General features: G+C 67.4%; 51 protein-coding genes, 5 tRNA genes and 2 pseudogenes (1 of these 58 cut by a window edge). 39 read left to right on the plus strand and 19 right to left on the minus strand.

Annotated features, from left to right (window positions below; genetic code table 11):
• The first annotated feature begins 178 nt into the window (after nt 1–178).
• The 6 genes from ACYX7E_RS13750 (at nt 179) to ACYX7E_RS13775 (ending at nt 8,920) form a co-directional block, all read left to right on the plus strand.
• Entirely contained in the window at nt 179–766 is a 588-nt protein-coding gene (locus tag ACYX7E_RS13750; protein WP_462081160.1) for an RNA polymerase sigma factor, read from the plus strand.
• On the plus strand, nt 763–1,773 hold the full coding sequence (locus ACYX7E_RS13755; protein WP_462081161.1) for a FecR family protein: 1,011 nt from the start codon (nt 763–765) through the stop codon (nt 1,771–1,773). The genes ACYX7E_RS13750 and ACYX7E_RS13755 overlap by 4 nt, the downstream gene beginning before the upstream one ends.
• Before the next feature lie 336 nt (nt 1,774–2,109).
• On the plus strand, nt 2,110–4,650 hold the full coding sequence (locus ACYX7E_RS13760; protein WP_462081162.1) for a TonB-dependent siderophore receptor: 2,541 nt from the start codon (nt 2,110–2,112) through the stop codon (nt 4,648–4,650).
• Between the two features lies 1 nt (nt 4,651).
• Nucleotides 4,652–6,067, plus strand: a complete 1,416-nt coding sequence (locus ACYX7E_RS13765) for a serine hydrolase domain-containing protein (protein ID WP_462081163.1) — start codon at nt 4,652–4,654, stop codon at nt 6,065–6,067.
• A gap of 113 nt (nt 6,068–6,180) precedes the next feature.
• Nucleotides 6,181–7,338, plus strand: coding sequence for an alpha/beta hydrolase (locus ACYX7E_RS13770; protein WP_462081164.1), 1,158 nt, complete (start codon nt 6,181–6,183; stop codon nt 7,336–7,338).
• On the plus strand, nt 7,328–8,920 hold the full coding sequence (locus tag ACYX7E_RS13775) for an N-acyl-D-amino-acid deacylase family protein (RefSeq protein ID WP_462081165.1): 1,593 nt from the start codon (nt 7,328–7,330) through the stop codon (nt 8,918–8,920). Before ACYX7E_RS13770 ends, ACYX7E_RS13775 begins: the two co-directional genes overlap by 11 nt.
• A gap of 284 nt (nt 8,921–9,204) precedes the next feature.
• Here the strand turns inward: ACYX7E_RS13775 and ACYX7E_RS13780 are convergent, their stop codons facing one another.
• Together ACYX7E_RS13780 and ACYX7E_RS13785 are read right to left on the minus strand one after the other, a co-directional pair.
• Complete coding sequence (locus ACYX7E_RS13780; RefSeq protein ID WP_462081166.1) at nt 9,205–10,122, minus strand: MBL fold metallo-hydrolase; 918 nt, start codon at nt 10,120–10,122, stop codon at nt 9,205–9,207.
• Between the two features lie 254 nt (nt 10,123–10,376).
• Complete coding sequence (locus tag ACYX7E_RS13785; RefSeq protein WP_462081167.1) at nt 10,377–11,090, minus strand: rRNA pseudouridine synthase; 714 nt, start codon at nt 11,088–11,090, stop codon at nt 10,377–10,379.
• A gap of 218 nt (nt 11,091–11,308) precedes the next feature.
• Here ACYX7E_RS13785 and ACYX7E_RS13790 point away from each other — a divergent pair, with 218 nt between their 5' ends.
• The 6 genes from ACYX7E_RS13790 (at nt 11,309) to ACYX7E_RS13815 (ending at nt 17,248) form a co-directional block, all read left to right on the plus strand.
• Nucleotides 11,309–11,875 carry a Pvc16 family protein gene (locus ACYX7E_RS13790; protein ID WP_462081168.1) on the plus strand — a complete coding sequence of 189 codons (567 nt, stop codon included), beginning with the start codon at nt 11,309–11,311 and terminating at the stop codon, nt 11,873–11,875.
• 72 nt (nt 11,876–11,947) lie between these two features.
• The gene (locus ACYX7E_RS13795) at nt 11,948–13,531 is read left to right on the plus strand and encodes a M20/M25/M40 family metallo-hydrolase (protein WP_462081169.1); all 1,584 of its coding nucleotides are present in this window, start codon (nt 11,948–11,950) and stop codon (nt 13,529–13,531) included.
• Entirely contained in the window at nt 13,531–14,223 is a 693-nt protein-coding gene (locus ACYX7E_RS13800) for a GNAT family N-acetyltransferase (RefSeq protein ID WP_462081170.1), read from the plus strand. Before ACYX7E_RS13795 ends, ACYX7E_RS13800 begins: the two co-directional genes overlap by 1 nt.
• On the plus strand, nt 14,220–15,035 hold the full coding sequence (locus ACYX7E_RS13805) for an SAM-dependent methyltransferase (RefSeq protein WP_462081171.1): 816 nt from the start codon (nt 14,220–14,222) through the stop codon (nt 15,033–15,035). Before ACYX7E_RS13800 ends, ACYX7E_RS13805 begins: the two co-directional genes overlap by 4 nt.
• Nucleotides 15,036–15,052: 17 nt before the next feature.
• On the plus strand, nt 15,053–15,367 hold the full coding sequence (locus tag ACYX7E_RS13810; protein WP_462081172.1) for a hypothetical protein: 315 nt from the start codon (nt 15,053–15,055) through the stop codon (nt 15,365–15,367).
• Nucleotides 15,368–15,415: 48 nt separating this feature from the next.
• A complete protein-coding gene (locus ACYX7E_RS13815; RefSeq protein WP_462081173.1) occupies nt 15,416–17,248 on the plus strand; it encodes a diguanylate cyclase domain-containing protein in 1,833 nt (610 codons plus the stop codon).
• Nucleotides 17,249–17,447: 199 nt separating this feature from the next.
• Here the strand turns inward: ACYX7E_RS13815 and ACYX7E_RS13820 are convergent.
• From ACYX7E_RS13820 to ACYX7E_RS13845, 6 genes and pseudogenes are all read right to left on the minus strand, one after another.
• Nucleotides 17,448–17,798 (minus strand): annotated as a pseudogene (locus ACYX7E_RS13820) (glutathione S-transferase C-terminal domain-containing protein); the annotation flags it as partial.
• Nucleotides 17,794–17,988 (minus strand): annotated as a pseudogene (locus tag ACYX7E_RS13825) (glutathione S-transferase N-terminal domain-containing protein); the annotation flags it as partial. The pseudogenes ACYX7E_RS13825 and ACYX7E_RS13820, both read right to left, overlap by 5 nt.
• Before the next feature lie 281 nt (nt 17,989–18,269).
• A complete protein-coding gene (locus ACYX7E_RS13830) occupies nt 18,270–18,437 on the minus strand; it encodes a hypothetical protein (RefSeq protein ID WP_462081174.1) in 168 nt (55 codons plus the stop codon).
• Between the two features lie 184 nt (nt 18,438–18,621).
• A complete protein-coding gene (locus ACYX7E_RS13835) occupies nt 18,622–18,867 on the minus strand; it encodes a hypothetical protein (protein ID WP_462081175.1) in 246 nt (81 codons plus the stop codon).
• 14 nt (nt 18,868–18,881) lie between these two features.
• Nucleotides 18,882–19,217 (minus strand): YkgJ family cysteine cluster protein, encoded by a 336-nt coding sequence (locus ACYX7E_RS13840; RefSeq protein ID WP_462081176.1) that lies wholly within the window; start codon nt 19,215–19,217, stop codon nt 18,882–18,884.
• Nucleotides 19,214–19,912 (minus strand): class I SAM-dependent methyltransferase, encoded by a 699-nt coding sequence (locus ACYX7E_RS13845; RefSeq protein ID WP_462081177.1) that lies wholly within the window; start codon nt 19,910–19,912, stop codon nt 19,214–19,216. The genes ACYX7E_RS13840 and ACYX7E_RS13845 overlap by 4 nt, the downstream gene beginning before the upstream one ends.
• 256 nt (nt 19,913–20,168) lie before the next feature.
• On the opposite strand from ACYX7E_RS13845, the gene ACYX7E_RS13850 reads away from it, so the two are divergent.
• Together ACYX7E_RS13850 and ACYX7E_RS13855 are read left to right on the plus strand one after the other, a co-directional pair.
• Complete coding sequence (locus ACYX7E_RS13850) at nt 20,169–21,023, plus strand: PA4780 family RIO1-like protein kinase (RefSeq protein ID WP_462081178.1); 855 nt, start codon at nt 20,169–20,171, stop codon at nt 21,021–21,023.
• A 257-nt stretch (nt 21,024–21,280) separates the two neighbouring features.
• Entirely contained in the window at nt 21,281–21,829 is a 549-nt protein-coding gene (locus tag ACYX7E_RS13855) for a YaeQ family protein (RefSeq protein WP_462081179.1), read from the plus strand.
• A gap of 173 nt (nt 21,830–22,002) precedes the next feature.
• Here ACYX7E_RS13855 and ACYX7E_RS13860 read toward each other — a convergent pair whose 3' ends face one another.
• A complete protein-coding gene (locus ACYX7E_RS13860) occupies nt 22,003–22,605 on the minus strand; it encodes a nitroreductase family protein (protein WP_462081180.1) in 603 nt (200 codons plus the stop codon).
• A gap of 261 nt (nt 22,606–22,866) precedes the next feature.
• On the opposite strand from ACYX7E_RS13860, the gene ACYX7E_RS13865 reads away from it, so the two are divergent.
• The 23 genes from ACYX7E_RS13865 to ACYX7E_RS13975 all read left to right on the plus strand — a co-directional run bounded on the left by ACYX7E_RS13865 (nt 22,867) and on the right by ACYX7E_RS13975 (nt 44,062).
• Entirely contained in the window at nt 22,867–23,703 is an 837-nt protein-coding gene (locus tag ACYX7E_RS13865; protein WP_462081181.1) for an extensin-like domain-containing protein, read from the plus strand.
• A 308-nt stretch (nt 23,704–24,011) separates the two neighbouring features.
• Complete coding sequence (locus ACYX7E_RS13870; RefSeq protein WP_462081182.1) at nt 24,012–25,697, plus strand: electron transfer flavoprotein-ubiquinone oxidoreductase; 1,686 nt, start codon at nt 24,012–24,014, stop codon at nt 25,695–25,697.
• A 256-nt stretch (nt 25,698–25,953) separates the two neighbouring features.
• Entirely contained in the window at nt 25,954–28,335 is a 2,382-nt protein-coding gene (locus ACYX7E_RS13875; RefSeq protein WP_462081183.1) for a DNA internalization-related competence protein ComEC/Rec2, read from the plus strand.
• Nucleotides 28,336–28,362: 27 nt separating this feature from the next.
• Nucleotides 28,363–29,028 (plus strand): MotA/TolQ/ExbB proton channel family protein, encoded by a 666-nt coding sequence (locus ACYX7E_RS13880; protein WP_462081184.1) that lies wholly within the window; start codon nt 28,363–28,365, stop codon nt 29,026–29,028.
• 4 nt (nt 29,029–29,032) lie between these two features.
• On the plus strand, nt 29,033–29,533 hold the full coding sequence (locus ACYX7E_RS13885) for an ExbD/TolR family protein (protein ID WP_462081185.1): 501 nt from the start codon (nt 29,033–29,035) through the stop codon (nt 29,531–29,533).
• A complete protein-coding gene (gene msbA / locus ACYX7E_RS13890) occupies nt 29,530–31,302 on the plus strand; it encodes a lipid A export permease/ATP-binding protein MsbA (RefSeq protein WP_462081186.1) in 1,773 nt (590 codons plus the stop codon). The genes ACYX7E_RS13885 and msbA overlap by 4 nt, the downstream gene beginning before the upstream one ends.
• Before the next feature lie 22 nt (nt 31,303–31,324).
• Complete coding sequence (gene lpxK, locus ACYX7E_RS13895; protein WP_462081187.1) at nt 31,325–32,347, plus strand: tetraacyldisaccharide 4'-kinase; 1,023 nt, start codon at nt 31,325–31,327, stop codon at nt 32,345–32,347.
• A gap of 115 nt (nt 32,348–32,462) precedes the next feature.
• Nucleotides 32,463–33,266: a 3-deoxy-manno-octulosonate cytidylyltransferase gene (gene kdsB, locus ACYX7E_RS13900; protein WP_462081188.1), complete on the plus strand. Its 804-nt coding sequence runs from the start codon at nt 32,463–32,465 to the stop codon at nt 33,264–33,266.
• Nucleotides 33,267–33,283: 17 nt separating this feature from the next.
• The gene (locus ACYX7E_RS13905) at nt 33,284–33,781 is read left to right on the plus strand and encodes a low molecular weight protein-tyrosine-phosphatase (protein WP_462081321.1); all 498 of its coding nucleotides are present in this window, start codon (nt 33,284–33,286) and stop codon (nt 33,779–33,781) included.
• A gap of 2 nt (nt 33,782–33,783) precedes the next feature.
• Nucleotides 33,784–35,208 (plus strand): thioredoxin-like domain-containing protein, encoded by a 1,425-nt coding sequence (locus ACYX7E_RS13910; RefSeq protein ID WP_462081189.1) that lies wholly within the window; start codon nt 33,784–33,786, stop codon nt 35,206–35,208.
• Nucleotides 35,209–35,246: 38 nt separating this feature from the next.
• Complete coding sequence (gene uvrC, locus ACYX7E_RS13915; protein WP_462081190.1) at nt 35,247–37,145, plus strand: excinuclease ABC subunit UvrC; 1,899 nt, start codon at nt 35,247–35,249, stop codon at nt 37,143–37,145.
• On the plus strand, nt 37,142–37,786 hold the full coding sequence (gene pgsA, locus ACYX7E_RS13920; RefSeq protein WP_462081191.1) for a CDP-diacylglycerol--glycerol-3-phosphate 3-phosphatidyltransferase: 645 nt from the start codon (nt 37,142–37,144) through the stop codon (nt 37,784–37,786). The genes uvrC and pgsA overlap by 4 nt, the downstream gene beginning before the upstream one ends.
• Nucleotides 37,777–37,852 (plus strand) — tRNA-Gly (locus ACYX7E_RS13925). The genes pgsA and ACYX7E_RS13925 overlap by 10 nt, the downstream gene beginning before the upstream one ends.
• A gap of 130 nt (nt 37,853–37,982) precedes the next feature.
• A tRNA-Cys gene (locus ACYX7E_RS13930) sits at nt 37,983–38,056 on the plus strand.
• Nucleotides 38,057–38,073: 17 nt separating this feature from the next.
• Nucleotides 38,074–38,149: transfer RNA gene (locus tag ACYX7E_RS13935), tRNA-Gly, on the plus strand.
• A 626-nt stretch (nt 38,150–38,775) separates the two neighbouring features.
• Nucleotides 38,776–39,084 carry a hypothetical protein gene (locus ACYX7E_RS13940; RefSeq protein ID WP_462081192.1) on the plus strand — a complete coding sequence of 103 codons (309 nt, stop codon included), beginning with the start codon at nt 38,776–38,778 and terminating at the stop codon, nt 39,082–39,084.
• A 152-nt stretch (nt 39,085–39,236) separates the two neighbouring features.
• A complete protein-coding gene (locus ACYX7E_RS13945) occupies nt 39,237–39,491 on the plus strand; it encodes a hypothetical protein (protein WP_462081193.1) in 255 nt (84 codons plus the stop codon).
• A 243-nt stretch (nt 39,492–39,734) separates the two neighbouring features.
• Nucleotides 39,735–39,962: a hypothetical protein gene (locus tag ACYX7E_RS13950; protein WP_462081194.1), complete on the plus strand. Its 228-nt coding sequence runs from the start codon at nt 39,735–39,737 to the stop codon at nt 39,960–39,962.
• A 317-nt stretch (nt 39,963–40,279) separates the two neighbouring features.
• Nucleotides 40,280–40,540 carry a hypothetical protein gene (locus ACYX7E_RS13955; RefSeq protein WP_462081195.1) on the plus strand — a complete coding sequence of 87 codons (261 nt, stop codon included), beginning with the start codon at nt 40,280–40,282 and terminating at the stop codon, nt 40,538–40,540.
• Entirely contained in the window at nt 40,533–41,876 is a 1,344-nt protein-coding gene (locus ACYX7E_RS13960; RefSeq protein WP_462081196.1) for a sensor domain-containing phosphodiesterase, read from the plus strand. The genes ACYX7E_RS13955 and ACYX7E_RS13960 overlap by 8 nt, the downstream gene beginning before the upstream one ends.
• A 61-nt stretch (nt 41,877–41,937) precedes the next feature.
• Nucleotides 41,938–42,936, plus strand: a complete 999-nt coding sequence (locus ACYX7E_RS13965) for an MBL fold metallo-hydrolase (protein WP_462081197.1) — start codon at nt 41,938–41,940, stop codon at nt 42,934–42,936.
• A gap of 12 nt (nt 42,937–42,948) precedes the next feature.
• Nucleotides 42,949–43,665 carry an SDR family oxidoreductase gene (locus tag ACYX7E_RS13970; RefSeq protein WP_462081198.1) on the plus strand — a complete coding sequence of 239 codons (717 nt, stop codon included), beginning with the start codon at nt 42,949–42,951 and terminating at the stop codon, nt 43,663–43,665.
• A gap of 133 nt (nt 43,666–43,798) precedes the next feature.
• Nucleotides 43,799–44,062: a hypothetical protein gene (locus ACYX7E_RS13975; RefSeq protein WP_462081199.1), complete on the plus strand. Its 264-nt coding sequence runs from the start codon at nt 43,799–43,801 to the stop codon at nt 44,060–44,062.
• A 74-nt stretch (nt 44,063–44,136) separates the two neighbouring features.
• On the opposite strand, the gene ACYX7E_RS13980 is transcribed toward ACYX7E_RS13975, so the two are convergent.
• Nucleotides 44,137–44,220 (minus strand) — tRNA-Leu (locus ACYX7E_RS13980).
• A 209-nt stretch (nt 44,221–44,429) separates the two neighbouring features.
• Between ACYX7E_RS13980 and ACYX7E_RS13985 the strand changes: the two genes are divergently transcribed.
• Nucleotides 44,430–46,055 (plus strand): FMN-binding glutamate synthase family protein, encoded by a 1,626-nt coding sequence (locus tag ACYX7E_RS13985; RefSeq protein ID WP_462081200.1) that lies wholly within the window; start codon nt 44,430–44,432, stop codon nt 46,053–46,055.
• A gap of 47 nt (nt 46,056–46,102) precedes the next feature.
• Here ACYX7E_RS13985 and arsC read toward each other — a convergent pair whose 3' ends face one another.
• The 6 genes from arsC to ACYX7E_RS14015 form a co-directional block, all read right to left on the minus strand.
• Nucleotides 46,103–46,459 (minus strand): arsenate reductase (glutaredoxin), encoded by a 357-nt coding sequence (gene arsC, locus ACYX7E_RS13990; protein ID WP_462081201.1) that lies wholly within the window; start codon nt 46,457–46,459, stop codon nt 46,103–46,105.
• Nucleotides 46,456–47,745 carry a dicarboxylate/amino acid:cation symporter gene (locus ACYX7E_RS13995; protein WP_462081202.1) on the minus strand — a complete coding sequence of 430 codons (1,290 nt, stop codon included), beginning with the start codon at nt 47,743–47,745 and terminating at the stop codon, nt 46,456–46,458. Before ACYX7E_RS13995 ends, arsC begins: the two co-directional genes overlap by 4 nt.
• A gap of 146 nt (nt 47,746–47,891) precedes the next feature.
• The gene (locus ACYX7E_RS14000; protein WP_462081203.1) at nt 47,892–48,665 is read right to left on the minus strand and encodes a L,D-transpeptidase family protein; all 774 of its coding nucleotides are present in this window, start codon (nt 48,663–48,665) and stop codon (nt 47,892–47,894) included.
• Between the two features lie 86 nt (nt 48,666–48,751).
• Nucleotides 48,752–49,591, minus strand: a complete 840-nt coding sequence (locus tag ACYX7E_RS14005) for a MurR/RpiR family transcriptional regulator (RefSeq protein WP_462081204.1) — start codon at nt 49,589–49,591, stop codon at nt 48,752–48,754.
• A gap of 14 nt (nt 49,592–49,605) precedes the next feature.
• On the minus strand, nt 49,606–50,703 hold the full coding sequence (locus ACYX7E_RS14010; protein ID WP_462081205.1) for a dipeptide epimerase: 1,098 nt from the start codon (nt 50,701–50,703) through the stop codon (nt 49,606–49,608).
• Nucleotides 50,704–50,745: 42 nt separating this feature from the next.
• Entirely contained in the window at nt 50,746–52,185 is a 1,440-nt protein-coding gene (locus ACYX7E_RS14015) for a C40 family peptidase (protein WP_462081322.1), read from the minus strand.
• 356 nt (nt 52,186–52,541) lie between these two features.
• Here ACYX7E_RS14015 and ACYX7E_RS14020 point away from each other — a divergent pair, with 356 nt between their 5' ends.
• Nucleotides 52,542–55,382, plus strand: a complete 2,841-nt coding sequence (locus tag ACYX7E_RS14020; RefSeq protein WP_462081206.1) for a TonB-dependent receptor plug domain-containing protein — start codon at nt 52,542–52,544, stop codon at nt 55,380–55,382.
• An 85-nt stretch (nt 55,383–55,467) separates the two neighbouring features.
• Here the strand turns inward: ACYX7E_RS14020 and ACYX7E_RS14025 are convergent, their stop codons facing one another.
• The 3 genes from ACYX7E_RS14025 to ACYX7E_RS14035 all read right to left on the minus strand — a co-directional run.
• On the minus strand, nt 55,468–55,701 hold the full coding sequence (locus tag ACYX7E_RS14025) for a hypothetical protein (RefSeq protein ID WP_462081207.1): 234 nt from the start codon (nt 55,699–55,701) through the stop codon (nt 55,468–55,470).
• Between the two features lie 116 nt (nt 55,702–55,817).
• A tRNA-Val gene (locus ACYX7E_RS14030) sits at nt 55,818–55,892 on the minus strand.
• A 181-nt stretch (nt 55,893–56,073) separates the two neighbouring features.
• On the minus strand, nt 56,074–56,608 hold the 3' portion of the coding sequence (locus tag ACYX7E_RS14035) for a hypothetical protein (RefSeq protein WP_462081208.1). 317 nt of this gene lie beyond the right edge of the window; the window shows 535 of its 852 coding nt (coding positions 318–852); the start codon falls outside the window, past its right edge; the stop codon is at nt 56,074–56,076.

The raw sequence follows: 56,608 nt of genomic DNA on the forward strand, positions 1-56,608 counted from the left end.
GGGATATGCGCTCCTGCCGTGTCGTGCTGTCTGATGAACCTGCATTCCTGCCATGCCTGGCCTCGCCAGCGATCCCGCCGCGCGTGCACGCGCGGCAGGGGGCGTGCCATGGATCCCGCGTTGTCCTTGCCGCCGGTTACAGGGACGGCGTAGGGTGCGCGAGCCTGATCGAGATCCCATGGAAAAGCTCCCCGAACATCGCTTTGCGCAGTTCTTTGCCGAGACCCGGCAGGGATTGCTGCGCTATGTGCGGCGTCTGGTGGGGTCGCGGGAGACCGCCGAGGACATCGTCCAGGAAGCCTATGCGCGGACCTATGCGCAGGGCGGTAGCGTGGAAACGCCACGGGCGTTCCTGTTCACCGCCGCGCGCAACCTGGCCTTCAATGCCAATCGCGACCACCGTATCGCCAATGCCGAGCTGCAGGCCGATCTCGATGCCGTCGATGGTCTGCAGGCGCCCGGCGCCTCGCCCGAGGACGGACTGATCGCCGACGAGGCCACGCGGCTGTTGCGGGAGGCGATCGAACGCCTGCCACCGCAATGCCGCGCCGCGTTCGTGCTGAAGGTGTTCCAGGGATGCTCGTACAAGGAGATCGCTGCCCAGCTGGCGATCAGCCCGAAGACCGTGGAGAAGCACATTTCCCGTGGATTGCAGGACACGCATGCCTATATGCGTCGGCGCTACCGTGACATGGACGCAGGCAAGGACGTACGCAAGGACGCGCACACGGACGTGCACATGGATGAGGGCAGGACCAGGACATGAGCGAGATCCATCAATTGCCATCGCTCGAGGACGCCGAGCGCGAAGCCGCGGCGTGGATCGCGCGGCTCAATGCCGACGATGTCAGCGCCGAGGACCGGGCTGGCTTCGAAGCCTGGCGCGCGCGGCATCCGCGGCATGCGCGCGCCTACCAGCAGATGGCGCAGACCTGGCAGCAATGCCTCGATGCCGGTCGCACGGTGCGCGCGGTGTCGTTCGGCAATGCGATGCAGGTCGCGTCGCAGACGCAACCGCCCTGGCAGGCGCGCTGGCGCGGCTTCGCGGCGGCGGCGATGGTGGCCGCGGTGATGATCGCCGGCGTGCTGTGGTCGGTGCATCCCCCGGCGAGCTTCAGGACGGGCGTGGGCGAGCGGGCGAGCATTGCACTGCTCGATGGCTCGACGCTGGAACTCAACAGCGACAGCGCGGTGCGTGTCAGCTATCGCGACGACCGCCGGGTGGTGCGGCTGGATCGTGGCGAAGTCTTCGTCAAGGTCGCGCATGACCGCGAGCGTCCGTTCTGGGTGGTCGCCGACCAGACCTGGGTGCGGGCGGTCGGCACCGCGTTCAGCGTCTACCGGCGCGAACAGGATGTCCGCGTGACCGTCAGCGAGGGCAAGGTCAGCGTGGTCGGCGCGGCGCTGATGGACGTGCCCGCCGATGGCGACCTGCCGCGTTTGCCGGCTTCGCTGCTGGGCGCGGGCCAGCAGATCGATGCCCGTGGCGCCAGCGTGCAGGTGCGTGCGCTGCCGCAGGCGGAGGTCGGGCGCGAACTGTCCTGGCGCCAGGGATTGGTGCATTTCGACAACCAGCCTCTGAGCGAGGTCGTGGCGCAGATGCGGCGCTACACGCCGCTGCAGATCGAGCTGGGCGCGAGCGCGCGCGACATCGCCATTGGCGGTACCTTCCGTGCCGATCCGCAGGGCGCCGAAGCCCTGCTGAGCACACTGCAGGATGGTTTCGGCCTGACGGTCAGTCGCCCGGGTGGCGAGCGCGTGCGCGTCGAGTAGATCGGCACGCGCTGCGCCCAGATGGCGCATGCCTGGCGTTGCCTGACGTGCCTGTGCTGATCCGCCTGGTCTGACGTACCAATGCTGAGGTGCCTGTCGTGACCTACCTGCAGGGATGCGCCCGCGTTGATCTGCGTGCGTGGCGCTGCCTGCATTGATCTTCCTGCGTCAGATTTGCCTGTGGCGATGGACGCGCCCCGGGCATCGTCTCCAACCGACACCAGCGTGACGTCATACCGTCACGATCCGACTGGGGGAAATCCGCCCGTCGCGGTTCGTTGTTGAGGAATGGGCCTGCTGCAGGCCTCCGCAAGACACCAACTCCGGGAATCCTTCATGCTGCGTCAGAACCGCTTCCATCCCCTGCACCAGAGCATCGCGACGGCGTTGCGCGCTGGTCTGTGCGCCACCGCGTTGTGCCTGTCGGTCTCCACCGCCGCGTTGGCGCAGGACACCAGCGGCATCGCATTCGACATCCCGGCGCAGCCGATGTCGGAAGCGCTGCGCACGTTCGCGGAGCAGGCCGGCATGCAGCTGCTGTATCGCCCCGATGCGATCACCGGCCTCAATGCGCGCGCCCTGCAGGGCCAATACGACCGCAGGCAGGCGCTGGAGCAACTGCTGCGCGAGACCGACCTGGAAGTGGTCTACAGCGCTGACAATGTCGCCACGATCCGCGTCAAGGGCGGCAGCGGTGCGCAGGTCGACAGCGGCCTGCCGGCCGGTGGCGTGGCGGCAGGCGCCGACGTCAAGGCGCTGGACACGGTCAAGGTGTTCGCGTCGATGAGCAACCAGGTGGCGATCGGATCGAAGTCCGGGCAGACGCTGCGCGAGACCCCGAAGTCGGTGACGCTGGTGACGCGCGAGCGCCTGGAAGCGCAGAACCTGATCTCGCTGGAAGACGCGATGAAGCAGACCACCGGCGTCACCGTCGCGGGCTACGGTTCCGGTGAATCCTGGTACTTCTCGCGCGGCATCCGCGTGCAGACGGTCCTCAAGGATGGCGGTGCGGCCGGCCTGACCGGTAGCTTCGGCGGTTACCTGACGCCGGACATGTCTGCCTACGAACAACTGGAAGTGCTGCGTGGCGTGGACGGCATGTTCACCGGTGCCGGCGAGCCCGGCGGCGTCATCAACCTGGTGCGCAAGCGCGCCAGGGCCAAGAAGGCCGTGCAGATCAACCTGACCGCCGGTCGCTGGGATTTCTATCGCGGCGAGGTCGACGTCACCGGCCCTTTGAGCAGTGACGGTCGCCTGCGCGGGCGCGCGGTCGCGGCCATGCAGGACAGCGGCTACTTCTACCAGCGCGCAAAATCCGACCGCAAGACGCTGTTCGGAACGCTGGAATACGACCTGACCCCGAGCACGCTGCTGATCACCGGCGCGAGCTACGAGCGCCGCAAGGAAGACGGCTACTCGCCGCAGGGCACGGGTCGCTACACCGATGGCCGTGCGCTCGACCTCCCGCGCCACTGGGCCTACAACCCGGACTGGAGCCACTGGTACTTCACGACCAAGGAAGCCTTCCTGCGCGTCGACCAGCAGTACGGCGAGACCGGCCTGCTGAAGGTGAACCTGACCCGGACCGACCAGGAATCAGTGAGTCGCACGGTGACGCCGTACGGTGAAGTCAATCCGGTCACCGGCGCTGGCATGTTTGCCGGCGGCTGGGCCACCGACAATTTCAACACGCAAACGCTGCTGGATGTGTCCGCCAATGGCCACTTCCCGCTGTTCGGGCGCGAGCATCGCTACACCGTGGGCGCCGACTACGCCAAGATCGACGGCGACGGCAGCAGCCTGTCTAGGCTGGATGGCTACGCATGGGGTATCAACAACGGGCGGCCGATCAATCCCTGGGATTTCGATCCCGCCGACTATCCGGAACCGGCCGCGATCATGACGCGCTACTCGCCCGACAACAGGCAGGCGCAGAGCGGCTTCTACGCCACGGTCGGCTTGACGCTCGCCGAGCCGCTCAAGCTGACCCTGGGCGGTCGCTACGGCAAGTTCCGCCAGCGCACGGCCAACCAGGTCGTGACCCTGGATGTGCAGGGGAACTATGTCTTCGGCGCGCCGGTGGTCACCGCTTACAGCGACAGTGCGTTCATTCCCAGCGCGGCGCTGACCTGGGACTTCGCGAAGGACTGGACCGCTTATGCCAGTTATGCCGAGACCTTCAAGGTCCAGGCCAACCGCCTGCAGGCCCCGTTGCCGGGCACCCCATTGGATCCGGTCACAGGCGCCAGCATGGAAATCGGCATCAAGGGCGAAGTCATGGGCTTTCTCAATGTGTCGGCCGCGGCCTTCCGGCTGGAGCGTTCGGGACAGGCGTCGCGCGACCCCTCATATCCGAACACGCCCGGCGAGATGGGCGCGATCTGTTGCTTCTTCCCGCAGTCGGACATGACCACGCAGGGCGTGGATCTCGAAGTCAGCGGCGAGGTGCTGCCGGGCTGGCAGGTCTTCGGCGGCTATACCTACAGCAGCAGCGAATTCGCGTCCGACGCCGACTGGGTCTACTACATCCACATGACGCCCAAGCACATGCTGAAGCTGTGGAGCACTTGGCAGTTGCCCGGGCGCTGGTCGCGCTGGACCCTGAACGGCGGCGTCGTCACGCAGTCGGAGACCTACATGGTCCCGTTTCCGACCGCCAACTCGACCTTCACCTACGGCTATCGGTTCGGGCAAAGCGGCTACGCACTGTGGAACGCTGCGCTGCAGTACCGCGTCAGCGACACATGGAACGTCGGCGTCTACATCGAGAACCTGACCGATAAGCATTACTACCAGGCCTTCGGCCTGGGCGGGCGCACCGAGACGGTCTATGGCACGCCGCGCAATGTGACGCTGTCGCTGCGGGGGCGGTGGTGACATGAAGAAGATCCTGATGGCATTGGCGCTTGCCTGCACCTGCGCGCCCGTCCTCGCCGACGAGGTCGACGACTTCATGCGCGAGCACCTGGCAGCCACCAACACCCCCGGCGCCGCGGTCGTGATGATCAAGGGCGGCGAGATCGTGCGCGCGCAGGGATTCGGTTACGCCAACCTCGAGCACCGCGTCCCGGTCCACGTCGACACGATCTTCCAGTCCGGTTCGATCGGCAAGATGTTCACGGCCGTTGCGGTGATGCTGATGGTCGAGGATGGCAAGCTGGCGCTGGACACACCGATCCGGACCTACCTGCCCGACGCACCTGCGACCTGGGACAGGATCACGGTGCGACACCTGTTGACGCATACCTCGGGCCTGGGCCGCAATTACTACACCTACGGCAAGGTCACCCCGGGCGAATTCGACCTGCGCCTGGACTACAGCGACGCACAGATGATGCAGTTCTTCTACCGCGCCCGGATCGATTTTCCGGCGGGGCAGAAGCTCAGCTACAGCAACACCGGCTATGCGCTGCTGGGCTATCTGGTCAAGCACGTCGGTGGCGTGGCCTACGGCGATGTGCTGAAGCAGCGCGTGTTCCGGCCACTGAACATGCACACCGCCGGCCAGATCGACGACGCCGGCATCGTGCCCAACCGTGCAGCAGGCTACACGCTCGACAGCGCCGGTCAGCTCCACAACCAGGACTGGGTCGCGCCGACCGCCAATGCCACCGGTGACGGCACGCTGTACCTGACCGTGCTGGACTTCGCGAAATGGGAGATGGCCGTGCGCGAACGCAGGATCCTCAAGCCCGAATCCTGGGCGCAGATCCTGGCGCCGGCGCGGCTCAACAGCGGCAAGACCTATCCCTACGGCTTCGGCTGGTTCCTGGGCAAGCACAACGGGCACGCCGCGCAGTATCACAGCGGCGGTTGGCAGGGCTTCTCGACCTTCTATGTGCGCTATCTCGAAGAGGACACTGCGCTGGTAGCCCTGACCAACAGGACGGCCGGCAGGGCCGACGAGATCGCGGTCAATGTCGCGCGACTGCTCGATCCCCGCCTGGCCGCTCCGGCCGGCGCGCCGATCGCCGAACGCGACCCGGAGGTGACGCGCCTGGTGCAGACGATCCTGGCGCCGGCGAACCTGCCTGCTTCCGTGCAGGGCAGGTTCGAGACACCCGAACTGCACAAGCGGGTCGTCGCCAGCTATGACCCGTTCCGCACAACGATGGGCGCGTTGAAGGAGCTGAAGCTGTTCGGTTACGAAGAGCCCGGCGACGATCGTACCTATCGCTACCGCGCGCGCTTCGAGCGTGGCTTCGGCAACGTCATCGTGACGCTGGCTGCCGATGGTCGGATCAACCGCTTTACCGCGCGGCCTGCCGACAGCTGGGACTCGCCGCTGCCATGAGGCCGGGACCGATGCGCGGGGGCGTCGCTGCCGCGACGTCTCCGCGAGCCGGTCATGGACGAGGCTGGAAGGTGCTCGCGCTGCTGCTGGCGTTGGCGGGCTGGATCTTGCCCATGCTGGCGCAAGCCGCCGCACCGGCGCTGATCGAAGAGACCGTCTGGTCGCCAACGCTGTCGGAGTGGCGCCGGGTCGTGGTCCGGCTGCCCGACAGCTACACCACGTCCCGTCAGCGCTATCCCGTCCTGTACCTGCTCGATGGCGATGCGCACGTCGACCATGCGTCCGGACTGGCGGCCTTCCTGGCCGAGAACCAGTTGATGCCGGAAGTGATCGTGGTGGCGATCCCGAACGGGGTGGGATACGCCAAGCGCGATCGCGACCTGACGCCCGACAGCCGTGTCGCCGCGGAGGCCCGGGTCGGTGGCGGTGCGGACCGCTTCCTTGGCTTCGTCCGCGACGATCTCGCGGCCTGGGTCGAGCAACGCTTCCGGACCGTGGACTTCCGGATCCTGGTCGGTCATTCGTATGGCGGCCTGTTTGCCCTGCATGCGCTGGTGGAACGGCCGGAGGCCTTCGATGCCTATCTCGCGCTGGATCCATCGGTCTGGTACGACCGCAAATCGCTGTTGACGCGCCTGCCGCCGGCGTTGCACGGGCTCGACGGCTCTCGTTTCCGCTATCTGTTCACCGCCGGTACGCCGGTCAACGCCGACCTGAAGCAACTGCAGGCGCTGCTGGACGCCGATCCGCCACGGAAGCTGATGCTGCGTTCGCGCGCTGCGCAGGCGGGCGAAGACCACAACGGCATGGTCCACCTGGCCTTGTATGACGGCCTGAAGCAGCTGTTCGACGGCTGGCACCACGGTCCCGTGGTGGAGCGCGCGCAACGCGAGGGCCGCGACCCGCTGGAGGCCCTGGACGCGCATTACACGGCGCTGCGCGATCGCTATGGCTTCGAGGTCGCGCCGTCGATGAAGGCCTTCATCTGGGCGGCCTACACGCAACTGCCGTTGCCGGGTGAGCGACAGGCGGCGAATCCCGCGCGGGCCGTACAGATCCTGCGCGTCATGCGCGACACCTATCCCGAAGGCTTCCGCAACCTTGCCAACGCGCTCGAAGCCGATGGCCGGCGCGACGAGGCCGCGCAGGTCCTGAAGGACGGCATGGACTACTACGGCGCCCGCTCGAGCGACGCCCAGCAATTCCTGAAGCTCGACGACGAACTCAAGCGGCTGCGTCAGACCACCACCGGAGCATCGAATGAAGACTGAAACCCCCAGTATCGCCAGCAGGCTCGCGGCGACGCTGGCACTGGCCCTGCTGTCCCTGTCTGCGCTGGCGTTCGCAGCGGCACCGCTCGCGTCCCCACCGCTCGCGTCCGCTCCGCCCGCGTCCATCCCGCTTGAATCGACGTTGATCGTCAACGCCAGGGTCGTCGATGGCACCGGTGCCCCGGCGTTGGCGAACGCCGCGGTCCGCATCCAGGGTGAGCGCATCGTCGAGGTCGGCCAGCTCACGCCGCGCAGTGGCGAGCGCACGATCGACGCAGGCGGGCGGGTGCTGGCACCGGGCTTCATCGACACCCACAGCCATCACGATCGCGGCATCGAAACGCAGCGCGACGTGCCGGCGGTCATCACCCAGGGCGTGACCACGATCGTCATCGGACAGGATGGCGGGCACAAGCCGCTGGGTGAATTCTTCGCAGGCCTGGAAGCGGACCCGGTCGCGGTCAACGTCGCGTCCTATGTCGGGCATGGCACCGTGCGCCGCGCGGTAATGGGCGACGACTACCGGCGCGCCGCGACGCCGGCCGAACTCGAACGCATGCGCCTGCTGGTGCGCGAGGGCATGCAGCAGGGCGGCCTGGGCCTGTCCACGGGCCTGGAGTACGACCCCGGCATCTATTCGGCACGCGATGAGGTCGTCGCGCTGGCGCGCGAGGCTGCCAGCGTCGGCGGTCGCTACATCAGCCACATGCGCAGCGAGGATCGCGACCTGTGGCGGGCGCTGGAAGAGACCATCGACATCGGCCGCGTGACCGGCATGCCGGTGCAGGTGTCGCATATGAAGCTGGCGATGACCGACTGGTGGGGGCAGGCCGACCGTTACCTGGGCATGCTCGACAGTGCGCGTGCCGAGGGCATCGACGTCACCGGCGATGTCTACCCGTACGAGTACTGGCACTCCTGGCTGTCGGTGCTGTTCCCCGATCGCGACTTCCAGAACCGCGAGACCACCGAGTTCGTGCTGCGCAGCCTCGCACCGGCCGAAGGCATCATCGTGTCCGGCTACAAACCCGATCCCACGCTGGTCGGCAAGCGCATCCCCGAGATCGCCCGTCTGTGGAACATGGACGATGCCGCGGTGGTCATGAGGCTGCTGACCGAGGCCGACAAGGCCAAGTCGCAGGTCAATGTCGTCGCCACCAGCATGCGCGAGGACGATGTCGCCAAACTGATCGCATGGCCGCACAGCAACATCTGCTCCGACGGCAACCTGGGCGGTGCGCACCCGCGCGGTGCCGGCGCGTTCACGCGCGTGCTGCGCGTCTACATGCGCGAGAAACGGCTGTTGTCGCTGGAGCAGGCCGTGCACAAGATGAGCGGCGCGGCGGCGGCGCATATGGGGCTCGGCGATCGCGGTGTCATCCGCGCCGGTGCCTATGCCGACCTGGTGCTGCTGGACCCCGAGACCGTGGCCGACAAGGCGGTCATCGGCGATTCCACCGCGACCTCGGTCGGCATCGAGCGCGTCTGGGTCAATGGCGCCCTGGTGCTCGATGGCGGCAAGCCCACCGGCGTGTTGGCCGGCAAGCCGCTGCGTCGCGCGACGGTGGCGTCCTCGCGCTGAGGACGGGAAGGGCGACCGGGCGCTGGAGGCGCCCGGCCGCGTACTCGACTGCCTTAAAACCTGTTTACGATCTGTCGCGAGCGCAGTCAGGTGGCGCGTGGCGGAGCGCAGAAAGCGCAGTGCATGTGCCTGTCGACAAACATGTTCATGAGCATTTTTGGCCGCCATCCATGGCGGCCACCCTTCGGGCCAGCGCGATGCGCTGTCAAGAACCGCTCCAGGCGGTTCTTTCGAGCACCGCACGCGCGCCAGATGGCAAGCGCAGCAAGAGCGTGAGCAGGTTTTCAGCGATGCGCGTGGTGCGCGTGCGGATGGTCGCCGCGCAAGGCCAGCGCCTGGTAGGCCAGATGTTCCAGGTCGCTCATGCGCGCTGCCGCTCCGCGAGGCCGGTCCGGACCCTGCTTGCGGTCCAGCACCAGCTCGGCGCCCAGGCCGGCATACAGGTAGCGATCGCCGTAGGCATGCAGCAGCGCGGCGAACGTGGCCTCGCCGGTGCAATGGCCGGGGGCGATGAAGTCGATATCGTAGGGCGCCAGCGCTGCGACGACGCCGGCGATCGTCGCGTCATCGGCATTGACGTAGTGGAAGCCGCCGATGACCAGGTGGATGTCGGGCTCGAGCCTGGCGGCCTCGGCGACGATCAGCGGCAGGCCCGGATGCGAGCAGCCGACGACCACCAACAGACCCTGCGGCGTGCGCACCGCCAGCGACAGTTCCCGAAGCTCGCGGGTGCCGGCGACATCGGAAACCGTCGCGATGGCCCACACGCCGGGCGCGATCTCGGTGGTCTTGGCCAGCGGATTGAAGTGAGCGCCGGGCCACGCGCTGCCGAAGCTCAGCGTCTCCTCGGGCTTGCCATCGTAGTAGCGCATGTGCGCGGGCAGCGAGGCGTCCTTGCGGTAGAAGCTCGAGGGCAGCGACGAGCCATAGATGCCGAAGCCTTCCTGCGGGGCGTGGATCGTGACGCCGGGATTGGCGGCCAGCACGACCGCCAGGCCGGCCATGTGGTCGGCATGGCGATGCGACATGACCACCATGTCGAGGTCGGCCAGGTCGATGCCCTTGGCCTTGACGTTGGCGGCGAAGATCTCGGCATCGTTGCCGGTATCGAACAGGATGCGCTGGCCGTCAACCTCGATCAGGGCGGCGAAGCCCCAGTCCTTCTGCAGCGTATCGTCGTTGCCGAAGGCGTCATAGATCACGGTGATCCGGGGAGCGGGCGCCGCGGTCTCGGCGCTGGCATGGGCCGGCGCGGGGCAGATCAGTCCGGGGCGACCAGCGCGACAAGCAGGGCGCTGGCGGACAACAGGGCACGGAGGCGCATCGACGTGGGTCCTTGCGGGTGGGGAGGTCCAGATTACCCGTCCACGCCTGGCCATGACCGCCGCGTGCCGCCGATCGGACATGACAGGAGGGCAAGACCGCATGCGGGCGCTGCCTGCGCCACGCCAAGGCATCAGAAGCGCGCGTCGCCGGGCAGGTAGCGCCAGTGGCCGGGCAGCATCTTCGCCAGTCCGATCCTGCCGATGCGCAGCCGCCGGATGCCGGTCACGCGCAGGCCGACCTGGGCGCACATCCGCTGCAACTGGCCGGGGCGGACGTCCTTGATCGCGAAACGCAGGCGTCGTTCGCTCTGCCAGCTGACCTTGCAGGGCGGCAGTACGCGGCCCTCGTCCTGCATGCCCCGCGCCAGCTGCGACAGTCCGTAGGGCGGCAGGTCCTCGCCTTCGACCTCGACGACGTACTCCTGTTCGAGCATCGCCGCGTCCTCGGTCAACCGGCGCAGGGCACGGTGGTCCTGGCTCAGCACCAGCAGGCCGCTGCTGTCGGCCTCCAGCGGCAGCGGGATCTCGAGCCGCTGCAGGTGGCGCCTGAGCATGCGCATGCCGCTGGCATCGACGTCGCTGCGTGACGCCGCCGTCAGCAGCGCGATCGCCGCCTCGCTGTCGATGCCCGCCGGCTTGTGCAGCAACAGCGTCGCCGGTTCGGCATCACCGAGCCGGGCCTCGGCGTCCAGCGTGACCTGTTGGGCATCGACCATGTGTTGCGGTTGTTCGACGACGACGCCATCGACCGACACCCAGCCGCCCTCGACGTACTGGCGCGCCTCGGCGCGCGAGCAGCCGATCATCTCGCTGACGTATTTGTCGAGCCGGGTGGACAGGGTCATCATGGCTTGCTTGGGCGTGGGCTGGGGAGTGTACTGGTTGCGTGCCTGCCTTGCGCTGCGAGGGCTGGATACTCAGCCTCATCGACACCGCACCCGCGTCCGGGCGCGGCGTCGATGTGCTCCGCCAACATGTACACCGCGAACAGGTGTGCCGCGAACGTGTGGATCGCGGGCATCCGCCGTACCGCCGTCTTCACTACCGTCTTCCGGGAGTTGCGATGTCGTCAGACGACCTGATTGCCCTTGCCAGCGACGCGCTGCGGGGCCTGCTGCAATCGGTACTGCCGGCGGGCGTGCCGGTCGTGGTCGGTGCGCCCGAGGACACCGGCGCCGGCCTGTGGCTGCACCTGCTGCGGATCACCGAGCCCGCCGAATGGAGGCAAGCGCCCAGTGCCGGTGAGGATCCGGCAGCGCGACGACGCGACCTGCACCTGCGCATGGATTACCTGGTCGCAGGGGCCGCCGATGAAGCGCTGCAGGCGCATGCCTTGCTGGGCGCCGCGCTGCGTGTGATCACCGACCAGCCTGTCCTCGACCGCACCCGCCTGGCGCCGTTGTTGTCGCAACCGCATCGGCTGACCGCAACGCCTGCGAGCGAACTGGTCTTGCGCTGGCGCCTGCTGGACCTGTCGTTGGCCGAGCAGGCCACGCTGTGGATCGCCAGCGCGGCGGCGCAGCGTGCCGGCCTGTTCGTGCAGGGCGATGTTGTCTGGCGTCGACGTCCCGATGCGCAACCCGGATCGCCTGTCCTCGAACGCCACGATCGCATGCCGCTGCAAGGCTGAGCCGGCGCGCTGCGTCGGGCCGGGCATGAACGGCACAGTTATAGTGTCGGACACACTTCATGGAGGATCCCGATGACACGTATCCATTCACTTGCATGCGCGTCCCTTGCATGCGCGCTGCTGATGGCGGTGCTGCCGCTGGCCGTGGCCGGGGCGCAGGCGCAGTCGGTGCGCCCGCGACATGCATTCACCACTGACGAAGCCTTCGACGCGTCGAAGATCCCGGCCTATGCCGGACGGCACGACGACGTCTACCGGCGCATCGACGCCGACCTCGACAGCCATGTCGTGCAGCTGCAGCGCTGGGTGCGCCAGCGTTCGATCAGCGCGCAGGACGACGGCATCGACGCAATGGCGGCCCTGCTGGCCGACGATCTGCGCGGACTCGGCTTCCAGGACGTCCGGCTGGTGGAGACGCCCGGCCATCCGGGCGTGCTGGGGCATTTCGATGCCGGCGCCGACACCACCCTGGTGGTCTACATGATGTACGACGTGCAGCCGATCGAGGACAACTGGCAGGTCGAGGATCCCTTCGCCGGGCAGTTGGTCGACCATGAGCTGGGCAAGGTCCTGATGGCGCGCGGCGCCACCAACCAGAAGGGTCCGCAGCGCGCCTTCCTCAATGCGGTCGACGCGATGCTGAAGACGCACGGCACGTTGCCGGTCAACCTGTATGTCGTCGCCGAGGGCGAGGAAGAGCTGGGATCGCCGAACTTCGGCGCCGTCATCGAACCATGGCGCGAACGCCTGCAGGCCGCCGACGGCGCCTTCTTCCCGATGAACATCCAGAACCCGACCGGCGAGGCGATGCTCAACCTCGGCGTCAAGGGCATCGTCTATTTCGAGCTGGAAGCCAAGGGCGGCGGCTGGGGCGGGCCGGCGAAGTCCGAAGTGCACGGTTCGCTGAAGTCGCTGGTCGATTCGCCGACGCTGCGGCTGGTGCAGGCGATCGCGTCGATGACCAGTGCCGATGGCAACGAGATCCTGATCCCCGGCTACTACGACGCCGTGCGTCCGCCGAGCCTCGAGGAGCAGCGGCTGATCAATGCCGAGGCCCGGCATGCCGACGACGCGGTGCGCCAGCGCGCGTTCGGCGTCTCGCGCTGGATCAATGGCGAGACCGGTCGCGATGCGATCGTGCGCAACCTGTTCGACCCGACGTTCAACGTCGACGGGATCTGGAGCGGCTATACCGGCGAAGGCATCAAGACCATCCTGCCGCACGTGGCGACCGCCAAGATCGACTCCCGCCTGCCGCCGGGGCTCGAGCCCGACGCGGTGTACCGGATGATCCGCACACACCTGGATGCGAAGGGCTTCAGCGATCTCGTCGTGCGGCCGATGTCGGGCTATCCCGCCGCCGCCACCGCCGTCGACACTCCCCTGGTGCAGGCGGCGATCGGAGTGTTCAACAAGTACGGGGCCACCCCGCGGGTCGCCCCGTGGCTGGGCGGCAGCGCGCCATTCCACCATTTCACGCGGACGTTGAAGCTGCCGTTCGTGTTCGGAGGACTTGGACACGGCTCCGGCGCACACGGCCCGGACGAATACATGCTGATCGCGCCGGCCAAAGGCGTTGCCGCGGCAGGGCTGGCGGACGTCGAGAAGTCCTACGTCGACCTGCTGCATGCCTTGGCGCGGACCGCAGGCGAATGATGGGCGCCGATCCCGTCCAGGCCGCGCGTGCCAGCGTGCCGGCGCCTGCCACCATCGACATACCGGCAGCGGGCACTTCCGACCGCGCCGACGCGCTTCCGCCGATCCCGTGGCTACAGACGCGGCGATTGCGTCTGCGTCCGTTGCAGGTCGGCGACCGTGACCTGTACCTGCGCACGTACTGCGATGCCGGCGTCATGCGGCATGTCGGCCCGCCGCTGACGGCGGAGGCTGCGGGAAAGGGGTTCGAACTCGTGCTCCGGCAGCAGTCGGCCACGCCGGCGCGCGCCTGGTACTGGGTCTTGGTGCCGCGCGACAGCGACGAACTCAAGGGCATCGGCCTCATGGCGCTGGTCTTCGATGCCGGGCGACAGACGGCCGAGCTTGGCCTGCTGCTGGCCCCGCATGCGCACGTGCAGGACACGTCGGGGGCGGGCACGCAGAAGCAGGGCACGCAAGGACAGGGCCATGCCAGTGCCGCGATCGCCGCACTGCTGGACTGGCTGGCAGAGGGTAAGGGACCTGGCCGCCTGTGGACCCGGCACCTGCCCGCGAATCCCGCTGCGCGGGGGCTGATGCAGCGCTTGCATTTCCTCCTCGATGGCGAACATGCGGGATATCTGCACTGGTCCATGGATCGTGCGCGATGGGCGGATGTCGGCGGCCTGGTGCGCGAGGTGATCGCCGCATGAGCGCATCGCAGGGCAGCCTGGCCTGCGTCGGCCTGGGCATGATGCTGGGAGCCCACCTGGGGCCGCGCGCGCGCAGCCATATCGAACAGGCCGACGTGGTGTTCGTCGCGGTCTCGGACCCGATCGTTGAACTCTGGGTCCAGCAGATGCACCACGACGTCCGCAGCCTGCAACCGTTCTACCAGGCCGGCAGTTCGCGCCACGACACCTACCGGGCCATGGTCGAGACGATGCTGGTGGAGGTCCGCGCCGGCCGCAACGTCTGCGGCGCCTTCTACGGCCATCCGGGCGTGTTCGCACTGGTGCCGCACCGGGCGATCGCCCAGGCGCGCGAAGAGGGCCATGTCGCCCACATGGAGCCCGGGATCTCGGCCGAGGATTGCCTGTACAGCGACCTCGGCATTGATCCTGGCAGCCATGGCTGCCAGCACTACGAGGCCAGCCAGTTCATGTTCTACCGTCGCCGGATCGATCCATCGGCCCATCTGGTGTTGTGGCAGATCGGAGTTGCCGGGGATCGTTCCACCGGCAGAACAACGACCGGCCCCGGGCATCGGCGACTGCTGCTGGAGCGCCTGCTGGAGGATTATCCGCCAGGACACCCCACGCTGCTCTATGAAGCTGCTACCCTTCCGATCGCGCGACCACGGATCGATGGGATTCCGCTGGAGGGGATTGTCGAGGCGGATCTGAAGACGCAGACGACCTGGGTCCTTCCACCGGCTCGACCCCTGGAACGCGACGAGGCGATGCTCGATCGGATCGCCGCGTTGGACCGCAGTGCGCCGATCGACACGATCAACAAAGCATGACGTCAGGGGATTTTTGCATGTCCAATGCGGTTGCATTTCTGGAAGCCATGGCCAGCCGGCCGCTGTATGCGTGGAACGCGGACGATTACGACGCCGCGGTCGCTGCGCTCGATATCGAGGGCGCGCAACGCCAGGCACTTCTCGATCGCGACGCCGATGGCCTGAGCGCGCTGCTGCGCGTCCGGCCCGCGATGTTCTGCATGATCATGACGCCCGATGGCGGCGAGACCGAAGAGCCGCTGGATGCACCGGATCGTCATGACGACGATGACGATGGCAAGCCATCGCCGGACGACGAGCACGACGGCGACGGACCGGTTCGACCCGACTGAGGCCACCGGTCGCGGTCGCCACAACAAGGAACGTGGCGAGGTAGACGAATGAAGATGCGGTTGCATTCGTTGTTGCGCACCACCCTGATCGTGCTGCTGGCCTGCGCGATGACGCCCGTGTGGGCCAACGACGCGTTCGAAACCCTGCTCGGCGAAGCAGATGCCGTCCGTACCTCGGATGCGCGGCGGTTTGCCGTGCTGCTGGAGCAGTTGGACCGGCAGGTCGAGGGAGCAACCACGCCACAGCGCCAGCGCCTCGCGCTGCTGCGTGCGCATCGCCTGATATCCACCGGTGAATCGGCTGCGGCGATCGCCAAGCTCAAGCCACTGGCGACCGGGGCCGAGGACGTGACGCTGCGCTTCCTCGCCGGCTCCATGCTGGCCAATACCTATGCCATCACCCGCCAGTTCGAGGAGGGCCTGGTTGCGATCGAGGCGATGCTGGCCTTGCAGGCCGACGTCAAGGATCGCGACGTGCTGCATCGCGGCCTGATGGTGGCCGGCCTGACCTACAGCCAGGTCGGTGAGTACGCGACGGCGCGGCACTATGCCGTGCAGGTGCTCGAAGGCGTTCCGCTGCCGCGGACCCAGTGCGCGGCCAACAATCTGCTGCTGGAGGCGGCGCTCGGGCTGAACGAACGTATCGCCGATGAAGATGCGCAGGCGGCGATCCGTCATTGCGATGAATTGAAGGAGCCGATCATGGCCGGGTTTTCGCGGACCTACCTGGCCAAGTCCATGTTCGTGCAGGGCCGCACGCGCGAAGCGATCGAGCTGCTGGAGGGGTATCTGGCCCGCGTTGAAGACACTGGCTATCCGACCCTGATCGGCCAGTACCACGCGATGCTGGCCGAGTACCGGATGAAGCTTGGCGACATCGATCGCGCGGACCGCCATGCGCGGGCGGCGATCTCGATGGCGTCGTCGATCGCCAGCTCGCTGCCGCTGGTCGTCGCCTATCGGACTCTGTACGAGATCGCGATGTCGCGCGGCGACGATGCGGCCGCATTGAATGCGCACCTGCGTTACGCGCAGGCGGACAAGGCGCATTTCAACGACATGAAATCGCGCGAGATGGCCTACCAGGTCGTCCGCCACCAATCGCAGCAGCAGGCCCAGCAGATCCAGTTGCTGAGCCAGAAGAACCAGTTGTTGCAGCTGCAGAAACGCGTGACCGAACAGCGTGCGCAGAGCTGGCTGCTGGTGGCGGTGCTGCTGGTGTTCCTGACCGCGACGATCAGTTACTGGGCCTACAAGACCAAGCGCCTGCAGATGCGGCTCAAGCGCATGGCCGAGATCGATACGCTGACCTGCATCAGCAATCGCCATCACTTCACCCAGAAGTCCGAGAGGGCGCTGGCGCAGTGCCTCAAGGAAGGTCGCGTGGTCGCGCTGCTGATGTTCGACCTCGACCACTTCAAGCAGGTCAACGACCGTTTCGGCCACGCGGCCGGCGACTGGGCGCTGAAGGAGATCGCGGCGGCCTGCATGCCGTTGTCGGGGCCGGAGGACTGCCTCTGCCGTCTCGGTGGCGAAGAGTTCGCGATCCTGCTGCCCGGTTACGACATGCAGATGGCACGCCGTCTGGCGGCCGATGCCCTGGCGCGTTTCAGCCGCATCGACGCGGCCTCTAATGGCTACGACTTCAAGCTGACCGCGAGTTTCGGCGTCACCGACACCAGCATGTCCGGCCATGACCTGACCCGCATGCTGTCGCATGCCGACAAGGCCATGTACCGCGCCAAGCGTGCCGGCCGCAACCGCATCTGCATGTTCGAGGAAGGCAACGCCACGATGCTGCCGTTCTCGATCGAAGCCCCCACCGTCGACCCCGACCTCGACGCCGAAGTCGCCCGCCGCCGCAACCTCGCGTTGTCGTAGGGCGGGTCCAGCCCCGCCAATAGCCAGAAGCGATCCCTAAATCCTGTCGGCCCCCTCGGCCCCATCAATCCCGATCCGGCGCCCCCAGCGGAAACAGCTGCCGGTAGGGTCGCGCTTCGTCGACCGCGCGTGCGAACGACGGGCGTGCCAGCAGGCGTTGCCGGTACGCAAGCACGCGGGCATGTCGCGGGTCGATCCGATGGGTCCAGTCGGCATAGAACAGGAATGGCGCGGCGCCGCAGTCGCCCAGCGTGAAACGGTTGCCTGCGGCCCATTCGCGGTCGCCCAGGGTGGCGTCCAGCCAGGCATAGGCGGTGTCGAGCAGCCGTCGCGCTTCGGCGACCCCATGCGGGTCGCGATCCGCGTCGGGCCGGAGGCGGTCGACGACGATCTTCTGCTGCGGCGTGAGATGTAGTGGTCGAAGAACCGGTCGAGTCCGCGCACCTGCAGCGCTTCGCTGGCCGGCTCGGGCAGCAGTCGTACCGGCCCGGGTGATGCAGGGCCAGGTGTTCGACGATCGTGCTGGCTTCCGGGATCCTCCGGCCGGCATCGACCAGCACCGGGAAGCGGCCGATCGGCCATCGCGCCTTCATGTCGGCCATGTGCGTGCCTTCGCCGAGATGCCGGTATTCGAACACGGTGTCGTTTTCGTACGGCGCGACCAGCACCTTCTGGCAATACGACGAGAAGGGATGTGCGTACAGGGCGGGGATCGCAGGCATGGCCGGGGCTCGCTTCATGGGCGGGATGGCGCAACGACGACCGGGCAGGGCGTGGATCGACAATGTCCGCGCCGGAGGCGCGCTGTGCAAGCCTGGGCCGGCAGGTGCCTGCCGGTGTCACGGGACGGAGCAGGTCCGTCCAACACGGGTTTGACGGGATGGGATCGTGGGGCGGGCTCTGTCCGAGGCGGGCCCGTCGGACGGGCCTGTCTCGATGCTGGCCCGATGCGCTGCATCGGGCACGGAAGCACGGCGGACGGCATCGTCCGGCCGCGCGTCAGCCGTGCACAGGGCAGGGGTCAGGACGGCGTCCCGGTCCCCGACTGGCCGGACGGATTGCCGGACGGGGCAGCGGCGGCCTGGGCGGCGTCGCGGGCCTCGCGCTTGCGCGCGTCCTTCTCGTCCTGTTTCTTCTTCTTGGCGATTTCGCGCTGACGCTTCTCGAATGAGTAGTTTGGTTTGGCCACGGCTCAACTCGTTGGTGGAATGGAATCTGGGAAGGGTTCTCAAGCGCTCGCAGGCCGAACCCGCGATCGCCGACAGGCAGACATCGCCTGTCCCCCTGGGCGCGCATCGTCGCATAAAGTGGCGCCCAGGCTCCTGCCGGTCCCCTTGCGGGCGCTCGGCATGCGGCACTGGGACCGCGCGGAATCAGGACTTGCGGGCGCGCGGCGCCGGCTCCGGCGTCTTTGCGGTCGCGGGGCCGAGGTCGTCGATCTTGGTCAGCGAGCGGGTCACGCCCAGCACTTCGATGCGGCCGCCCGACTTGCGGAACTGGTCCAGGTCCGAGGCGATGCGCTCGCTGGTCACGTTGGCGCCGCGATCGTTGCTCTTGCGGCTGCCGAACAGGTGGCTGGTGTTCGATGGCGGGATGTCGGTCTTCTTCTGGCGTGGCATGGGGCTGCCTCCGTTCAATACAGGGTGAGGGGGATGCCGCGGGAAGTGCGCTCTGCGTAGTCCTCGCGCACCCCCAGGCAATAAGGTCCGGCCATGACGAAGCGGCGGCAGACCTGCGGTCGGGCGTCATAGATCGAGCAGCACATGCGGGCTTCGTTGATCGCCACGCACCAACCGTGTTCGTCGCGGGCCATGACGTGCAGGCCGGCATCGGTATACGTGGTGAAACGTTCAGGCACGCGGTCCTCGGGCTGCAGTACCACGGTCAGCCGGCAGCACACGGCGTCGCATTGGCCGCAATCGGCGTCGTCGTCCACATGCACGGACACGCTGGTCGCGGTAGCGCTCATGAGTGCAGCAGGCCGGCCGGCCGCGGGCCCAATGGCAGCAGGCCATCGCGCTGGTAATGCAGCATCCTGCCGCGCTTGCCGACGGTGTCCTGGTCGTTCATCGCGCAACGCGACTCGGTGACCGAGAAACCCTGGCTTTCCAGCAGGCGCGTGAACGGCGCGCTGTTGCCACGTCCCGGGTCGGTCACCAGCACCTCGGCCAGCGGACGTGCCAGTTGCGCGACGACACCGGCCAGCAGCACGGCATGATCGCGTTCGTACAGCACATCGCTGGCGATGATCATGTCGAAGTCACCCATGGTGTGCAGCGGCTGGTCCCAGCGCATCTGCCGGTAATTGACGGCGGGCAGGGCGTTCAAGGCCGCGTTGTAGGCCAGGAACGACTCGGCCAGCGGATGGATGTCTGAGGCCACGATCTCGGCACCGCGGCGTTGCAGGACCAGGCTGGCCAGGCCGATGCCGCAGCCGATCTCGAGGATCCGCTTGCCGCTGATGTCGGCGCCATCCATGGCCTGGGCAAGCAGGCGGCCCGACGGCCACAACTGGCCGAACAGGCTCCATTGCGCCGATGAGATGCCCAGGCGTGCGCCATGGCTGTCGGGATCGGCGAATTGCTGGCGGTCGCTGAGGACCCTGAGGTGGAAGGCGTGGCCGCCGACCTGGACTGTGAGATTGCGGGTGGCATAACCGGGCACGTCGCTTCCTGGGGAGCGTCGTCCCGGATCGCGAGGAAGCGGGACGATGACGCGTGGGTGGAAGCGAGGCGGGCGACGTTGAAGGTCGCGCGTGACGCGCGGGTCGAGCACGGCTCGAGACAGGCATGGTACCACCTCGGGTCCCCGGCCCGGCCGCCGGGGCGTGCGCCTGTTCATGTTTTCCGGTCATAAGCGCACCCGTTCACGACAATTCGACGACAATGGCGGTCCATTCATGCCGGTGTCGCGACATTTCATGAGAACGCCCCAGGGACTGCAGCCCTTGATCGATGACGGCATCATCGATGAAGTCCTGCGGCCGTTGAAAAGCGGCAAGGAAGCCTCGGTCTATGTGGTCCGGTCCGGCGAGGACGTCCGTTGCGCCAAGGTCTACAAGGACATGGCCCAGCGCAGCTTCCAGGCCCGCGTGCAGTACCAGGAGGGCCGCAAGGTCCGCGGCAGCCGCCAGCAGCGGGCGATCGGCAAGGCCAGCAAGTTCGGCCGCCGCGAGCAGGAAACGGCCTGGAAGAACACCGAGGTCGACGCGCTTTACCAGTTGATGGATGCCGGCGTGCGCGTGCCGCAGCCGCATGGCTTCTTCCATGGCGTCCTGGTCATGGACCTGGTCGTCGATGCCGAGGGCCACAGCGCGCCGCGGCTGGGCGAGGTCGAGCTGGAGCCGGCGCAGGCGCGGGATTACCACGCGATGCTGATCGGCGACGTCGTGCGGATGCTGTGCCAGGGCCTGATCCATGGCGACCTGTCCGAGTACAACGTGCTGGTGGCGCCCGATGGCCCGGTCATCATCGACTTCCCGCAGGTCGTCAGCGCCGGGGGCAACAACGCCGCCCGCGCGATGCTGCTGCGGGATGTCCACAACCTGCGCGACAACCTGGCCAGGTTTGCGCCGGAGCTGGCCGAGACCCATTTCGGCGAGGAGATGTGGGCGCTGTTCGAAAAGGGCGAACTGCGTGCCGATAGCGTCCTGACCGGTCATTTCGTGTTCGACCAGCACAAGGCCGACACCCGCGCCGTGCTGTGGTCGATCGAGGATGCCCGCCAGGAAGCGGTGATCCGCCAGCAGGGGCGCGAGGCCGCCGAACAGGACTGAGGCCCGCGTCGCGACACTGCGACAGGACGGGCGGCGATGCATCGTGCGGTTGCCGCGCCTACAATCGCGCCTCCGCCGGGCGTGGTCCCGGCCACGCGCGCTCCTCCGTGTCCTTTCTATCGTGCCCTCTCCATCGCGCATCTTCCGCGACAGGCGTGAGCCGCCATCACCGCCTTCCACCGCAGTTTCTTCACGACAGGCCGCCCGCCGCCATGCGCCGGTCGCCTGGATGCCAGACCTACCTGACAGGATTCCAGATGGCTCCCAACGCCACCATCTACAAACTCGAACTGCAGGTCAGCGACATGGACCGGCATTACTACGCCACCCACAACCTGACGCTGGCGCAGCATCCGTCCGAGACCCCAGAGCGCCTGATGGTGCGCCTGATCGCGTTCGCGCTGCATGCGGACGACCGGCTCGAATTCGGCCGCGGCCTGAGCTCGGAAGAAGAACCGGACCTGTGGCGACGCGACTACACCGGCGACATCCTGCAGTGGATCGACCTCGGCCAGCCCGACGAGAGCCGCGTCCGCAAGGCCGCCGGCAAGTCGCGCCAGGTGGTGCTGGTCAACTACAGCGGCCACGGCGCGCAGATCTGGTGGGACAAGGTCGGTGCCGGCTTGTCGCGGCTGAAGAACCTGACCGTCATCGACCTGGTCCCGGCCGATGTCGAAGCCACCACGGCGCTGCTCGCGCGCGGCATGCGGCTGACCGCGATGATCCAGGACGGCGAGCTGCAGTTGATGAGCGAGCACGAGAACATCGCGCTGACGCCGCGCATCAGGATCGCTGCCGCAGCCTGACGGCCAGCGGGGAGCGCTGAGCGATGCACGCCGGCCGGCAGGGCGTCAGGCTTGCGACCGGTCCCACAAATACGCTGACGCCGCCGGCGCGATGCCGGCGACGATCACGGCCATGACGGGCACGAAGGCATCGCACTGCACTTGCGCGACGCCCCGGTCGATCCCGGGCCCGCTCAGGCGAAGACGCGGAAGCGCTCGGCGTCGTCGACGAAGGTCTTGTCGCCGATCGGCGCCTCGTGCGAGCCGAATGGCATCTGCGCGCGCAGCTTCCAGCTCGACGGCAGGTTCCACTCGGCTGCGACGGCGGCATCCGGCAGCGGGTTGTAGTGCTGCAGGCTGGCGCCGATGCCGGCATTGGCGAGCGCGCTCCAGACCGCGAACTGGGCGATGCCGCTGGCATGCTCGGACCAGACCGGGAAGTTGTCGGCATACAGCGGGAAGCCATCCTGCAGCCCCTTCACCACGTCCTGGTTCTCGAAGAACAGCACGGTACCGGCGCCGGCCGCGAAGCCATCGATCTTGCTGCTGGTGGCGTCGAAGGTGTCGGCCGGGACGATCTTGCGCAGCTCATCCTTGACGATGTTCCAGAACGTCTGGCTGGACGGGCCATAGAGGATCACCGCGCGCGAACTCTGCGAGTTGAACGACGACGGGCTGAGCTTGATCGCCTGCTGGATCAGCGCGGTGACCTCGTCCTGCGATTGCGGGAGCGATGGGCCGAGGGCGTACTGGGTGCGGCGGCGGGAGATGGCGTCGATGAAGGCATTGCTGGTCATGGCGGACTCTTGGAAGGTGAGGGGAGTGGGAGGACGGTAGGCAGCCGGCGATTCGACCGGTGATTGCGCCTGAGTGTGGAGATGCGATCGCGGCGCAACGACCGGCTGCGATGTAACGGATCGTTCCAATGCGGATCGACGCCGCTGTGGCGAGGCCCGCGCGCACGCGCCGACGCTGTCGACGAGGCCATCCAGCGCTGTCCTTGCGCGATTTCTCGAATGCTGACGCCCGCTTGACCCCGCAGCGGGCATGCTCGGGACATGACATCGACATCGGGGAAACGATCCGTCCTGCGCACGTGGCTGCTGTTGGCCTTGCTGCTGGCGACCGCCGCGCTGGCATGGACCGGACTACGGGCAGGCTGGGTACAGGTCCCCGAGCGCTGGAATCCGTGGGCGCCGCTGCACCTCGACGAGACGCCCAACCTGTTGACGCAGTACAAGCTGGCGCGCGCCGCAGCCGATCCTGTGCTGTGCCGCGCGACCCTGGCGCAGACGCGCCTGCGCTACACGCCGATCGAAGACCAGCGCACGGCGCCTGGCTGCGGCTTCGACAACGCGATCCGGATCGCGCGCAGCAGCGTCGCCGTCGGCGAGCCCTTCGCGCTGAGCTGTCGGGCCGCGTTGTCGCTGGCGATGTGGGAACGCCACGTGCTGCAGCAGGCGGCGACGGCCTACCTGGGGCAGGAGGTCGCCGCGATCGAGCATTTCGGCTCCTATTCGTGCCGGAACCTGTACGGCCGCGAAGGTGCCCGCCGCAGCCGGCATGCGACCGCCGACGCCCTCGACATCGCCGGCTTCGTGCTTGCCGACGGCAAGCGCATCCGTCTGGTCAACGACTGGAAGGCGGTGGAGCCGGCCCCGCCTGCGGGCCGCGAGTCAGGCCATCGCGATGGATCGCGCGGCGATGACGTGCGGCCCTCGACCACGGACGGCGGCGCGGGTGCGGGACCGGCCACACCCGATCCCGCAGGCTTCCTGCGCGAGGTGCGCGACGGTGCCTGCCGTTACTTCGATGTCGTGCTCGGCCCCGACTACAACCAGGCGCATGCCGATCATTTCCATCTCGACCGGGGCGGCGGGCGTGCCTGTCGTTGAGGCCGTCCGCGCCGATGTCCCCCAGGGGATCGGCCGGATGGCGCCGTGGCCGCAGTATGTTCCCGCGATAGCAGTCATCGAAAATGCCGAAGTCTTCGTGCGTTTAAAACGCTGCCGAAGCACGCGTATGCGCGGGGCGACGTTTACAATGTTCCGTTCAGCCGATGGCATGCGATGGCCCCTTGGGCCACGCGGAGCGCAGCCGGTTCCTCCCTGGCCACGCCCGCGTCCCCGATGCCCTCCACCTGTCGATATTCCATGATGTGCCCCGCCATGCATCCCGCCATGCACCGCAAGGAGCTAAGCCAATGACCCCGGACCAACTGCTGTCGACCTACGGCCCCCGTGAATCGATGGAATACGACGTGGTCGTCGTCGGTGCCGGTCCCGGTGGCCTCGCCACCGCGATCCGCCTGAAGCAACTGGCGACGGAGCAGGGGCGCGAGCTGTCGGTCTGCGTGCTGGAGAAGGGGTCCGAGCCCGGCGCGCACATCCTGTCGGGCGCGATCATGGACCCGCGTGCGCTGACGGAACTGTTCCCGGACTGGAAGGAGCGCGGCGCGCCCTTGCACCAGCCGGTCAGCGGCGACCAGATCCTGTTCCTGACCGCCAGCGGCGCGATCGCGACGCCACAGGCCTTCATCCCCGACAGCCTCAACAACCACGGCAACTACATCATCAGCCTCGGCAGCGTGGTGCGCTGGCTGGCGCAGCAGGCCGAGGCGCTGGGCGTCGAGATCTTCCCCGGCTTCGCCGCGGCGGAGGTGCTGTACGACGACAACGGCGCGGTGCGCGGCGTCGCGACCGGCAACATGGGCATCGGCAAGGACGGCGAGCCGACCGACCAGTTCCAGCTCGGCATGGAACTGAATGCCAAGTACACGATCTTCGCCGAAGGCTCGCGCGGCCATCTCGGTCGCGAGCTGATCGCGCGCTTCCGCCTCGACGAGGGCCGTGACCCGCAGTCCTACGGCATCGGCATCAAGGAGCTGTGGCAGGTCGCACCGGACAAGGCGCAGCCTGGCCTGGTCGTGCACACGGCCGGCTGGCCGATGCAGAGCGACACCTACGGCGGCTCGTTCCTGTACCACATGGAAGACAACAAGGTCGCGGTCGGCTTCGTCGTCGGCCTGGACTACAAGAACCCCTGGTTGAGCCCGTTCGAGGAATTCCAGCGCTTCAAGACCCATCCGTCGATCCGCGTCCATCTCGAAGGCGGCAAACGCATCGGCTATGGCGCGCGTGCGATCACCGCCGGTGGTATCGGCGCGCTGCCGAAACTGGTGTTCGCCGGTGGGGCGCTGGTCGGCTGCGAGGCCGGCACGCTCAATGCCAGCCGCATCAAGGGCAGCCATGCCGCGATCAAGACCGGCATGCTGGCGGCCGAAGCCGCGTTCGTGGCCGTCGCCGAGGGCAGGGCGCACGACGAGCTGACGGCCTATCCCGACGCCTTCGCGCGTAGCTGGTTGCATGACGAGCTGCAGGCCTCGAAGAACTTCAAGGGCTGGTTCAAGAAGGGCCTGTGGATCGCGACGCTGATGAACGGCATCGAGCAATGGCTGCTGCCGAAACTGGGCATCCGCACGCCGCCGTGGACGCTGCGCCGCAAGACCTCCGACCATGCGTCGCTGGAGCCGGCGGCGCAACACCAGAAGATCAGCTATCCCAAGCCCGACGGCGTGCTGACCTTCGATCGCCTGAGCTCGGTCTACCTCAGCAGTACCAACCATGACGAAGACCAGCCCAGCCACCTGACGCTGAAGAACCCCGAGATCCCGGTCGCGGTGAACCTGGCCGAGTACGCGGGCCCGGAAGCGCGCTACTGCCCGGCGGGCGTCTACGAATACGTCGGTGAGGCCGAGGGCCGGCCGCGCCTGCAGATCAACGCGCAGAACTGCGTGCACTGCAAGACCTGCGACATCAAGGACCCGACCCAGAACATCGTCTGGGTGACCCCGCAGGGTGGCGGCGGTCCCAACTACGCGGGCATGTAACAGGCGGCGCTTCGCCGGCGGCGCCCCAACAGGGGCCGCTCAACAGGCACCGCCTCCCGCGGATCGGGCGCTTTCCGATCGGCGGCGGCCCGTGCGGCTGGTCTTGCCGCAAGCGGCATGCGCGTTGGAAAGCAGGCGCGGCCCGGATATCGCGTCCCATCGGGAAAATCCTATCCGCACGGGCTGGCTTGCCTGATGCAACCGCCTTGCGTCGACCTGCAAGCTGCAGGTGTCGGGTGGCATATGGAGATGCCCTGTGTCGGGTGGAGCAAGCGAGCAATGGCGGCCGTTGGGCATCGCCGTTGCCGGCAGCGTGGTGGCGGGAGCGACGTGCTGCCTGCTGCTGCCTGGGTTCCTGCCGATGTGGCTGTCGGCCGCACTGGCGTCGGCCGGGATGGCCGCGTGGCTGCAGGGGCGTCGGGTCGCGCGCGGTCTGGGTGCGCTGCTGCTGGGCTTCGGCCTGTGCGGATTGCATGGTGCGCACAGCCTGTCGCTGCGGCTGCCGGTGGAGTTGGAGCGGGCCGATATCGCAATCAGCGGCGTCGTCGTTGGATTGCCGGTGCACGAGAAGCAACGCACGCAGTTCATGTTCCGTGTCGACGATGCCACCACCATCGCCGAGCCGCTGCGCGGCCGGCTGTTGCGGTTGTCGTGGTACGACCCGCGTTCTCGCGTCGACCGGCGGCGTGCCGATGTGCTGCCCCACAGCCGCTGGCAAGTCACCGTCCGTGTCCGGGCGCCGCGCGGCCTTCGCAATCCCGGATGGTTCGACAGCGAGAAGCATGCGCTGGCCCGGCGTGTCGCCGCGGTCGGCTATGTGCGCACCCGCGAGGTCCTTCAGCGCGACGCCGAGGGGCGAGGCATCGATGGCTGGCGGCATGCGGTCGCCGGGCGCATCGAGGCCGCGGTCGATCTTGAGGGCGCGCGCTTCATTCGCGCGCTGGCCATCGGCGATACCCGCGCGCTGACCGATGGCGACTGGGAGGCGCTGCGCGCGACCGGGCTGACGCACCTGATCGCGATTTCCGGTTTCCATGTCGGCATGGTCGGCGGCTTCTTCGCCATGCTGGCCTCCGGCCTGTGGTGGCTGCTGCCCGGGCTGGGGCGCCGCCTGCCGCGACCGCAGGCCGCCGCTATCGTGGCGTTGCTCGGCGCCAGTGCCTACGCGGCGGTCGCGGGCTGGGAACTGCCGACCGTGCGCACGGTGCTGATGATCGCGGTGGTTGTGGTAGCGCGGCTGACGCGGCAACAGCTGCGGGTGTTCGACGCGTTGGCCCTGGCCGCGATCGCGATGGTGCTGGTCGACCCGCTGTCGGTACTGTCGGCGGGCTTCTGGCTGAGCTTTGCCGGCGTCGCCTGGCTGGTCTGGTGCCTGCCCGACGCGCGCGGGCAGTCGTTGCTGCGCGGTCTGCTGTCCTCGCAATGGGTGGCGACGCTGGGCCTGCTGCCGTTGACGGTCGTGCTGTTCGGGCAGGCGTCGCTGGCCGGCCCGGTCGCCAACCTGGTCGCGATTCCCTGGTGGAGCCTCGTCGTGGTGCCGCTGGCGCTGCTCGGGACCGGCCTGGAAGCGCTGTCCAGCGGCAGCGGCGACTGGGCCTGGCGACTGGCGGCCTGGGCGTTCGACACCAGCTGGTCCTTGTTCGATTGGCTGGCGTCGAGTCCGCTGGCCTTGTGGTGGCTGCCGGAGGCGCGCTGGTTCGCGTTGCCGCTGGCCGTGCTGGCGGCGTTCTGGATCCTGTTGCCACGTGGCGTACCCGGCAAGGTGCTGGCGGCGTTGCTGTGGCTGCCGCTGCTGTGGCCGGATCGGCAACTGCCCGCACCCGGCGACATGCAACTGGTCGTGCTCGATGTCGGGCAGGGATTGTCGGTGCTGGTGCGCACGGCCGCTCATGACGTGCTGTACGACGCCGGGCCCGTGGTGCCGGACGGCTACGATGCCGGCGAACGTGTCGTGGTGCCGGCCCTGCATGCACTGGGCGTGCGTCGGCTGGATGCCATCATCATCAGTCATGCCGATGCCGATCACGTCGGCGGGTTCGACGCCGTGCGGCGCGTCTTTCCGGCACCGGTGGTGTTCACACCGAGGCATGAGCCCCTGGCGGGCTCGTCGCCATGCCTGGCCGGCAGTGGCTGGCGCGTCGACGGCGTTCGGTTCCGCTTCCTGCATCCCGACCTGTACTTCCCGCCGTTGCGCAATCCGGCCAGTTGCGTGTTGCGGATCGACAGCGCACACGGCAGCGTCCTGCTGCCTGGCGACATTGATGCGGTCGTCGAGCGGCTGCTGGCCCATCGCGATCCCGAGGCCTTGCGTGCGGACGTGGTGCTGGCCGCGCATCACGGCAGCCGCGGTTCGTCCGATCCGCGCTTCGTGGCCGCGACCTCGGCCCGGCACGTCGTGGTGTCGGCCGGCCACGGCAACCGTTTCGGCCATCCGCAGCCGGCGGTCGTCGCGCGTTGGCAGGCGGCCGGCGCGCAGGTCCATGCCACGCCTGCGCAGGGGGCGCTGCGGATCCGTTTCGATCGCGCCGGACTCTCGGTCGCCGGGCAGCGCGACCGCCAGCGCCGGGCTTGGGACGCGGAACGGCTCACGCGAATGCGGCAGGGTACGGAGCCTGGGCTATCCTATCGCCTTGATTGAGCAGGCCGGGGCGGCCGGAGGGAATGCGTGCTGGAGCTGGTCATGGCGGGTGGTTGGCCGATGCTGCCCTTGCTGCTGCTGTCGGCACTGGGGCTGGCGATCATCGTCGAACGCTTCTGGGCGCTGCGCCGCAAGGCCGTGTTGCCGCCCGGGCTGGGCGCCGAAGTGCGCAGCTGGGCCACGCGCGGCCGGCTGGATCCGGCGCATATCGAGTCCCTGCGTGCCAATTCCCCGCTGGGCGCTTTGCTGGCGGCGGCGCTGGACGTGCGCCAGCGCCCGCGCGAAGAGATCCGCGAGCGCGTCGAGGACGTCGGCCGGCATGTCGCCCACCGCATGGAGCGTTTCCTCAATGCGCTGGGCACGATTGCCGGCGCCGGCCCGTTGCTGGGCCTGTTCGGCACCGTCGTCGGCATGATCCAGATGTTCCTCGGGGTCATGGACCATGGTGTGGGCGATGTCAGCCAGCTGGCCGGCGGCATCGGTAAGGCCCTGGTCTGCGCGGCGGCCGGCATGGTGGTCGCGGTGCCGGCGCTGGTGTTCCATCGCTATTTTCGTGCCCGGATCGATGGCTACATCGTCGACATGGAACACGAGGCCATCCAGTTGATAGACGTCATCGATCCGCGCGCGCGCCGGCTGGCGCCGGGCAGCGTCGCCACCCCGCTGGCCGACCCCGCCGCCGGGCAGGACTGAGTCCGTGCGTATCCGCGACCGGCGTGCCGAAGACGTGCCCGAGATCAACCTGGTGCCGCTGATCGACGTGATCCTGGTGCTGATCATCTTCTTCGTGATCACCACCACCTTCGATGCGCGTTCGGTGCTGAAGCTGGAGTTGCCGCGCGCGGCCGGTGAACGCAACGACACCCAGGGCGCGGCATTGAACCTGTTGATCAATGCCGATGGCCGCTATTTCGTCGACGACCGCGAAGCCTTGCGGACCGATGTCGAATCACTGAAACGCACCATCGCCGAAGTGGCGGGCGACGACCGCGAGCGCACCGTGCTGCTGCGGGCGGACGCGCGCACGCCATGGCAGGCGGTGGTGACGGCGTATGACGCCCTCGGCCAGCTCGGCTTCAAGCGCATCGCCAACGCGACCGCGCCCGAGCAGGCCGCGCAGGCGCAGGCACAGACCACGCAGGGCACGGCCGCCAGCGAACCACGCGCGCCCAAGGCCGCTGCAGGAGAAACACCATGAACCGTCCCAGCGACGACGCCGTGACCGTCGGCGCGTGGCCGATCTACAAGCGCCTGCTTGGCCATGCGGCGCGCTACTGGCCGCTGCTGGCGGTCGCGACCGTGGCGATGATCATCGAGGCGCTGGCGGGTGCGGCCTTCGTCAAGCTGATGGAGCCGCTGACCAATGACGGCTTCGTCGATCCCAAGCCCGGCATGGCGGTGATCCTGCCGCTGGCGATCGTGGTGATCTTCGTCGTGCGCGGCATCGCGACGTTCATGACCGACTACGGCATGGCGCGCACCGGCCGCAGCGTGGTCCGCGACCTGCGCGAACAGGTGCTCGGCAAATACCTGCGGATGCCGAGCGCACGTTTCGACGTCGAGTCGGTGCCGGCGATGGTCAGCCGGCTGAACTTCGATACCGAGCAGGTCACCCAGGCCAGCTCCGACGCGCTGAAGATGATCGTCACCGATGGCCTGACGATCGTGTTCCTGCTGGGCCTGATGCTGTACACCAGCGTCAAGGTGACGCTGGCGATGATTCTGATCGCGCCGCTGATCGGCGTGCTGGTCTGGTACGTCGGCCGGCGCTACCGCAAGATCAGCCGCGGTATCCAGGACGGCATGGGCGACCTGGCGCAAAGCGCCGAACAGTCGCTGGCCGCGCAGCAGGACGTCAAGGTGCATGGCGCGCAGGGGTTTGAACAGGCGCGTTACTCGGGGCTGGCCAACCGCATCCTCGGCCTGAACATGAAGGTCGAGACCACGCGCGCGATGTCGTCGGCGCTGGTACAGATTCTGGCCGCGCTGGCGCTGGCGGCAATCGTCTGGGTGGCCATCCGCGAGGCCCTGGCCGGCCGCCTGAATCCCGGCGAGTTCATGCAGCTGATGACCGCGATGATGGGCATCATCCCGTCGCTGCGGCGGATCACCAATGTGCAGAGTGTCATCGGCCGCGGCGTTGCCGCTGCCGAGCGGCTGTTCTCGGTGCTCGATGCCGAGGAAGAAAAAGATACCGGGCAACGCATCGTCGACCGCGTGCGTGGCGAACTGGTGTTCGACAACGTGGGTTTGCGTTACCAGCGCGACGCCGATGGCCGCGTCGCCCTTGACGGCATCAGCTTCCGCGCAAGGCCGGGCACGGTCACCGCGATCGTCGGCCGCTCCGGCAGCGGCAAGACCAGCCTGGTGCGGCTGGTGCCGCGCTTCTACGAGCCGACCTCCGGAACGATCACGCTGGATGGTGTGGCGTTGGACGACTACCGCCTGGCCGATTTGCGCCGGCAGATTGCACTGGTCGGTCAGCGCGTGATGCTGTTCGACGACAGCGTCGGCGCCAACATCGCCTATGCCGGCGACGCCGATCCCGCGCGCCTGCGCAGCGCCGCCGAAGCCGCCAATGCCTGGGAGTTCATCGAACGCCTGCCGCAGGGCATGGACACGCGCATCGGCGAGAACGGCGCGCTGCTGTCGGGCGGCCAGCGCCAGCGCCTGGCGATCGCGCGCGCGATCCATCGCGATGCCCCGATCCTGATCCTGGATGAAGCCACCGCCGCGCTGGATACCGAGTCCGAGCGCCTGGTCCAGGATGCCCTGAACCGCCTGATGCCCGACCGCACGACCCTGGTCATCGCGCATCGCCTGTCGACGATCGAGCATGCCGACCAGGTGCTGGTGCTCGACCACGGTAAGCTGGTGGAGCAGGGCACGCATGCCGAACTGCTGGCGCGCGGCGGGCTGTACGCACACCTGCACCGGATGCAGTTCCGGGAGTCGGGCGAAGCGTGAGCGTGCGCAGGGTGCCGTGCCGATGAGTGGACCGAAGAAGCGGACGCCCCCGGGCTACTGGTTCGACGGCCGGCTGCCACCGTGGCCGATGCGCGGGCTGTCGGCGCTGTATGCCGCGATCACCGGTCTGCGCCGTGGGCTCTATCGCCGCCGATGGCTGCGCAGCGTAGCGGCGCCGGTGCCGGTCGTCGTGGTCGGCAACCTGATCGCAGGCGGCAGCGGCAAGACCCCGTTGATCATCGCGCTGGTCGAGCGCCTGCGCGCGGCGGGCTGGACGCCGGGCGTTGCCAGTCGCGGCTACGGGCGCGAGCAGGCGACATCGCCGCGCTGGGTCGACGCCGATACCGAGACACGCCTGGGCGGCGATGAGCCGGTCCTGATCGTCGCCCGCACCGGTGCCAGGGTCCGCGTCGATGCCGATCGCGCGGCGGCGGCGAAGGCACTGGCCGCGGCCGGCTGCGACATCGTGCTGTGCGACGACGGCCTGCAGCACTACCGGCTGCGCCGCGACGTCGAGATCGAGGTCATCGACGGGCGTCGCCGCTACGGCAATGGTCGCCTGCTGCCTGCAGGGCCGCTGCGCGAACCGGCGTCACGTGGGGAGAATTGCGATTTCCGCGTGCTCAACACCGGCAGCCAACCGGATGCCGCCCCGGCGTTCGGCGAATGGCCGATGTGGCTTGCGTCTGGCCTGGCGACGCCGCTGGCCGGCGGACGCGCGCAGACGCTGGCGGCGTTCCAGGGCCAGCGCGTGCATGCCGTCGCCGGCATCGGCGATCCCGAGCGCTTCTTCGTCATGCTGCGCGGGCTCGGCATCGCGGTGGTGCCGCATGCGTTCGCCGATCACCAGCAGTACAGCGCCGAAGACCTCGCGTTCGGCAGCGACCTGCCGATCCTGATGACCGAGAAGGACGCCGTGAAATGCATGGCATTCGCGACGCCGCGGATGTTCAGCGTACCCATCGAGGCGCGCTTGCCGGAAGCGTTCTGGGTCGCGCTGCTCGACCGGATCGGCAAGCTGCGCAGCCCAGCCCGTCCGGCGTGATCCGGCCGTGGTTCAGCCCGACGCAGCAAGCCTTGCACAGCGGATGATCGCTTGATGACCCCTCGATGACCATCGCGATTCGCCGGGCATTGTGGCCCATGCCAGAATTCCCGGCATGACCAGCCCCGTCGGTTCCACTGCCTCCAGCGCCGCTGCGCTCGACTTCGTCGTCGCCATTCCCGCCCGCCATGACGCCACCCGCCTGCCCGGCAAGCCGCTGCGCCTGCTCGGAGGGACGCCGCTGGTGATCCACGTGGCCCGGCGCGCGCTGGCGGCGGGTGCGCGAGAGGTCTGGGTTGCAGCCGACGATCAGCGCATCGTCGATGCCCTGCAGGATGTCGGCGTGCAGGTCGCAATGACCTCGCGCGCGCATCGCTCCGGGACCGACCGCCTGGCCGAATGCGCCGACATCGCGGGTTGGGCGAACGACACTATCGTCGTCAACCTGCAGGGCGACGAGCCCTTCGCGCCGGCGAGCGGCATCCGCGCGACCGCGCAGTTGCTGGCGGGCAGCGACGCGCGGATGTCGACGCTAGCGACGCCGGTCATGGACCGGGAGACGCTGTTCAGCCCCAACGCAGTCAAGCTGGTGCGCGATGGGCAGGGGCATGCCCTGTATTTCAGCCGCGCACCGATCCCGTGGGACCGGGACGCCCTGGCATCGCAGGCGCCGTTGACGTTCCCCGGTCCCTGGCTGCGCCATATCGGCATCTACGGCTATCGCGCGGGGTTCCTGCGTGAGGTCGCGACGCTGCCGCCCGGTCAGTTGGAGCAGCTCGAATCGCTGGAGCAGTTGCGGGTGCTGGAAGCCGGGTACCGGATCGTCGTCGGCTTGAGCCCGGCCGCGTTCCCGCCGGGCGTCGACTCGCCCGAAGACCTGGAACGCGCCGAAGCGCACCTCGCCACGCTGTGTGCTTGAGCATGGCCGCTGAACCGATGCGGGTGCTGATGGTCTGCCTCGGCAACATCTGCCGTTCGCCGACTGCCGAAGGCGTGTTCCGCCATCGCTTCCAGCGGGCGGGCCTGGGCGCGCGCGTCGAATTCGACTCGGCCGGCACCGGCGATTGGCATGTCGGGCAGCCACCGGACCATCGCAGCGTGGCGACGTCACGGCGCCTCGGCGTCGACCTGTCCGGGCTGCGCGCACGTCAGCTGCAGGACTCGGATTTCAGCGATTTCGACTGGCTGTTGTGCGCGGACCGGCAGAACCTGGCAGATGTCCAGGCGCGCATGCCGGCGCATGCCCGCGCGCGCAGCCTGTTGCTGATGGACTGGGCCGGGATGGGGCAGGTCGAGGTCCCGGACCCGTATACCGGTGCTGCGGCGCAGTTCGAGGCGGTCTGGCACCAGCTCGATGCCGCCGCCGGGGCCGCATTGGCCCACCGCTTCGGTCATCGCCCGCAGCCGGTGTCCGATTCCCGCATAATCGACTGACGATGGATGCTGCGATCGCCCCCGAATTTCCCGCCAGCCTTGAGTGGCTGAACCTGAGCTCGCCACTGCGGATGTCGCAGCTGCGTGGCAAGGTCTGCGCGTTGGCCTTCGTCAACGCCGGTTCCGCCTGGTCGCTGCAGCGGCTCAACGACCTGGCCCACCTGCGCAAGCGCCACGGCGATCGCCTGAATGTCGTCGCCATCCACGTGCCCAAGTTCGAGCACGAGCGCGATGCGCGCCGGGTCGGCCGCCGTTTCAACCGGCTCAAGTACGAGTTCCCGCTGGCGCACGACCCGGACTGGACGCTGTGGCAGCAGTACGGCATCGAAGCCTGGCCGACCGTGGTGCTGATCGACGGCAACGGGCAGGTGCGTGAACACATCATCGGCGATGGCGCGATCCGCGACCTCGACGCCCGCGTCGGCAAGCTCGGCGACGAACTGGTGCCGCAGGCGCGCAATCCCGACCCGATCGAGATGCGCCGCATCGGCGAACCGACGCTGCCGCTGAGCTTCCCGATGGGGCTGGCGATGGCCGGCAACTATCTGTACGTGGCCGACAGCGGCCACCACCGGATCCTCGAATGCGACCTCGGCGGACGCCTGCTGCGCCAGTTCGGCAGCGGTGGCGCCGGTTTCATCGACGGGCCAATGGAGCTGGCGGCGTTCAACCGTCCGCATGGCATCTGCGTGCAGCACGACCTGCTGTATGTCGCCGATGCCGGCAACCATGCCGTGCGTCGCATCAAGCTGCGCACCGGCGATATCGATACCGTCTGCGGCGCCGGTCGTTCCGGCGCGCCGGTCCCCGGACCGGTGCACGACCCGCGCGCGGTCGAACTGGACCAGCCGCGTGCCGTCGCCTTGTCGGGCGACCGACTGTTCATCGCCACGACCGGCGACAACCGGGTCTGGAGCTACGACCTCGGCAATCCCGGCATCAGCCTGCTCGCGGGCTCGGGCGCGCTCGATGTCGTCGACGGCCAGGGCGCCGAGGCGGCCTTCGCCGAACCGGTCGCGCTGAGCGCGGTGCAGCAGGTCGTCTACGTCTGCGATGGCGCCGGGTCCGCGATCCGCAGCATCAATGCACGCTCCGGCCAGGTATCCACGCTGGTGGGGCAGGATGCCTGGCACTCGGGCATGGCCGACGGCAAGCGTGTCGACGCGCGCCTGCAGCAGCCGCAGGCGATCGCGTTGGATCCGGATGCTCCGGTGCTGTGGATCGCCGACAGCGGCAACGACGCGCTGCGTTGCCTGCGCCTGGGCGGAGGCGAGCTGAGCTCGTTCCAGCTGCCGCAACGCCTGCATTCCCCGGCCGGCCTGCTGGTCGCCGCCGGCGCGGTCTGGATCGCCGATACCGACGGCCATGCCGTGCTGCGGCTGGATCCGCGCAACGGCACCCTGCGTCATCTGCCGATTGGCGAATGAGCACGCCACCCAACGTTCCCGCGTCAGGTTCCGCTGCCATGCCCCCGTCCGCCGCCGCCCCAGCCCCGCTTGATGGCAAGGCCTTCGACGGCAAGGCCTTCGTGCGCGGCCTCAGCACCGCACCGGGCGTCTACCGGATGCTCGCCGCCGATGGCAGTGCGCTGTACGTCGGCAAGGCCAGCGCACTGAAGCACCGCGTCGCGAGCTATTTCAACGCAACGCCAAAGCCGCCGCGCACGCTGGCGATGCTGTCGCAGGTGGCCTCGATGGAGGTCACGGTCACGCGTACCGAGGCCGAGGCGCTGCTGCTCGAGAACCAGCTGATCAAGTCGCTGAAGCCGCGCTACAACGTGCTGTTGCGCGACGACAAGAGCTATCCCTACGTGCTGGTCACGCAGGAACCCTGGCCACGGATCGCGGTGCATCGCGGTCCACGCAATGTCGCCGGGCGCTACTTCGGTCCGTACACCAGCGTCACCTCGGTGCGCGATACGCTGAACATGATGCACAAGCTGTTCAAGCTGCGCAGTTGCGAGGACAGCGTGTTCCGCAACCGTTCGCGGCCCTGCCTGCAGTACCAGATCGGGCGTTGCAGCGCGCCCTGCGTCGGACTGGTGCCTGCACGCGACTACGCGGCCTCTGTGCAGCGCGCCACCATGCTACTGGAAGGGCGCAGCGACCAGCTCGGCGAAGAGCTCAGCCAGTCGATGGAAGCGGCCAGCCTGCGCCTGGATTTCGAGGAAGCCGCGCGGCTGCGCGACCTGGTCTCCGGCATCCGCACGCTGCAGGCGCGGCAGTACGTCGATGGCACCGCTGCCGAACTCGATGTGCTGGCCTGCGCGATGCAGGGCACGCATGCCTGCGTGCTGCTGCTGGCGTTCCGCGATGGCCGCAATCTGGGCACGCGATCGTATTTTCCAAAGACCAACGGCAGCGAGGATCCGGGCGAAGTCCTCGCTGCGTTCGTCTCGCAGTACTACGCCGAACAGACGCCGCCGCGCGAGATCGTGCTGGGGCACGACATCGAGGATGCCGAGCTGCTGGAGCAGGCGCTGAGCATCGCGGCCGGCCGCAAGGTGCAGCTCAAGCGGCGCGTGCGCGGCGAGCGTTCGGGCTATCTCGACCTGGCGCAACGCAATGCCGAGATCGCGCTGGCGACCGAACTGGGCAGCCGCGCCGCGCAACAGGCACGGCTGGAATCGCTGCGCGAACTGCTGGGCCTGGACGCGCCGCCGCAACGGCTGGAGTGCTTCGACATCAGCCATACGATGGGCGAGGCGACCGTGGCCTCGTGCGTAGTCTTCGATGGCGAAGGCCCGGTGCGTGGGCAGTATCGCCGCTACAACATCGCCGGCATCGAACCGGGCGACGACTACGCCGCGATGCACCAGGCCCTGACGCGCCGATTCCGCAGGACGGCCGACGGCGAGGGCCGTAGCGGCGGCATGCTGCCCGACGTGCTGCTGATCGACGGCGGCGCCGGGCAGGTGGCGCAGGCGCGCGCCGTGCTCGACGAAGCCGGTATCGACGGCGTGATGCTGGTGGGCGTGGCCAAGGGGGCCGAACGCAGGGCGGGGCACGAGACCCTCCTGCTGCCGGACGGGCGCGAGCTGCGGCCGGGCGCAGAATCGCTGGGCCTGCAGCTGATCCAGCAGGTCCGCGACGAAGCCCACCGTTTCGCGATCACCGGCCATCGCGGCCGCCGCCAGAAGATCCGCAACACCAGCCGCCTTGAGGACATTCCCGGCATCGGCCCCCGTCGACGCGCCGGACTGCTGCGGCATTTCGGTGGTTTGAGCGGCCTCAAGGCCGCTGGCGCCGAGGAGATCGCCCAGGTCGAGGGCATCAACCAGGCCCTGGCCGAGCGAATCTATGCGACCCTACACGGCCTGCAGCAGGTCGGCCATCCGCCTTCAAAGGACGAACCATCGCGATGAAGTTGACCATTCCCACCTGGCTGACGCTGGCGAGGATCCTGATGATTCCGGTCCTGGTGCTGGTGTTCTACCTGCCGTTCCAGTGGACCAATTTCGCGACGGCGGCGGTGTTCGGCCTGGCGGCGATCACCGACTGGCTGGACGGCTGGATCGCGCGGCGTTACCACCTGTACTCCGCGTTCGGCGCGTTTCTGGATCCGGTCGCCGACAAGCTGATGGTCGCGGTCGCGCTGTTCCTGATCGTGCAGGGGCATCCGACGCCGTGGATGGCGTTCTGGGCGGCGGTCATCGTCGGGCGCGAAATCGCGGTCTCGGCGTTGCGCGAATGGATGGCCGAACTCGGCCAGCGCGCGACCGTCAAGGTCGCCGCGATCGGCAAGATCAAGACCATCGCGCAGATGGTCGCCCTGCTGTGCCTGCTCTACTCGGTGACGCCTGAAAAGCCGCCGCGGCCGGTGCCGTGGATGGGCGATATCGTGTTCCTGATCGGCGATTGGCTGCTGGCGGCCGCCGCCGTACTGACCTTGTGGTCGGGACTGGCGTATCTGCGGGCGGCATGGCCGGTTCTGCGTGCCGACGAGAAATCAAGTGTTGACAGCCGCGCCGCGGGAAGTAAAATCTCGGCTCCTCCGCGGGAATAGCTCAGTTGGTAGAGCACGACCTTGCCAAGGTCGGGGTCGCGAGTTCGAGTCTCGTTTCCCGCTCCAGGTTCAGCATAACCCCGGTTACGCCGGGGTTTTGTTTTTAAGTGTCACCATCGATCGGTTCTTCGATGGGGTTTCATCGGCGGTTCTGGTCATGGATCATCTGTTCCCCGATCATGAACGCCGCGTCACCGGCCTGGTGGCAGAGTGGTCATGTAGCGGACTGCAAATCCGCGTACGCCGGTTCGATTCCGACCCAGGCCTCCAAACATCGCGACATCCAAGCGGGAATAGCTCAGTTGGTAGAGCACGACCTTGCCAAGGTCGGGGTCGCGAGTTCGAGTCTCGTTTCCCGCTCCATGTTCAAACGGACCCCGGCCATGCCGGGGTTTTGTTTGTCTGCGGTTTGCCGATGCTGCCGCGTTCGCCTTCGAACGCAGGCCACGCATGTCCGGCCGCGTCGTGCGTGACGATCAAGCACGCAGCGCAACATTGCCTGGATGACGCCCTCATCGCGATGACGAACGCGTCGCGCGATGAGAGCAAGTGTGCCGCGCCATGTTCTTCGCGCGCGCCGGGCAAGGGGGAGGCACGGAGCATGCTGTCTCCGCAGGCTGCGCGCATGCGCATCGCCATGCAGGGGTGTCTGTCGTCCGTGATGCACGTGCCGCCACGCACGCGTCGTGATGTACGCGTCGCGGAATGGCCGGACCCGCGACGCGTGACAAGCTGTCGCCTGAGGGCCGCGGGTAGGCGATGGTTTCCCCGGCAGCAGGCTGGAACGTGGGCGGCCCCCCGTCCCCCAGCCGCAGCGCGCAGGAGCGAAAAATCGCATTCATGAATCGCGTTCAGGGTTCGCCGCTGGTCTTGCCGCCGCGCGTCTGAGGGGTGCCCGGGCGGGTTGTGCGTGCATTGCCGCACCGCGCCGGCTCGGGCGCACGCCCTGCGGGCGGGGCGGGATCGGGCCCCCAAGATCAGCACGCTATTTGGATCGCAGGAATCTATACTTCGCAGTACTCAACCAGCCCCGTGGCACGACAATGGACCCGATTTCCCTTGAAGACCTGGCGCTGCTGGACATCCTGCAGCAGATCAATCAGTCCAACGAAGCGGCCATCGTCGAGGCTGAAATGAAGAAGCGGCTGACCGAAAGCGCCCTGGTCGAGGAAGGCGAGCATGGCCTTGCGCTGACGCCGGCCGGCATTGCGCTGTGCAAGTCGTTGCAGCACCGGGTGGCCGCAGACAAGATCGCCGAGAAGCTCCTTGAGCAGCGGGAAGGTTCTGCTGCGGTCTGAGCGGACTTGCCGTTCCCGGCCGTGGCTGGAGAACGATATGGAAGGGGGCGTGCATTCAAGGCGCAGGCAGTTGAGAAATCAGCACAACCCCCTATTGACTGAATACGGAACGTCAAGGAATTGTCAGCAGCCCTTATTTCGTCAATCCAGACATGCCCCTTGACACCCTGCGCCGAACCCTTGTGTCCCACGGTATCGATGTGAGCATATCGACCGACAGCGACGTCGTCCTGCGGGCCAGCCGCCTGCTCGAGATCGCCATGAACACGATGGACGACATCGACGAAATCCTGGAAAGGAACCCGGTCGAGGGATTGACCAAGCCCGGCGCCGTCAGGCGTCCGAACGACGCGGAAACCGTCCGCCATATCCGTATCCGGATGTCGCGCTTCCGTACCGGTTACTGAGCAGATGTTCGCCGGGACTGCCTGAGGGGAGGCAGGCTCCGGCGAGGCTGCCGCGGTAGGACTTCTCCTACCCCAGGCCGGGGATTCCACTGACTGTGCGGCGCGCCCGGCAGGCACATGCTGCCTACGCCCCGGCAGCACGGCCTTGCATCGGCAACGGAAGCCGCTCAGCAAAGGGAACAGGTCCGCGACGTTGAGCACGTCGGATGCTGGGCCGGGGCGACCTTCTCCACAGGGACCGCCATGGACGCAGACCTCAGCCTGAAGGCCCGTGACGGCGGCTGGCAACTGATCGACAACGGGCGGCTGTCGTTCTGGTTCCCGGAGCGTGACCAGGCGTTGCAGGTCGCGCTGGCCATGGTCGACTGCAAGTCGAGGACCCACGGCAGCGATCTGGTGCTGGAGGCGGAGACGCTGGAAGGCGAGGTCGAATTGATCGAATGCCGCTACACCTATCCGCGGCTGCTGTGATCGGACTCCTTCCGGTTTGACTGGTTCCCCGCGGCCTGGCCCATCGCCAGGCGTGGGCATGCCTCAACAGGTCAGGGCAGGGGAGGCGGGGACGCACCGGTGGTCGCGTGCGCAGCCAGGCGCTGTCCGCGCCTCGGGCAAAGTCGGGACGTCCTGGGTGTCGGCGACGCCGCCAGCTCTTCCGGGCGGGGTGGCCTCAATCCGCACCTCCCTGTATTCAGTCATGGCCTGATCGGCGGCGATAGCGCGTATAACCCTAAGGGGCGACGGCTCGGGCCGGCGCCGTCCAAAGGGCTGCACGGGTAGGGGGAGCAAGGATGGACAACCTTCGCCATGAGGGCGCGCTGGCTGCGCCTGCGGAACTGCGCCGGACGATCGGCGGCGGACCCGCAGCCTTCGTCGAGCCCGGTGGCCGCGTCCTGCCGATGGCTGCGGCCGTCATCCTCCTCTTCTGGTGGTTGTCGATGCCGGCCACGCGCGAGCTGGTTGGCATGCTGCTGTTCGTAGTAATGTCGGCGATCCTGTGCCCGCGGACCCGGGCACCCAGGCAGGCGCGAGCGGAGGCGTCGCATGGCTGAGCATTCCCTGCACCCGAGCAGCATCATTGAATATGCGCGGCGCCGTCCCGCGCGTTCTGCTGCGCCCGGGCTGGACGTCCATGAGATGGACGCGCTCGCCGACATCATCAACACGCAGTCCGAGATCGCCCGTGCCGGGCTCGACCTCAACCGGGTCGTCGATGTCATCACCCAGAAATCGCAGGCGCTGACCGGTTCGACCGGAGCCGTCGTCGAGATGGTCGATGGCGACGACCTGATCTACTGGTCCGGCAGTGGAAGCGTCGCCGGACACGTCGGGCTGCGCATCCCGCATGCCAATAGCCTGTCCGGCCTGTGCGTTTCGCGTGGCGAGCTGCTGCGCTGCCAGGACAGCGAAACCGACCCGAGGGTCAACCTGGAAGCCTGTCGGCGGGTGGGGTTGCGATCCGCGCTGATCACGCCGCTGATGTGCGACGGCCTGCTGGTCGGTGTGCTCAAGGTGCTGTCCGACAAGCCCAATGCCTACAGCCGGCAGCACATGGAGGTCCTGCGCGCGCTGGCCACGTTCATGGGCGCCACGCTGCATTCCGCGCTGGAACATGCAGGCACGCTGCAGGCCATGGCGCAGATCAGGCAAGCCGACGCGTCCGCCAGCGAAAAAGCCGACCAGGAGCGACGCACGCTGTCGGAGCTGATCCGTGCGCGTCGCATCACGCCCGTGTTCCAGCCCATCATCGAGATGGCCAGCGGCAAGGTGGTGGGGTACGAAGGCCTGAGCCGCTTCCCCAAGGATGTACCGTCGCCGCCTGATGGCTGGTTCGACGCGGCAAACCGGTTGGGCATGGGCCTGGAGCTGGAGATGGCGTGCATCGACGCCATCGCGGAGGCGGTCAACCGCTCGAACGGCATCCAGGGGTACATCTCGATCAACATTTCGCCTGAAACGCTGGTGCAGTTCGATTTCGACAAGCTGCCGCCATGTCCCGTGCTGGGCGGGTGGGTGGTCGAGATCACCGAGCATTCCGAGGTGCGGGATTACGATGCGTTGGCGCAACGCGTGGCTGCGTTGCAGGCGAAAGGCGTCAGGATCGCGATCGACGATGTCGGTGCCGGCTATGCCAGCCTGCGCCATGTGCTCAGGCTCTCGCCGGACCTGGTGAAACTCGACATCTCGCTGACGCGCGCCATCGACAGCACGCTCAAGCATCGGCAACTCGCCGCAGCCGTGGTGTCGTTCGCGCGCGACGCCGGCATCACCCTGGTCGCCGAAGGCATCGAAACCCGGGGCGAGCAGGATGCGTTGATCGATCTGGGCGTAGCCTGCGGGCAGGGCTATCTGATCGGACGGCCTGGCCCGATCGCCGAGGTGGCCTGAGCAGTTCAAGTCTCGAACGCCGACGGTGGACTGTCGGCGACGCCTGTTCCGATACCTGTGGATGCACGCAAGGGGTTCGACGATGTGGCCGGAAAGCCAGCGTTTCGCGACGATCAGGCATCACAAGGCAGCGGGACTGCTGCTGACCATCCTCGTGCTGATCTGCATCGCGCTGACCGGATCGCCCGTGTCCGCCACCGAACTCCAGCTGCGCTACCTGGGCGCGGCCGGTTGGGAGATGCGATCGGGCGATACCGTCGTGCTGGTCGATCCCTACATTTCCCGGGTGCCCTACGGCAGCGTGCAAGGCAAGCCGGGCCAGAAGGTCTACGGCATGTCCGACGAGCTCCAGCCCGACACCGCGCTGATCGACCGCCTCATCGAGCGCGCGGACTACGTCCTGGTGCAGCACGCCCACCCCGACCACATCTTCGATGTCCCGTACATCGCCCGGAAGACCGGCGCGAAAGTGCTGGCGTCCGCGTCCGCGAGCAGCATCCTGCGGGCGGCAGGTGTGCCCGAAAGCCAGATCTACACGATCGTCGGCGGCGAGGACTACCAGTTCGGCGACCTGTCGATCCGCGTGCTGCCCTCATTGCACTCGGCGCTGGACGGCAAGCAGTACTTCGATCCAAGGCAGCACCCGGACAAGCTCGAAGGCCCGGTCACCCTGTCGCATCTGATCGAGGGTGGATCGTTTATGTACCTGTGCCGTTTCGAGGGGCATGAGGTATTGACGATGGGATCGATGAACTTCATCGAACGCGAGATCCAGGGGCTGACGCCCGACGTCCTGCTTGCCGGCGCCGGATCGTCGCGCACCGAAATATACCGCTACACCGAGCGTCTGCTCGCGGGGACGGGGCATCCCGGCATCGTGTTCGCGACGCACTGGGATAATTTTTTCGTGCCGTATGACGATGAGGCCGCGCTGGCGTCGTCCAGGCAGGAGAAGGCAGAACCGTTCGTCGCAGAAGCGCGTGAGGCATCGCCGGGTTCGAGCATCCGCATTCCCCGACATCTCGAATGGATCAGCATCGAACAGCCGCACAAGGACTGAGCCGGTGGGGATGTGGAGATCCGCATGACGACAGGAAAAGTTGCGCTCATCACCGCCGGTGGTTCCGGCATGGGCGCTGCGGCCACCAGGAAGCTGGCCGAGGACGGATACCACGTGGCGGTGCTGTCCTCGTCCGGTCAGGGAGAGGCGCTGGCCAAGGCGCTGGGAGGCGTGGGCGTGACCGGCTCGAACCAGTCCAACGATGACGTTCGCCGGCTCGTCGACCTCGCGATGGACACATGGGGGCGGATCGACGCGCTGGTCAATTCCGCCGGTCACGGCCCACGGGCGCCGATCCTCGATATCAGCGACGACGACTGGCACAAGGGGATGGAGGTCTACTTTCTCAGTGCAGTGCGTCCGATCCGGTTGGTCGCGCCGATCATGGAACGGCAGGGCGGCGGTGCCATCGTCAACATCTCGACCACATGGGCGTTCGAGCCGTCCGAACTGTTTCCGACCTCCGCAGTATTCCGCGCCGGCCTGGCCAGCTTCACCAAGCTCTTTGCCGATGCCTATGCGTCCAAGAACATCCGCATCAACAACGTGCTGCCCGGCTGGATCGACAGCCTGCCGGGCACCGACGAGCGACGCGACAGCGTACCGATGGGGCGCTATGGCAGGACCGAGGAAATCGCCGCCACGATCGCATTCCTACTGTCGTCAGGCGCCGGCTACATCACCGGACAGAACATCCGCGTCGACGGCGGGTTGTCGCGTTCGGTCTGAAGGTCGCGTTGAACAGCGCAGGCACTGGTATGGAATCGCGTCTGCGATCGCTCAAGGGCAGCAATCAGAAAATCCTGTTGCGATCAATCTGATATCTTCCAGCTCGCATCCATCCACCCAGACAAGGAACGTCTTGAACGCATCGGCCCGCGCCAAATTCATGCTGCTCTCCGGCCAGCTTGCGGCGCTGGGCATCGCCGTGAATCAGCTGATCGCAAAGTCGCAAAGCCGCGCGGAACTGGAGGCGAGCATCTCGCTGTCGATCCATCAGGTTGCCGAGCATGCAGATGAAGAGGACTCCCTCGATCGTCGGATGATGGCCAAAGGTTTGCGTGAGCAATTGATCCTGATGGTGGGGCCGACCGCCGACGGCAAGGACGACGCTTTCCCCCACTGAGGAGCGTCGGGGCAGCTTCACCGTTCACCGGTGCAGGGGGCGGGATGCGCCATCACGGATCGTGATCTGTTTCGTGCCCGGAGTCGGGATCGAACCGACATAGTGTTGCCACTGAGGGATTTTAAGTCCCTTGCGTCTACCAGTTTCGCCATCCGGGCATCGGCATAGCGTGCCTGATCCGGCGCTCGAACGGAACCTTCGGGGGTGGTGTCAGACCCGGAGGAGCATCCAGGTCGACCCCGCGTGGCCCTGGACATGCCTGCAGGCGTGTGTCCGGAGTGAATGAACACCCGGCTCAGGGTTGCGGTGGACAGTGTGGGACGCCGGGGCCGACAATGGTCCGCATGTTGATCCTGCCAGGAATGCGATGAGTCGCTACCTCGCTTACGCGACCGTACTGGCGATGACGGCGGTGTCGTTGTCGCTGATGATGATGGGCTCACCGATGTGGGGATGGGGCGTGCTGGTGTTCGGTGCGCTGTCGATCCTGGGCACGATGGACCTGCGGCAGTCGCGGGCGACGCTGCGCCGCAACTATCCGCTGCTCGCGCATTTCCGCTACGGGTTCGAGTCGATCCGTCCGGAGATCCGCCAGTACTTCATTGAGGACGATCTTGCCGAGGTGCCGTTCTCGCGCCAACAGCGTGCGCTGGTCTACCAGCGTGCAAAGAATGTCATGGATGTCGTGCCGTTCGGCAGCGACCTCAACGCCTATGGGCTGGACTACGAGTGGATCAATCACTCGATGCGGCCGGCGCATGCGGCCTCGCACGATTTCCGCCTGCAGATCGGCGCGCAGACGGCGCATCCCTACGATGCCAGTGTGTTCAACATCTCGGCGATGAGTTTCGGCTCGCTGTCGGCCAACGCGGTGCGTGCGCTGAATGAGGGGGCCAAGCGAGGCGGCTTCTATCACGACACCGGCGAGGGCTCGATCTCGCCGTATCACCGCGAGCGCGGCGGCGACCTGGTCTGGGAAATCGGATCGGGTTACTTCGGCTGCCGTGACGACGAGGGCCGCTTCAGCGAGGAGCGTTTCGCGGCGAATGCCAGCGATCCCCAGGTCAAGATGATCGAGATCAAGCTGTCGCAGGGCGCAAAGCCCGGCCACGGCGGCGTGCTGCCGGCGGCCAAGGTCAGCGCCGAGATCGCGGCCACGCGCGGCGTGCCTATCGGCGTCGACTGCGTGTCTCCGGCGGCGCACTCGGCCTTCTCGACCCCGGTCGAGCTGCTGCAGTTCGTCGAGCGGCTGCGCCGGTTGTCGGGTGGAAAGCCGACCGGCTTCAAGCTCGCGATCGGCCATCCCTGGGAATGGTTCGGCATCGCCAAGGCGATGCTCGAGACCGGGCTGGTGCCGGATTTCATCGTCGTCGACGGCGCCGAAGGTGGCACCGGGGCATCGCCGCTGGAGTTCATCAACCATGTCGGCGTGCCGATGCACGAGGCGCTGATGCTGGTGCATAACACGCTGGTGGGCATCGGCCTGCGCGACCAGGTGCGCGTCGGCGCGGCTGGCAAGATCACCAGCGCCTTCGACATCGCACGCACGATGGCGATGGGCGCGGACTGGTGCAACGCCGCGCGCGGCTTCATGTTCGCGCTGGGCTGCATCCAGTCGCGCAGCTGCCACAACGACAAATGCCCGACCGGCATCGCGACACAGGATCCGTCGCGCTGGAAGGCGCTGGATGTCGAGGACAAGGCGGCACGCGTCGCCAATTTCCACCAGAACACCCTGAAGGCCCTGCGCGACCTGCTGGGCGCGGCGGGCCTGGAGCATCCCTCTCAACTTGGCCCCGAGCACATCCTGCGCAGGCTGTCGCCGACCGAGGTGCGCTCGCTGGGCATGCTGTACCGCTTCCTGAAGCCGGGCGAGCTGCTGGACCGGGTGCCCGAGCATGCGGTGTTCAAGCGCTTCTGGGCACAATCGCGAACCGACAGCTTCGATGCGCCGATCCAGATCGGTGAGATGCGCAACAGCAAGCTGCAGTAGCGGGCGGCGCGTGCGGGCTTCGACCTGCGCCCGAGCACGCTGCCGCATCAGTCGCCCAGCAGTTCCAGCACGCGTTCGGGCGGGCGCCCGATGACTGCGTGCCCGTTGCGGATGAAGACCGGGCGTTCGATCAGGATGGGATGGGCGGCCATTGCCGCGATCAGGGCGTCGTCGCCGATCTCCGGATCGGCCAGGCCCAGCGTCTTGTAGGCGTCTTCGCCGGTGCGCAGCAAGGCGCGGGCCGGCAGGCGCAGCTGCTTGACGAGCTTCTTCAGTCCGGTGGCATCCAGCGGTGTCTCCAGGTAACGCACGATGTCGGGCTCGACGCCGTGCGCCTGCAGCAGCGCCAGCGCCTCACGCGATTTGGAGCAGCGCGGGTTGTGCAGCAGGACCGGCCTGCTCATGCATCGCCTCCGGCCGCCGCCGCATCCCGTGCAGCGCGCTTGGCCAGGATGCTGGTCGCGGTCATGTCGCCGGTGGTGTTGCCGATGGTGCAGAAGACATCGGGGATCGTGTCCACTGCCAGCAATACACCCAGCGGTTCCACCGGCAGGCCCATGGTCTGCGTGATCGGCATGTTGCTGGTCATGAAGCTGACCTGCCCGGGCAGGCCGACCGCGCCCATGCTGATCGCGGCCGCCAGGAAGATCGCCGCCGCGTACTGGGTCGTCGTCGGCTCGATACCGTAGAGCCAGGCGATGAAGGTCGCGACCGCGATGTACTGGGCGGGACTGGTGATGCGGAACAGCGAGACCGCCATCGGCAACACCAGCGAGGTCACCGCGACCGGATAGCCCAGCCGGGTGCGTGCGCTGTCGATCATCACCGGCAGCGAGGCCAGCGAGGATTGCGTGCTGGCGGCGATCGCCTGCACCGGGATCAGTGCGGACGCGAAGCGCTTCAAGCGTTCGCCGGCGGCGAAGACGGCGACGCCGTACAGCATCACCGTGATCGAGATGTAGATCGTGCACAGCAGCAGGATGTAGTAGCCCAGCGCGCCGAGGATGCTCAGGCCCACGCGGGCGCAGACCGCCAGCACCAGCGCGAACACGCCGATCGGCGCGGCCCACAGCACCCAGCGCACGATGACGATCATGGTGTCGCCGATCGAGCGCACCAGGTCGAGGATGCGCTCCCGGCGCTCGGTCTCCAGCCGGCTCAGCGCAAAGCCGAAGAACATCGCGAACACCACCAGCGGCAGCATCGCACTGGCAGCGGCGGTGGCGACGACGTTGCTGGGGATCAGCGCGGAAATCCACTGGCCGGCCGAGGGCGGCACCGGTAGCACTTCGGGCGCCTGCAGCGCGGCGCGGAAGGCGGCGATCGTACTGTCGTCGCGCGGCACCAGGCCGAGCAATGCGGGTGCGGCGAAGGCCGAGAACGTCGCCGATGCGATCAGCAGCACGATGAACACCGCGATCGCCGTACGTGCGGTCCGGCCCGAGGCCGCGGCATCGCTGGCGGTATTGATGCCGACGATCACCAGTGCGGTCACCAGCGGCACCACAGTCATCTGCAGCGCGTTCAACCACAGCCTGCCGATGGGCTGCACGACGTCGGCCACCTGCAGCGCGAAGGCCTGGTCATGGATCGCCAGCGACAACCCGGCCACCGCGCCGACCAGCAGCGACAACAGGACCCTGACCGGGCCGGTGAGACGGAAACGCCTGGGGGCGGGAGTGCTGCTCATCGTGATGGATTGCTCGCGTGGCGTGGAGAGGACCGGCGGCGTGCCGGTCGCGGGAGTCATGCTGGCGGAAACTGGGGGAGTGCGGTTGCGGAGGATGCGGTGGATGATCGCGCGTGGCGTTTTCCCGGATCACGTAAAGGAAGCGATCACCTGGAAGCCGCGACCACCGGAAGATGCCATGCCGCTGCCACTGACTTCAACGCGGGCTCGGGCAGCAGCACGAACACTGGCGACTGCGTCGGATCCAGCCAGGCCATCAAGGTCTCCAGCTCGGGGTCGCCCATCGCGGTGCAGCCGGCTGTGGTTTCTTCAGGCGTGCGTCGCAGGTGGGCGAAGATGCAGCTGCCGGCACCGCGCAAGGCCTGGGGGTTGTGTTCGATGACGAACCCCAGTCGATAACGTGGATCGCCTTGATTGTGCAGGTCCAGCCGCATGGTCTCGGTCGAGCCCTCGACGGCGGCGCGACCGACGACGCCGGCATTGACGATGCGGTTGTACAGCGGCGAGTCGGCGACATCGATGCAGTAGTCGTCGAGGCCCATCGCGGCATACGGCAAGGGCGTAGCCGCGCTGTCGGCATAGCCGAAGGCGGTGCCGATCGTGAACACACCCGCCGGCGCGCGGCCATCGCCTTCGCGCTTCTGCGGGCCGTCGTGCTGCGCAGGATGCAGGCCCAGGCCCCAGGCGCTGCCGTTGCGGCCCAGGCTGACCGGGACGGCGCTGCCCACCGGTTGCCACGTGCCATCGCTGCGGCGGGCGTAGCGGCGCAGCGTGGCATGGGTGTCGTCCCATCCCGGTGCCGTCACCAGCACCAGCTGCCGCGACTGCGCCCATGCGGTTGCGGTGCTGCCGCGGTCGATGTCGCGATGCGCACAGCCCGCCAGCAGCGCCAGCATCGACAGCAGCCCTGCGATGGGCATGAGCGTGCGGAGAAAAGGATTGGGGTGTGCAGGTCGCAGTGGAAGCATCAGGGGTGTCCTGTCGTTGCCGGAGGAGGCAGGGCGGATCAGTTGTCGAGCAGGTGGCGGACCTGGGCCTGGATGTCGTCGAGCTGGCGTCGCCGCTGCTCGTCTTCGCACAGCACCAGGAACACCACGTCCAGCAGGTGCTGTAGCGCGCTCTGGTACAGCAGCGGTTCGACATGCGGGCGATCGTCGTGCGCGGAGACCAGCAGCGGCAGGTGCGCATGCGCGCGCAGCGGGTTGCCGGTATGACGGGTCACGCTGACGACCTTGCCGCCACGATCGCTGAACAGGCGCGCCAGGCGGCAGTACGCCGCCTGCTGGCCATGTTCGGAGAACACCACCAGCGCATCGCCGGGCGTGGCCATCAGCACGCCGGTCGGCATCAGCACCGGATCGAAGTGATGGATCGTCATGAAGCCCAGCGACGAGAGCCGGATCGCGAACGAGCGTGCGGCGATGCTGTCCTCGCCGACGCCGAGCACGAAGATCTTCCCGGCCTGGCGAATGAACTCGACGATCTGGTCGATGCTGCCTTCGGGATTGATCAGCCGGGTTTCTTCCTCGGCGCGCGCCTTGGTCTGCCACAGCTCGGCGGCCAGCAGGTTGTGCGGGCTGTCGTCGTGGCCGGCGCTGGAGGCCGTGCCATGCTCGCCGTTGCGGGCGATCGATTCGCCGATCGAATACTTCAGGTCCGGATAGCCCTTGAACCCCAGCTTCTGGCTGAACTTGACGACGCTGGACTGGCTGATGCCCAGTGCGTCGGCCAACTGCTGCGAGGAGTAGTCGCGCAGGAAATGCGCGTTCTCCAGGATGTAATCCGCGATCCGGCGCTCGATGGCCGACATCTGGTCGCGCTCGGCTCGGATCTTGAGCAGGGGCATGGGGTCTGCGGCGTTCAGAGGGGCAGTGGTTCGTAGCCGCGGATCTCGCGGATGCCCAGCCCCGGCGCATCGCTGATCGAGATCTCGGATTCGTTGAAGGTCACGCCGCCCACGACCGGGTCGAAGGCGCACAGCGAGGGTCCGTCGAGGTCAACCTTGGTGATCACGTCGGCCTTGGCGACCGCCAGGTGCACGGCGGCGGCCACGCTGATGCTGGTCTCGATCATGCAGCCGATCATGCAGTCGACACCGTAGATGCCCGCGATGTCGGCGATCTTGATCGCGTTCGACAGCCCGCCGGTCTTCATCAGCTTGATGTTGATGATGTCGGCCGCCCGCTGCTTGATCAGGTCCAGCACTTCATCGGGGCCGAACACGCTCTCGTCGGCCATGACCGGCGTATGCACGCGGTCGGTGACGTACTTCAGGCCGGCGATGTCGTGCGCGCGGACCGGCTGCTCCAGCAGCTCCAGGTGCACGCCGGCATCCTCCAGCGTGCGCATGGCATAGACCGCCTGCTTCGCCGTCCAGCCCTGGTTGGCGTCAAGGCGGAGCAGGGCACGGCCCTCGACGGCGGCGTGGATCGCCTTGACGCGTTCGATGTCGACGCCGATGTCCTTGCCGACCTTGATCTTCAGCGACGCGAAGCCGCGATCGACTGCCGAGATCGAATCGGCCACCATCTTGTCGATGTAGTCGACGCTGATCGTCAGGTCGGTGGTGATGACCGGATCGCCGCCGCCGAGCATCTTGTACAGCGGCGCGCCATAGAGCTGCGCGAACAGGTCGTAGATCGCGATCTCGACCGCAGCCTTGGCGCTGTTGTTGCGCTCCAGCGCGGTCTGGATCAGCCGGGTGATGCGGTTGAGGTTGGCGATTTCCTCGCCGACGATACGCGGTGCGATGATCTTCGAGATCGCCTCGATGATCGAACCATGGGTGTCGCCGGTGATGACCGCGGTCGCGGCCGCCTCGCCATAGCCGACATGGCCGGTATCGGTGTGCACGCTGACGACCACGTCCTCGACGATGGTGACGGTGCGCAGCGCGGTCTTGAATGGCGTCTTCAGTGGTACGCGTACCATGCCGAGACGCACTTCGGTGATCTTCATGCAGTCGGGGTCCTGCCGGGGCGTCCGGCCGATAGGGAAGCCTCAGGGGCGGATGCGCTGGATGCTGGTGATGCGGTCGACCGTCTGCTGCTCGGCGTTGGCCAGCATCGGCAGCACCGGGGTCACAACGACGCCGTTGAGCGCGAGCCGCTTGAACTCGCCGGCCGCGTTGCGATAGTTCATGCCGGCGGTGTCGTGGATCACGTAGGTATCGCCGTTCTCCTGGCCGATCACCATCATCACGTGGCCGGGGATGTAGATCAGGTCGCCCACCTGGGCCTCGCGCAGCAGCTTCAGGCGCTGCGCGTGGCTGACGCTGTCGTCGACCACGATCCGGTTCAACGCCGGGCTGACCGCCTGCGCGCTGGTATTGCGCGGCAGCAGGATGCCGAAGCTGCGATAGATCTCGGAGACGAAGCCACTGCAGTCGCGGGCGTTGTAGGCATGCCCCCAGCCGTAACGCTCGCCGAGGAACTTGAACGCCTGGCGCAGCAGGTGTTCCTTGGTCAGCGGCAGGTATCCAAGGCTCACGTCGGCCGAGCGCGGGATCAGGGCCGGCACGAAGGCCAGTGAACCGTCCTTCTGGCGCGTTGGCAGCACGACCGCATGGCCGGTGTAGGGGTGCTGGCCATGCAGCGGCTGGTCGGCCGGCCAGTCGGCCAGCGGCAGGCGCACGCCCATGTCCAGTTGCACCTCCGAGACGTCCGCGTGCTCGGGGTTGAACACGGTGCGCGCGGTGGCGCCGGTCACGACCAGGAACGGGGCCTTGCGCGCATAGCCGAGCACCGCCTCGCGTTCGCCCAGCGCGATGTGCTTCTTCTCGACCCACGCCGCGTACGTCTGGCTGACCACGAAGTACCAGTTGCGGTCGCGGCTTTCGTGCACCACCGCGACCGGCGTGCCGGGGAACAGCGCGCTTTCCTGGAAACGGTCGATGTCGTTGTCGCCCGGCGCACTGAACACCCGCAGGTGCGTGGGGAACGCGCGCAGGTCGGCGCGATGCACCACCATGCCGAACCGCGTGACCTGGGTCTGCGGCAGGGCGCGCAGGTCCAGCGCGGTGATCAGCTTGTCGATCGCGCGGCTGGTGCCTTCCTTGCCGGCTTCGTCGTACAGCGTGCGTGTCGGGCGGCTCGAGACCGCGTCGATCCAGGCCCGCACCTGTTCGGCTTCGAGCGTGACCGGCAGGGCGTCGAGGTCGTGGATCGAGCCATCCAGTCGCTGCATGACCGCATTCTGGGTCGCAACGCCGTCGCCATCGAAGATCATCCGGTCCGCATTGCGGACGCGCTTGATCCAGTAGTCGGCCGAGAACTGCACTTCGCGCACGCCCGGTACGTCATGGTCGCGCGCCTGGGGCTCGGCCGGCGGGTCTGCCGCGACCGCAGGGCAGGCCACGGCCAGCGCCAGCAATCCCATCGCCAGCAGCGCGAACAGGGACCAGCCCTGGCGGCGCCGCGTCGGCCGGTCATCGACGTGAATCGATGCGCCCGGACGGGCGGAGCGATTGTCGGGAAGCACCATGCAGGATCTCCGGGCACGCGAATCGTTCAAGAATAATCCCTTTCATTTGGTTGGAAATCAAGAATAAAAAATTGACAAACGCCGTCCGGCAATGCTAATCAGGATCCAAGCGGTCATGACCAGGATGGTACCCACAGGGGGGGATGACACAGGCAGGGCATTGATGGCGCCGTCCAGGTGGCCAGGATCCTGCCGCGCCCGCAACGCCATTGTTTTGTTTGTTCCAAGCCACCTTACTCATTGACCAGCTTTAGGGGAGCCGCATGCCTGTCTCACGCCACATTCCAGAGGTTCGTACGCTTACCGCTGCGCTCTTGGTCGCCATCACGGCGTCCGGCAGTGCGTTCGCGCAATCCAACACCGCGTCGCAGGGGCAGCCCGCTGCGTCCACCCTGGATGCGGTCACCGTCACGGGTTCGCGCATCAAGCGCACCGAAGTGGAAACCGCGCTTCCGATCACCGTGATCCAGAAGAGCGACATCACGGCACAGGGCATCACCTCGGCCGAGCAGTTGCTGATGTACCTCAACATCGCCAGCAACAGCGGCGACAGCCTGGCCGCCAACAGCGGCATCGCGCCTCCGGGTACGCGCGGCAACAACGGCGTGTCCGGTGCCAACCTGCGTGGACAGGGCGCCGATGCGACGCTGGTCCTGCTCAACGGCCGCCGCGTCGCGACGCATGGCCTGGCCGGCCAGGTGGTCGACCTGAACTCGATCCCGTTCTCGGCCATCGAGCGCGTCGAAGTGCTGCGTGACGGTGCCTCGGCCGTCTACGGCACCGACGCCATCGGCGGCGTTATCAACTTCATCACCCGCAGCGACTACCAGGGCGCCGGAGTGACCACCAACATCGACGCCACCCATGACGGCGGCGGCAACATCTATTCGGCGAACGTCATCGCTGGCTTCGGTGACCTCGATGTCGACCGCTGGAATGTCTGGGGCACGCTGAGCTACAAGAAGAACAACATCCTGCGCGGCAGCGACCGCGACTTCGCCAACAGCTTCCAGCCCGACCGCGGCCTGTCGCCCGATACCAGCGGCCCGCCGTTCGCGACGGTGACCGCTTTGGCCGGCGGTCTGATCACCGGTGGACTGGTCGATCCGCTCGACAACACGCAGCAGACGCGTGTAAACATCCTCGATCTCCCCGGCGCGGCAGGCTGCGAAGCCGGCGGCGACATGATGGGTCCGTACGACGAGCGCATCTGGGCGACCCCGGTCAACCGCTACGCCTGCGCCTGGGACTACGGCCGCGCACGCACGATCCAGCAGCCGGTCGAGTCCACGCAGTTCCTCGGCCGCGCGACCTTCAAGATCTCCGACCGCCACCAGGCCTACATCGAGGCGATGGGCTCGGAAGTCATTGCCACGCGTCACTTCGAAGCGCAGCAGATCTCGAGCTCGATCGGTGCCACGCCGACGGCCGAGGCGGTCGCACTGAATCCGTATCCGCTGAACGACCTGACCCGCGACACCTACAACATGGTGTACGACGCGCTGGTCGACTACTTCGGCACCGCCAACATGGTCTACGGCAATCCGATCAACTACCGCTGGCGCTGCTACGCCTGCGGCCCGCGCCAGATCGAGACCACGACGCGCTCGACCCGCGTGCTGGTCGGCTTTGAAGGCGAACTGGGAAGCTGGGACTACAACATCGGCCTGTCGCGTGCGGCCAGCCGCTCGTCCTCGATCCTCGGCAGCGGCTATTACTACACGCCGCAGCTGAAGCAGATCCTGGGCGCCGGACTGCTGAACCCGTTCCTGATGCCCGGCCAGGAGCAGAGCGCTGCCGCCATGGCTGCCTTGCAGGCTGCGTCCGCGCAGGGCGTCGAGCTCTACGGCGGCGACAGCACCAGCACCATCATCGACGCCAGCTTCGCGGGCGGTCTCGGTTTCAACCTGCCGGGCGGCGAAGTGCAGGCCGCGGTGGGCGTGGACCTGCGTCGCGAGGAATACAGCTTCAATGGCCCGCCGAGCGCGGGTGGCGGCAATGCCTGGATCTTCGGTGCCCCCGGCGACGCCGCCAACTACCTCGCTCCGGTCAGCCGCGACGTCAAGGCGACCTTCGCCGAGGTCTACCTGCCGATCTTCGACTCGCTGGAAGTGACGGTGGCCGGCCGCTACGACCGTTACGACGGATTCGGTTCCACCACCAATCCCAAGTACTCGTTCAAGTACCAGCCGGTCGACTGGCTGGCGTTCCGCGGCGCCTACAGCACCGGCTTCAAGGTGCCCAGCTTCGTGCAGCTGTTCCGCGGCATCACCGAGACGCCGTACACCGCACGCGGCATCGCCGATCCGGCGACCTGCCCGAGCGGCAACCCGAACCCGGCGATTCCCGGCTGCGCCGAGATCACGCCGAACATCCTGACGGGCGGCAATCCCAACCTGGCGCCTGAAGAAGCCAAGCAGCGCAGCATCGGCTTCGTGCTTGCGCCCAGCCCGAACTTCAACCTCAGCGTCGATCTGTGGGAGATCGAGCGCATGTCGACGATCCGCTCCGGCGTCAGCGTCGACACCCTGATCGCCGACTACGACCTGTTCACCGCCAACTGGATCCGCGATGCCAGCGGCGCGGTGGTGCAGCTCGACCAGCGCTTCGTCAACACCGGCGGCACGTTGACCCGCGGCGTCGAGATCGATGCCAACCTGCTGGGAGAACTGGCCGGCGGCAACTGGCGCGTCCACCTCAACGGCAACTACCTCGATACCTTCAAGACCAAGAGCCTGGAATCCCAGCCTTACAGCGCCAACCTGGTCGGCGAGTACGACAACTACTTCAACCTGCCGCTGAAGTGGAAGCACACCCTGGGCGTGAGCTGGGCCAAGGGTGACTGGATGCACACCCTGACCCAGATCTACCGCGACGGGTACAAGGACTACATCCCGCCGGGCCTGCGCAATGGCGTCTACACCCCGTCTGCGTATGACGCGAATGTCGACGAGTACATCACCTACAACTACAGCGTGGCCTGGACCGGCATGGAGAACGCCCGCGTGACCCTGGGCGTGCGCAACCTGCTCAACACCGACCCGCCGTTCACGCTGCGCTACCTCGACCACGGCGACGGCGCCGCCTGGGAATCCCGCGTCGCTGACCCGCGCGGCCGTTCCTATAACGTGCAGTTCGAGTACACGTTCTGGTAATGCGGGTGCAAGGCTGATCCGGCGACGTCGCTTCCACGACGTTGCTGGATGCGGAAAAGAAAACGGCCTGATTGCAGGCCGTTTTTTATGGATGGACGCCCGTCCGATAGCGCCTGCGCTCGCAGGCGACCATGGCGCGGAACGTGCCTTCCGAGATCGTCATGCCCTCCCGGGCCAGATGCGTGGCAGGGAAGCGACGCGGGGACGTCGTATCCCAGGCTTCCACGTCGCCATCGGGGGATTCCGTCACCGGAACACCTCCGACGTTGGCGAACAGGGTGCCGGGTGGAAACGACTCTGGTAGCGGACGTGTGGTCATGGCGCCATTGTCCGGCGCGCCGTCGCGTGGGTTGAGATTGGCGCTGCCATCGTATGGTCATGGCAAAAAACGAAAAACCCGGCATCAAGCCGGGTTCGTCGAAATCGTGCTGCGTCTGGTGGGCGGTACAGGGATCGAACCTGTGACCCTTGCCGTGTGAAGGCAATGCTCTACCGCTGAGCTAACCGCCCGAAGATGGAGACCCCTGGACCTGGCCGGGACCGGTGGGAGGAGGGCGATGTTCTGCTGGACTCTTCCCCGGTTGTGCTGGCCTGGTGGCCGACAACCGGATCGGGACGCGAATTCTACGGGCTCGCGCGGGACTCGGCAAGCCGGGCAGGGCGCGGCAATGCGCCCTGTGGCGCGGAGCGGTTACTCCAGCTGGGAACGGGCGTAGTCCGCGTCGAGGGCCTCCATGGCGTCGGCGGGCTTCAGCTTGCCTGCCTTCTCGTAGGCTGCGGCGGCAGCATCCTCCTGCTTGTCGCCGTGCAGCAGCATCAGCACGTTGCCGTGCTCGATATGGGCGATCGGGGAGTCCGGCGTCAGTTTCAGCGCGGTCTTGATGTGCAATTGGGCCTCGCTGGCCTTGGCGCCATAGGTCAGGCCGCCGATCATTGCGCCGATCTTGCCGATGATCTCGGCGTGGTACAGGGCCAGCGCGGTATGCGCCTCGGCATGCTTGGGGGCCAGTTTCAGCGTGGTGTCCAGCGACTGCCGGACCTTGCCGGCGATCCCCTGCTGCAACGCCTTGGCGATGCTCAGGCCCTGGCTGTAGCGGCCCAGCGCGAAGGCGTGGCGATAGTGGTGGTTGGCCTCGTCGGGCATCGCCTTGATCGCGGCCTCGGCCAGTTGCGCGGCCTGTTCGAAGCGCTTGAGCTTCTCGGCGTCGGCGGCGACCAGGTAGGTG

It is taken from the genome of Luteimonas sp. RIT-PG2_3 (assembly GCF_054902115.1).

Bases quoted from the DNA above. Each gene is read 5' to 3' on its own strand.
- ACYX7E_RS13750 (WP_462081160.1), top strand. From the start codon at position 179: ATGGAAAAGCTCCCCGAACATCGCTTTGCGCAGTTCTTTGCCGAGACC.
- ACYX7E_RS13755 (WP_462081161.1), top strand. From the start codon at position 763: ATGAGCGAGATCCATCAATTGCCATCGCTCGAGGACGCCGAGCGCGAA.
- ACYX7E_RS13760 (WP_462081162.1), top strand. From the start codon at position 2,110: ATGCTGCGTCAGAACCGCTTCCATCCCCTGCACCAGAGCATCGCGACG.
- ACYX7E_RS13765 (WP_462081163.1), top strand. From the start codon at position 4,652: ATGAAGAAGATCCTGATGGCATTGGCGCTTGCCTGCACCTGCGCGCCC.
- ACYX7E_RS13770 (WP_462081164.1), top strand. From the start codon at position 6,181: ATGCTGGCGCAAGCCGCCGCACCGGCGCTGATCGAAGAGACCGTCTGG.
- ACYX7E_RS13775 (WP_462081165.1), top strand. From the start codon at position 7,328: ATGAAGACTGAAACCCCCAGTATCGCCAGCAGGCTCGCGGCGACGCTG.
- ACYX7E_RS13785 (WP_462081167.1), bottom strand. From the start codon at position 11,090: ATGACCCTGTCCACCCGGCTCGACAAATACGTCAGCGAGATGATCGGC.
- ACYX7E_RS13790 (WP_462081168.1), top strand. From the start codon at position 11,309: ATGTCGTCAGACGACCTGATTGCCCTTGCCAGCGACGCGCTGCGGGGC.
- ACYX7E_RS13795 (WP_462081169.1), top strand. From the start codon at position 11,948: ATGACACGTATCCATTCACTTGCATGCGCGTCCCTTGCATGCGCGCTG.
- ACYX7E_RS13800 (WP_462081170.1), top strand. From the start codon at position 13,531: ATGGGCGCCGATCCCGTCCAGGCCGCGCGTGCCAGCGTGCCGGCGCCT.
- ACYX7E_RS13805 (WP_462081171.1), top strand. From the start codon at position 14,220: ATGAGCGCATCGCAGGGCAGCCTGGCCTGCGTCGGCCTGGGCATGATG.
- ACYX7E_RS13810 (WP_462081172.1), top strand. From the start codon at position 15,053: ATGTCCAATGCGGTTGCATTTCTGGAAGCCATGGCCAGCCGGCCGCTG.
- ACYX7E_RS13815 (WP_462081173.1), top strand. From the start codon at position 15,416: ATGAAGATGCGGTTGCATTCGTTGTTGCGCACCACCCTGATCGTGCTG.
- ACYX7E_RS13835 (WP_462081175.1), bottom strand. From the start codon at position 18,867: ATGCCACGCCAGAAGAAGACCGACATCCCGCCATCGAACACCAGCCAC.
- ACYX7E_RS13840 (WP_462081176.1), bottom strand. From the start codon at position 19,217: ATGAGCGCTACCGCGACCAGCGTGTCCGTGCATGTGGACGACGACGCC.
- ACYX7E_RS13850 (WP_462081178.1), top strand. From the start codon at position 20,169: ATGAGAACGCCCCAGGGACTGCAGCCCTTGATCGATGACGGCATCATC.
- ACYX7E_RS13855 (WP_462081179.1), top strand. From the start codon at position 21,281: ATGGCTCCCAACGCCACCATCTACAAACTCGAACTGCAGGTCAGCGAC.
- ACYX7E_RS13860 (WP_462081180.1), bottom strand. From the start codon at position 22,605: ATGACCAGCAATGCCTTCATCGACGCCATCTCCCGCCGCCGCACCCAG.
- ACYX7E_RS13865 (WP_462081181.1), top strand. From the start codon at position 22,867: ATGACATCGACATCGGGGAAACGATCCGTCCTGCGCACGTGGCTGCTG.
- ACYX7E_RS13870 (WP_462081182.1), top strand. From the start codon at position 24,012: ATGACCCCGGACCAACTGCTGTCGACCTACGGCCCCCGTGAATCGATG.
- msbA (WP_462081186.1), top strand. From the start codon at position 29,530: ATGAACCGTCCCAGCGACGACGCCGTGACCGTCGGCGCGTGGCCGATC.
- lpxK (WP_462081187.1), top strand. From the start codon at position 31,325: ATGAGTGGACCGAAGAAGCGGACGCCCCCGGGCTACTGGTTCGACGGC.
- kdsB (WP_462081188.1), top strand. From the start codon at position 32,463: ATGACCAGCCCCGTCGGTTCCACTGCCTCCAGCGCCGCTGCGCTCGAC.
- ACYX7E_RS13905 (WP_462081321.1), top strand. From the start codon at position 33,284: ATGCGGGTGCTGATGGTCTGCCTCGGCAACATCTGCCGTTCGCCGACT.
- ACYX7E_RS13910 (WP_462081189.1), top strand. From the start codon at position 33,784: ATGGATGCTGCGATCGCCCCCGAATTTCCCGCCAGCCTTGAGTGGCTG.
- uvrC (WP_462081190.1), top strand. From the start codon at position 35,247: ATGCCCCCGTCCGCCGCCGCCCCAGCCCCGCTTGATGGCAAGGCCTTC.
- pgsA (WP_462081191.1), top strand. From the start codon at position 37,142: ATGAAGTTGACCATTCCCACCTGGCTGACGCTGGCGAGGATCCTGATG.
- ACYX7E_RS13945 (WP_462081193.1), top strand. From the start codon at position 39,237: ATGCCCCTTGACACCCTGCGCCGAACCCTTGTGTCCCACGGTATCGAT.
- ACYX7E_RS13950 (WP_462081194.1), top strand. From the start codon at position 39,735: ATGGACGCAGACCTCAGCCTGAAGGCCCGTGACGGCGGCTGGCAACTG.
- ACYX7E_RS13955 (WP_462081195.1), top strand. From the start codon at position 40,280: ATGGACAACCTTCGCCATGAGGGCGCGCTGGCTGCGCCTGCGGAACTG.
- ACYX7E_RS13960 (WP_462081196.1), top strand. From the start codon at position 40,533: ATGGCTGAGCATTCCCTGCACCCGAGCAGCATCATTGAATATGCGCGG.
- ACYX7E_RS13965 (WP_462081197.1), top strand. From the start codon at position 41,938: ATGCACGCAAGGGGTTCGACGATGTGGCCGGAAAGCCAGCGTTTCGCG.
- ACYX7E_RS13985 (WP_462081200.1), top strand. From the start codon at position 44,430: ATGAGTCGCTACCTCGCTTACGCGACCGTACTGGCGATGACGGCGGTG.
- arsC (WP_462081201.1), bottom strand. From the start codon at position 46,459: ATGAGCAGGCCGGTCCTGCTGCACAACCCGCGCTGCTCCAAATCGCGT.
- ACYX7E_RS13995 (WP_462081202.1), bottom strand. From the start codon at position 47,745: ATGAGCAGCACTCCCGCCCCCAGGCGTTTCCGTCTCACCGGCCCGGTC.
- ACYX7E_RS14000 (WP_462081203.1), bottom strand. From the start codon at position 48,665: ATGCCCATCGCAGGGCTGCTGTCGATGCTGGCGCTGCTGGCGGGCTGT.
- ACYX7E_RS14005 (WP_462081204.1), bottom strand. From the start codon at position 49,591: ATGCCCCTGCTCAAGATCCGAGCCGAGCGCGACCAGATGTCGGCCATC.
- ACYX7E_RS14010 (WP_462081205.1), bottom strand. From the start codon at position 50,703: ATGAAGATCACCGAAGTGCGTCTCGGCATGGTACGCGTACCACTGAAG.
- ACYX7E_RS14025 (WP_462081207.1), bottom strand. From the start codon at position 55,701: ATGACCACACGTCCGCTACCAGAGTCGTTTCCACCCGGCACCCTGTTC.